This window comes from Chitinophaga polysaccharea (assembly GCF_007829335.1).
Lineage (GTDB): Bacteria > Bacteroidota > Bacteroidia > Chitinophagales > Chitinophagaceae > Chitinophaga > Chitinophaga polysaccharea_B.
In genome coordinates, this window is sequence record NZ_VIWO01000002.1 from 461372 (window position 1) to 519042 (window position 57671).

Consider the following 57671-nt stretch of genomic DNA (forward strand, 5'->3'; position numbering starts at 1 on the left):
CCCGGGTAACGGACAGGGATTTCTTGTCCTGTATAACGCTGTCTATCACCATCGGCGTTTGCAGATCTATCTGCAGGAGAGTGTCGGGTTTCAGCACCTTATAGGTAATGGTGTTGAAACCGCTGAAAGTACTGTCTTCTGTGTTGACAGTTACGTGCAGGTCGTAGTGAATAACGTCCCACCATACACGCTGAGGAGCGTTGATATTGCCCCGCAGGCTATCCGCCCGGGTGAAGTGTTCCTGGGCGCTGGAGGCCAATGTTGCCAACAACCCTATACAAAGCATTGTGATGCCACGCATATTTATTCGTATATTTTAACCTGAAAGATATTAATTTACTGCCAAATGAAAAGTTGTTATTGTCAGGCGGTTATAATTAAATGGGGGCTTGTCCTCCTCAGCGGCTTATGGTGGGTAGCCTGTAAGCCGTCGGAAAAACGGTCGTTGCCCGTATTCCGGTACAACAGTACCTATACGATTGCCAGCCTGGACCCTGCCTTTGCCAAAAGCCAGGAAGTAATATGGGCGGTAAAGCAGTTGTATAATACCCTGGTGGAACCCGACAGCAACCTGGAAATCCGTCCTTCACTGGCCAGGCAATGGCAGGTGTCGGCCGATCACCGCACCTATACTTTCGATCTGCGTACCGATGTCTATTTCCACGACAGTGATATTTTCCCGGGAGGGAAAGGCCGCCGTATGACAGCCCACGATGTGGTATATAGCCTAAAGCGTATCATGGACCCGGCCACGGCATCCTCGGGCTCCTGGATATTCAACGGCAAACTCAGCGCCGACAGTGGATTCAGCGCCCTTAATGATTCTACGTTTTCCATTACCCTGTACCGGCCTTTCCATCCGATACTGGGTATTCTCAGCATGCAATACTGCTCCGTGATACCGCATGAGGCAGTGGAGAAATACGGGAAAGACTTTCGCAGCCACCCCTGTGGTACCGGTCCTTTCCGCTTTTTCTTCTGGGATGAAGGCCAGGCCCTGGTACTGCACCGTAATCCTGATTATTTTGAGAAAGACGAAAAGGGACAGCGTTTACCATACCTGGAGGCTGTACAGGTAAGCTTCCTGGAAAGCAAAGCATCGGAGTTCCTGCTCTTTCGCCAGGGCCAACTGGATTTTATGAATGATATCGACGCTTCGTTTAAAGATGAGGTATTGACTAAACAAGGCCGCCTGCGAAAGGAATGGGAGGGGAAAATGGTACTCAGTAAACATCCCTACCTGAATACCGAATACCTGGGTATCCTGGCCGACAGCGCCAATCCCCTGGTAGGTAACTCGCCCCTGCGTTTCAGGAAAATAAGGCAAGCCATCAACTACAGTATAGACCGTATTAAAATGATGACCTATCTGCGCAACGGCATAGGCACCGCAGCCACCTCAGGATTTGTGCCGGCGGGTTTGCCCTCATTCGATTCCAGCCAGGTAAAGGGATATCCCTACAACCCCGGGTTGGCCCGGCAGCTGCTAAGGGAAGCAGGTTATCCCGACGGGAAAGGATTGCCGGTAATCAAGTTGCTGTCTATCCCCATTTACGCTGACCTGGCCAACTATGTAGCCAACCAGGTGCAGGAGATAGGAATCCGCGTGCAGGTAGAGGTAGTACAGAAAAGCCTGCTACTGGAGCAAACCGCCAAATCCCAGGCGCTCTTTTTCCGGGGTAGCTGGATTGCCGACTATCCCGATGCAGAAAGCTACCTGGCAATGTTCTACAGCAAGAACCCGGCGCCTCCCAATTATACGCGCTACAACAACCCGGCTTTCGACCGCCTGTATGAGCAGTCACTGGAGGAAAACAACGATAGTATTCGTTATAAGCAGTACCAGGCCATGGATAACATGATTACTTCAGATGCCGCCGTGGTACCCCTGTTTTACGATGAGGTGATCCGGCTGGTACAGCCGAATGTAACCGGGCTTATAGGTAACGGTATGAATATGTTGGAGTTACGAAGAGTAAGGAAATATTGAGATTAAAACTATTTTAACGTTTCCTTCACCAACGGGAACGCTTTTTTATGGGTTTATCAGTCAAATTAGCGTACCTTTGGCGCTTATTTGTCACTTTACAAAGTATAGAAATGACGGCGATCCTGATATTCTTTTGTGTGCACTGGTTCTTTTCCTTGTTTTTTCACACATTCTATTTACACAGGTATGCATCTCACCAGATGTATACTACCAGCAAGTTCTGGGAGCGTTTCTTTTATTTCAGCACCTGGTTTTTCCAGGGATCTTCTTACCTGATACCAAGAGCTTATGGGGTAATGCACCGCATGCACCACGAGTTTAGCGATACCGAACATGACCCGCATTCTCCACACTTCTTTAAAGATGTTTGGGGTATGATGGTACAGACCCGCAAAATTTATAATGGTTTTGTAACCCGCACAAACGTAGTAGATCCTAAATTCACTGCAGAACCATTACCAGAATGGGATGCTATGGATAAATTCGGCGACAGCAACATTACCCGCTTCACATGGATGGCTGCTTATGTAGCTTTTTACGTGGTATTTGTACCTGCTGGTATGTGGTATCTTTATTTATTGCTGCCTATCCACTTCCTGATGGGACCTGTACAAGGAGCTATCGTTAACTGGTGCGGTCACAAATATGGCTACCAGAATTTTGATAACAACGATCATTCCAGGAACACCTCTCCATGGGGGATAGTGTTACTCGGAGAACTGTTCCAGAATAACCACCACAAATTTAAAGACAGTCCTAACTTTGCCAAGAAATGGTATGAGCTGGATCCCAGCTACCAGGTAATGAAGTTGCTGAACTTTGTGGGTATTATTAAGCTGAAACCTGCGCTGGTTACACCTGCACAGATGAAGCAGGCTAAGGCCGCCTGATGAAAGTGTACAATCAATCTGTTACAATAATAAAAATGCCCTGCCGTAATGGTAGGGCATTTTTTATGTCGTGAAGTACTGATTTACATACGCCGGAAAGGCTTATACTCGGTATGTTGTGCCAGTGCCAGCATGGGCCTGTCGCCTTTGGTATCGCCATAGGCATATATTTCCTGGAAATGCTCCAGGTGATATGCCTGGCGGATACGGTTTACCTTTTCTTCTCCATTACAGTTGAGTCCCTGTATCTTCCCGGTAATTACTTTATTTTTTACTTCCAGCCGGGTACCCAGGCAAACAATGTTTTCCCGCCTGCACCAGGAAGCTACCCAGTCCTGCGCCGAAGCGGTTACCACTACCACATGATGTCCCTGTTGCTGATGCTTTCGTATAGCCGTCAACGCCAGGGGACGGATCAGTGCGGGTAATCGTTCCCGGGAAAATTTTTCACAGCCTGCCGTGAATTCAGCGATTGGCATATCTCCAAAAAAATAACCCAATACCTGTTCCTTTAATTCCTGGGCCGGCATCGTTTTCAAAAAGTACCGGATAAACGCCGGCGCCAGTTGTACTACACCAGCATACATAGCTGCCCGGCCCCTGTGGAACTTAATAATTTCCCAAAGGGTATCTTTATGGGTGATGGTACCGTCGAAATCAAAAAAGGCGATGGTCACAAGGATAGTTTTTTGAAAATGCTTTCGGGAATAAGTTTGATAATGAGCATTATATATCTCCAGTGCCACTTAATATACAGCACATTTTTCTTTTTCTCTATTCCTTTAAAGATTGCGAGGGCCACCGTTTCCGGCTGGGCAGTCAGTAATGGGGGCAAGGTAAGGTGCTGCGTCATCCGGGTATTTACAAACCCCGGTTGCACACTCATTACGTGCACGCCACTACGAAAAAGACGGTTCCTCAGTCCACTCAGGTAAGCGGTAAAACCAGCCTTGGCACTGCCATATATATAGTTGCTTTGTCTTCCTCTTTCACCGGCAACAGAGCTGATCCCCACAATAATGCCCTGTTTCCTATCGGCGTAACTGTTGGCTACCACGTTGAGAATGGATACAGCCCCTGTATAGTTGGTGTTGATAATGTTGACTGTTTCGTCCCATTGTTGCTGCGCTTTTTCCTGGTCGCCGAGGTAGCCAAACACACAAATGGTAATATCTGGCGTTGCAGGCAGCCCTGAATAAAACGCGGCATGCGAGGTAAAGTTGGTGGCATCAAAGGCATGAGTGGTAACGGTAACGCCATAACGTACCTGCAAATCCTGCTGTTGTGGGATAAGAGTGTCGGCAGCCCGTGCTGCTAACTGTATATTATATTTTTCGGCAGCAAACTTCCGCGCAATGGCGATGGCCATATCGGAACCCGCGCCTAAAAGTAAAATGGTCGGCATGTGGTGTTTCGTTAATAGGGTATACTATTTAGTCAATGACAAACGCTCCGATTGGAGGGATTCAAACCGGGCGTTGGTATTATATTGCTTCACAATGTCAGCAAACCTGCCGGCATTGGGATAACTGTTCCAGAATATCTCCCGCTTCATCCGGGCATCTTTAGACAGGTATAGTCTGCCTCCATATTGTAATACAATTTCATCCAGCTCATCCAGGAATTCAAACAGCCCTTTTCGTATAGGAAAATCCAGGGCCAGTGTATAACCCTCCATCGGAAAGGAGATAAGGCTTTCCTGTTTACCAAATACTTTTAATACCGCCAGGAAGGAACCCCAGCCTTTGTCGCTGATGCGTTTGAGAATGGCAATCAGTCCATCTTTCTGTTCCAGGGAAACGACAAACTGGTACTGTACAAACCCGGCTTTACCATATCCCCGGTTCCAGTGAAGGATGGCGTCGAGGGGGTAAAAGAACGGTTCGTATGGAATGACCTTATGCATTTCCCTTTTATAGTTCTTCCCGTAATACAACCAATTAAACGCCTTTACCGTAAAAGTGTTCAATACAAAAGAGGGAAGGTTAAAGGGCAGGGTCAGCTTTCGTTTAGCCGGGAGCGTAAGGGGCGCCTTCTGTTGCGCTGCGCTGAGCTCTTCCGGAGTGGCATGTTCGCCTACGATGAGAATACTGCGCCCAAAGCTATCGCCCTTTTGCAGGCAATCGATCCAGGCCATGGAGTAGGTATAGTGCTTATATTCTTCAAAAAGCCGGATCACTTCCTCCAGGTTTTTTGCTTTCAGCTGAGTTTGACGGATATAGGCGGTAGAGATTTGCTTTAAACCGAATTTCACCCGGGTAATAACGCCGGTGAGCCCCATGCCGCCACAGGTGGCCCAGAATAGGTCGGGGTGTTGACTGGCAGAGCAACAAATGGTTTCGCCGGAGCCGGTGAGTATATCCATATCGATAATGTGGCCGGAGAAAGCACCATCCACGTGATGGTTCTTTCCATGTACATCTGAGGCAACAGCGCCGCCTACAGTAATATATTTAGTGCCAGGCGTCACAGGTAAAAACCAGCCTTTAGGAACGATGATATCAAGGATTTGATCCAGGGTTACGCCTGCCTGTACATCCATAATGCCCTTTTCAACGTCGAAGGCCAGCATTTTATCGTATTTCAGCATAGAAATGCTGTGCTCCCCGAGGGAGGCATCTCCGTAACAACGTCCATTACCACGCGCTATCATATGGGTATTGGCTACCACATACTCCCGGAGTTGTTCTTCCTGGGTAAAGGCATTTTCGTCGCTGGTAATAGCCGGGTAGTTACCCCAATTCGCTAACCGTTTTTGCATTATTCAAAAAATGTTTTGTCTGTCGGTAAATAAATTAAAATATAAAAATTAAGCACCCACAGGAATATGGTTAATTGAATAAAACGGTCTTTATATAGGATTTTAGTGGGAGAGCCAGTATTGTTCTCCACGTAGGTTATTTGCAAATATCGTAATAATCCGCCAATTACAAAGAGTGTGGTGTAATATAGGCGATAGGTCTTAAACCGGAGCTGGGTTTCGGGCGAAATGGTATACATTAAATAACATACAATGATAACCGCTGATACCAGCGCTAACATCACATTGAGAAAGTCCATATTATACCCGGAGGCCGCTTTCCGCATCTCTTTGCCGGAATCCATTTTTATCAGGATATCGTCCCTGCGCTTGGCGATCGCCATAAACAGGGCCAGCAGGAAGATCATGATCATCAGCCACTCTGATATCGCTACCTCGGCAGCTACACCGCCCGCCTTCACCCGCAGTACAAATCCTACGGATAGGATCATGATGTCGAGGATAGAGATGTTCTTCAGCCCGAAGCAGTAAGCCAGGTTCATGATAAAATAAAGACCCAACACAAACGCGAATTTCTCTCTCACCAGGCAGGCAATGGCAAATCCTCCCGCCACACACCATACAAAGAGCCATAATGCTGCCGTAGTAGAAATAGCCCCAGAGGCCAGCGGTCGTTTACATTTCACAGGATGCAGCCGGTCGGCGGCCACATCGCGGTAGTCATTTAAAATATAGATACTGCTGGCTACTAAACTGAACGCAACAAAAGAGATCAGCAGCTGTACGAGTTTGGCGGTATTGAAGATTTCCCCTGCAAAAAAAAGCGGAATAAAAAGGAATGCATTTTTTATCCAGTGTTTTGGCCTGAGTAATTGAATGTATTTCATGGGGAACTAAAAAGTTGATTCTGACAGGCCAAGATACAATTTATTCAATTACTTTTGCCACCATTCACATTACCGGATTATTACAAATAACCGCTAATCCCAATTTTCTATGTCGCTTATTTCCCTAAAGGACCGCAAGTGGTCCATTACCGAAAGCATTATTATTATCTTACTGGCATTAGTCCCCCTTTTTGTTACTTTCCCTTACCGGGTAAATATATTCCTCTCATGGGAAGGTGCCTATCGGCTGTCGTCCGGGCAAATCCCCTATAAGGATTTTGGTACGCCACTGGGGTACGGTTACTGGATTATTCCCGCTATCTTCTTCAAAATCTTTGGACCTGAGCTGATTACGCTGGTAAAAGCCCAGGTGTTTATTAATATTATTGCTGGTTTTGCTTTCCGGTCCATTCTCAAAAGCCTGGATCTGCCCAAAGGGGCACGGCTGCTGTCGGTGCTGGTTTTTGTATTGTCTTATTCATTCTTCAACTTCTGGCCCTGGTACAACCACACAGTGATTGTATATGAACTGGTAGGTATCAGTTTTCTCCTGAAAGCCTTCTTTTCGAATAGCCGTCAACGTAGTTATGCCTGGATGGCGGGTGCCGCATTTTTCGTCTTCTTGTCTATCTTCACCAAGCAAGACGGCGGTGGTATGGCCTTCATGCTATGCCTGGTACTACTGGCGTATAACTGCTTCCAGACAAAGCGCTGGATCGACTTCCCCGTGTTCATTGGGGCATTTATCCTGATAGCGGTGTTTATGATTAAACCGTTGATGCCGGGTTTTGCTTATTGGTTTAATCATGGGCAGCCACCTCACAGCTCACGGTTAGCCATGAACGATTTTACCGATGAAATTATGGGCGGTTCCGACTGGATCAAGGGCTACCTGGTACTGGTGGTGCTATGCCTCGTGGCCAAAGTTAGACAATGGAATACCTGGCTGCTGCAACGCAGGCAGGTGTTGTTTGCGTTGTTGACCCTGGGTATTTTAGGCGAAGCGGCTATTTTCCAGGTGACCAGCTATACGCCGCCCGACAACAATATTTTCTTCCATAGTTTTGCTTTTGCCTTCATAGCTACTTACTTATGCGAGCTGTTGAAAGTAGATATCAGCCGCCCGAAGGCGATGCTGGGGGCTACGTTGCTGGTGCTTTTCTGGTGGTCGGGTACCTGGTGGAAGTATGTAGGCCGGTTTGCCGATCGCCTGTTCCCTACACATGAAGTCGCTGATGCCCATAATCCTAACCATGAGAACGTGGTAAACCGGCGCAATTTTATGTTGAATACCGACACCATCGACATCCCGGTGTCTTCCTGGGTGTTTTCCAGCCTGAAGCCATTCCGTAAGGTATATATGCCCGAATCGACCGTAAAAGGTATGGACCGGGTATTGGCGCTGCCAATAGTAAAAGAGAAGAGGGAAAACATCAAAGTGCTGAATATGACGGAGCTGACGCCATTAGCCGCAGCGATGCCCTATAAACTGGAAACCGGTCCGGATTATCCCTTATGGTATCACCTGGGAGTAGGAATGTTTAACCGACAGTTAGCCACCTTTAAACAGAAGGTACAGGAAGGTCACTACGACCTCGTGTTGTTTGAATATGCTCCCAACCTGAACAACTTTTTCCCCTTCGCCCTGAGGGAGGAGCTAAAGAAAGACTACCACCAGGTAGATACATTTTATGCTCCCCGGAGACCAGTAAATGCAATTATTGAAGTATATGTTAAATAAATAATGTATCTTTAAAGTGCTCCCGAAAGAATCGGCGGGAATTTGAAGTTCCGGCAGATTAAAATACTATCATCAACATAGGAAAAGCAGCTCTTTAAGAGTTGCTTTTTTGTTTTAAAATGAAATGATTTTCAGCTATTTATATGTATTTTGTTTAAGTAGGGTTTTAAATAACAAAATTCACCATTTTATCCCCATTTTTTATTAACCAGTAAAATAAGTTTTACCGGTTAATATTTAAATTTATCTTTGATGTACCAGGTCAAATTATAGGAATATGTCTGCTCAGAAATCTATCGCTGACCTCCGGCTGAATGGTGGTATTTTGTGCCTTGATTTTGTCAATACCATCAGCAACCGGAAGAAGCTGCCGCTCATAGATTACCTGCATCACTTCAAAGATGTATTGCAATGGTATGGACATACCGGTAGCTTACCCGCCAAAACGATCCATACCTTGGAGCGGTTGGCAAAAGACTATCCCCAAAAGGCGGCCATTGTTTTTGAGAAGAGCATAGCATTGAGGGAATTACTGCATCGGCTGTTTCTATGCAAGGCATCCGGCAAACGCCCGGCGCCGGCAGATTTATTTCAGTTCAATAGCTACATCGGCGAAGCCTATGCTAACATTGAAATAGCCTGGGTGTCTGGCGCGGCCCAGTTACAGTTCAACGCGCCTGCCCTGGAACAGGTATACTGGTGGCTGGTAAAATCGGCGGTAGATTTGTACACGGCCGATAAGCCCATGCCGGTAAAGGAATGCCCCGCTTGCGGATGGCTGTTCCTGGACAAAAGCAGGAATGGGTCCCGGCGTTGGTGCAGTATGAGCACCTGCGGCGACGTAGACAAAGTAACCCGGAGTTATCAGCGAGCTAAAAAGAAATCGTTATGAGTAAGGAAACAGGGAGTAGTATATCTTCTAAACTAATCTTTTGCCTGCTGGCAGTATATATTATCTGGGGCTCCACTTATCTGGGTATGAAGATCGCCACCAAAGTGGTACCGCCCTTTATGCTGTCGGCGATGCGCTTTTTGCTGGCAGGAAGCCTGTTAGGGGTGATTGGTTATGTAAAAGAGAGAAGCTGGCCGGACCGTCGCCAATTCCTATCGGCTTGTGTGGTCGGTATTGCGCTGATAGGCATTGGCAATACTACCGTCGCATTGGCGGTTCACCATATGCCTTCTGGACTGGTAGCCCTGATGGTAGCAGCTATGCCCGCCTGGATCATGGGGATGGACTGGGCATTTTTCAGCCGTAAGCGCCCGTCTTATTTAACCATATTGGGTATTGTGGTTGGTTTCGTAGGGTTGTTCCTGTTATTCAATCCCTTCCATGTACAGGAGAACCGCAGCTTTCCCTTATGGCCAGTGGCCATTGTAGTAGTGGGGAATATCTGCTGGGCGGTCGGGACGCTATTGGTACCGCGACTGCCAATGCCTACCCAGATTACCAGCACCGCTGTCCAGATGCTGGCAGGCGGTGTATTTTCTTTCCTGGTAAGTCTCGTTTTTGAGCCGGGCGCCATAGATACTATTCCTTTTATGACTACAGAAGGATGGCAGGCTTATTTTTATCTTGTATTCATCGGATCATTGGTAGGTTATACTTCTTATAGCTGGTTGTCGAAAAATGCGCCGCCCCGGCTCACGGCCACCTACGCCTATATCAATCCCATAGTAGCCTTATTTCTCGGCTGGGCTATCGGGCATGAAGACATTAGCGCCATGGTAGGCGTATCAGCTACCGTTGTTATTTCGGGTGTCATTCTCATGACATTGGGGCGTCGTTGACCGATCCCTACTGGTGGCCGATCTTAACCTGTTTTTCAGTATTTCCGCTTTCTTTTCCGTACGATAATGTTTATCTTGCCAACTTCACATTTTACAGGTGTAGCCCTTATCCAGCTCTGGATAAATCCTGTTGTCCAACTTCCGCCTTGTAGCAGCATTGCATTAATGTATATATGTAAATTCCGCTCTTTTGGGTTCATTTTTTGTTGTGTTGACGGCTATTCCTATTGAATGTAATTAGATAATAGATTATATAAACTGACTATGCGAAAGACCATTATTGTATCGAACAGACTGCCGGTAAAGATTTCAGAAGCCAACGGTGACTATACGTTAACTCCCAGTGAAGGTGGCCTGGCCACCGGCCTGGGCTCTATCTACAGGGAGGGGAATAACATATGGGTAGGCTGGCCGGGACAGGAGATTACAGACCAGAAAGAGCAGGAGAAAGTAACAAAGCAATTGAGAAAGATGAACCTGGTGCCGGTATACCTGACACAGGATGAAATCAACAATTTTTACGAAGGGTTTTCTAATGAAACACTGTGGCCAGTTTTCCACTATATGTCTGTTTATGCCCACTATGAACAACACTATTGGGATGCCTATTTCCAGGTCAATAAAAAATTCAGGGATATTATTTTGAAGATAGCTGAACCGGGTGACATTATCTGGATACATGACTACCAATTGCTGTTATTACCCGGAATGATCCGGGCAGAGCTACCAGAAATCTCCATTGGTTTTTTTCAACATATTCCTTTTCCATCTTTCGAGTTATTCCGCCTCATTCCCTGGAGGGCCGAAATCCTGGAAGGGATGCTGGGGGCCGACCTCATGGGCTTTCATACATTTGATGATACCCGCCATTTCCTGGATGCCGTCGGCCGTATCCTTCCAGTGAATACCTCGGCCAACATTGTTTCCTACAATGACAGGGCCATTGTGGTGGAAACGTTTCCTATGGGCATCGACTTTGACAAGTACGCAACGCTGGGCAATTATCCCGAAGTACAGGAGCAGATCAGGGACCTGGAGCAGAACTTTGATAAAAACCAGTTGATCCTGTCGATCGATCGTCTCGATTACAGTAAAGGAATCCTGCAACGGCTCCAGGCTTTTGAATTATTACTGCAATTACATCCTGAATACATTGGGAGTGCGGTGCTGTATATGATTGTGGTGCCTTCCCGTGATACAGTGCCACAGTACAAGGAATTGAGGGATGAAATAGATAAGTATGTAGGTAATATCAATGCGCGTTTCAGGACACTGACCTGGCATCCGGTGCAATACTTTTATCGTGCTTTCCCGCTGGAAACGTTATCTGCCTTGTATAATTTCGCCGGCATTTGCCTGGTAACGCCCATGCGCGACGGGATGAATCTTGTCAGCAAAGAGTATGTGGCCAGTCGCAATAACAACGACGGCGTATTGATCCTGAGCGAGATGGCCGGCGCATCTAAAGAACTAATTGACGCTATCATCGTTAATCCGAATAATATCGGCGCTATTACCCGCGCTATTGTAGACGCGCTCGACATGCCGCTGGCAGAACAGCAGCGCCGCATGAAACAGATGCGGACAGTGGTGGCCAAGTTTAATGTACACCACTGGGTAAAGCTGTTTATGACGCGGTTGCAGGAAGTAAATGAAATGCAGCAAAATATGCTGGCCCGCCGGGTCAACCAGGAAACTGCTGTATCCATCCGGCATCAATATTTCCAGGCAAAGAAACGTATCATCTTCCTTGATTACGACGGCACGCTGGTAGGCTTCCAGCCTAATATAGACATGGCTTCTCCCGACCAGGACCTGTACCAGCTGCTAAAAGAGCTGGCCGCTATACCGGGTAATGACCTGGTAATGATCAGTGGCCGGAACCACGAAACGCTGGGAGAGTGGTTTGGTCATCTGAAGCTGGATCTCATTGCAGAACATGGCGCCTGGCAGAAAACAAGGACAGGGGAGTGGTACCAGCTACCGGGGCTGACAGACGAATGGAAGAAGGAGTTGTTGCCCATTATGGAGCTGGCCACCGACCGTACCCCCGGTTCTTTTATTGAAGAAAAGAGTTACTCGCTGGTATGGCATTACCGTAAAGTAGAGTCGGGGCTGGGTGAATTAAGGGCAAATGAACTGATGACTACCTTGCGCTACTATACCGCGGAAAAAGGCTTGCAGGTATTGCCCGGCGACAAGGTAATTGAAGTGAAAAATATAGAGATCAATAAAGGGAAAGCCGCCCTGAGTTGGCTTAATCATAAGAAGTATGATTTTATTATGGCTATGGGAGATGATGTAACTGATGAGGATATCTTTAAGGCGGTTCCTGCCACGGCCATTACAGTAAAGGTGGGCAGCCAGGTGTCGGCGGCGCAGTACTATTTAAGAAGTTATCATGAAGTAAGGCATTTGCTTAGAACCCTGAGAAACCGGGAAGGGCAGGGGGCGTAAGCTATAAAAAAATGAGAAGCAGAAAGGACAAGCTTTCTGCTTCTCATTTTATATTATATAAAAATGGGTACATCCAGTTTCATGGCAATGCGGTAAGCAGCATTCATCAAACCCACATGGCTATACGCTTGTGGGAAATTGCCCCATTGGCTGCCGGTTTCTGCTTCCACATCTTCACTGAAAAGGAGCAGGTGATTGGAATACTGCAGCAGTCTTTCAAATTCCCGTTGGGCATCATCCAGCCGGCCTACGCAGGCCAGCGCTTCTACATACCAGAACGCACATACGAGAAAAGTGGTTTTCGGTTTACCGAAATCATCGGAGTGGAGGTAGCGGAAAAAGAGTCCTTCTGGTGTTTTCAACTCCCGTTCCAATGCTGCGAGATGGTCCCTGGCCCGCTCAGAGGCAGGATCCAGGTAATTCATCATTATCAATTGCAGGGTGCTGGCATCCAGGTATTTACTGCCGGCGGCGTTGGTATATACTTTTCTTACAGGGTCGTAACAGCTTTCTATATGGGAGGCCGCACGTTCTTTCAGCGCAGTAGCCCGTTGCAACAGGGCCTCGTTACCAATGGTGCGGGCCATTTTCTCCGCAGCGGAGCAGCCGGCCCATTGGAACAGGTTCGTATAGCAATGCACGTTAGCCATGTTCCTGAATTCCCAGATACCTGCATCTTTTTCATCGATGGTTTTCTCTATTTTCTTCAGCAGTAATTCTATCCACCGGTCAGAGTCTTTCCGCTCTGAGAAAATAAAGCGGTGATCGGTATACAGGGGTAGCATGGAAATCAGCACCTGTCCGTAAATATCATTCTGGATATGCTCATAAGCCTGGTTGCCAATGCGTACCGGTTTATTATTCATATATCCGTCCAGGTGGGGGAGTATGGTTTCCACCAGCTCTTTTTGCCCTGTAATGCCATACAGTGGCTGATAGCGGAAATCCCCGGAGAACGAGATATCTGTGATATACCCGAAGTAGCGTTCCATTTCCTCAAAATGGCCTATATGGTTGAGCGCGGTGATAATATAATAGGTGTCCCGCAGCCAGCAATAGCGGTAGTCCCAATTACGGCCACTGTCGGGAAATTCCGGCAAGCTGGTAGTGCTGGCAGCAATGATAGCGCCGGTATCTTCAAACTGGTGAATTTTCAGGGCCAGGGCCGAACGGATCACATAAGGCTGGAAGTAATGGGCAATGGACGAGTGCTTGATCCAGGTTCTCCAGTAGGTAATGGTTTCCCGGAGAAATCTTTCTCCCGTACTGACCAACGGCGCTTCCAGCGGATGTCCGTAGGTAAGGATGAGATAACGGGTATCGTTGAGCACAAAAAACTCCTCTTCAAAAAGATAACTCACCGCAATGTTGGTGGTGAGTCTTATGTTTTCATCACAGCCCGCAAATTCAATATGGCTGCTGCCCCTCATGCGTTTGAGCTTATAGGCGCCATAGTCGCATACCGGTTCACATTTTACCCGGATACGGGGCGATCCCTCCAGGGGCTCAATTTTGCGCACCAGCATCAACGGTTTAAAAAACCGCTCAAATTGCATAAACCGGGGGGCGAAGTCTGTAATCCGGTAACTGCCTTCCGCGGTAGTAATCTCAGTACACAGGATATTGGTGTTTTCCATGTAATACTGGTGGGAGGAGTAGTCGGCGGCTGGAAGAATAGAAAATTCACCGCCATTTTTTTTATCCAGCAATCCGCCGAAAATAAAGGAACTATCCATGCGGGGCCAACAAAGCCAATCGATGTTTGTATTCTTATTTATATGCGCCAGGAATGCGCAATTGCCAATAAGTCCCGTCTGATAGGTATGTCTTTCCATAATCCCTTGATTTGTTTTGATTTACATTTTTCCCTGAAATTTGTTCATCCGGAACAAAAGCTGTTCCAATAATGGCTGCGCTTCCGCCGGATGCCGTTTATTAACAAAACATATTCATGTGGTAGTTTTCATGGAAACGCTTATTTTTAAGTATAAAGTTCCACAGCGATGCAAACAATGAAAAAGCAGCACTACCTTCCCCGGTTTATGATGCCGGTATCTGATAGCGGTGTTAAGACTTACCTGCTGGCCGGTGACCTCGGCGGCACCAAAACCAACCTGGCACTGTTTAGCAGTGTAGATGGCGAGTTGGATCTGATTCGTGAGCAACGGTATGTTTCCCGCGACTACGCCAGCTTTTCAGATATCATCCAGCATTTTATCGGGGAGAGCCGGGATACGCCGCCGCAGCGTATATGCATTGGCGTGGCGGGTCCTGTGGTAAAAGGGAAAGTGGAACTCACTAATTTATCGAGGGAATTGAGCGAGGACGAAATACGGCAAACAACCGGTATCAACGCCGTAGCGCTGATCAACGACCTGGAAGCTACCGCCTACGGCCTGGCTACATTGTCGCCCCAGCAGCTGACCACCCTGCACCGGGGCGCTGCAGAGCATACCGGTAATATTGCGATTATTGCGCCAGGCACTGGTTTGGGAATGGCTGGGATGTATTGGGATGGGAAATACCATCACCCGTTTCCTACGGAAGGGGGACATACCGACTTTGCGCCGCGTACGGACCTTGATATCTTGTTGCTGCGTTATCTGCAGGAGAAATATGATATCGTGAGCTGGGAAAGACTGGTGAGCGGACCAGGTATATATGACATTTACCAGTTTCTGAGAGATATAAAAGGCATGGACGAACCGGTGGAACTGCGGGCTGCGATGAATGCCGGTGACCCGTCGGCCGCCATCAGCAAGGGTGCTATTGAACAGAAGATCCCGGTTTGTGTAAAAACCATGGAGCTTTTCGTGCGTTACCTGGCCAGAGAATCCTGTAACCTGGTATTAAAAATGAAGGCTACCGGTGGTTTGTTCCTGGGTGGTGGTATTCCTCCAAAGATTGCGGTGCTGCTGGAAACGGGTGAGTTTTATCATCATTACATGCAGGGCGACCGGATGGCAGAGCTCTTGGCCAGTGTGCCCATTCACATTGTGAACAATGATAAGTCTGCCTTGTGGGGCGCTGCATTTTATGCTGGATTATTTAAAGATTAAAGTTATTTTTGAGAGATAAAACAGGAAATGGTGTCTTCCTGACCAGAACCGTCAGCCCAGGGCTGTCTGATGGCGCCTACAAATATTAATGGCATGGTATGCCATTTCTCACTGCTATTTGTAGGGATATGAAACAATCTAAGTTTTCTTCTTTTGAACAAGGGAGAGTAGCATACCAGCTACTCCGCTGGACTGTATTGGTAATACCGGTGTCGCTGATCGTGGGATCACTGGTGGCTTTATTCTTATGGTTACTGGAAACGGTAACGCATATCCGCTGGGAACATGAATGGTTGCTATGGGGCCTGCCAATAGCCGGTGTTTTTATTTATTGGTTGTACCGGTTGGGCGGCAAGCAGGCCGACAAGGGCAACAACCTGATCATGGAGGAAATTCACCAGCCCGGCGGCGGAGTTCCCGCGCGCATGGCGCCCCTGGTGTTGGCTACCACCATCCTCACTCATTTGTTTGGTGGTTCAGCCGGACGGGAAGGTACCGCCGTGCAGATTGGCGGCAGTATGGCTGGCTGGATCGGAAAACAACTACGGCTGCCGGCAGCAGACCTGCGTATTTTACTGATGACGGGAATCGCGGCAGGTTTTGGTGCAGTATTCGGAACGCCACTCACCGGGGCGGTATTTGCCCTGGAAGTACTGGCTATCGGGGTAATGCGCTACGATGCGCTGGTACCTTGTCTGATAGCGGCGGTTTTTGCCGATGTGGTGTGCAGCGCCTGGGGCATTCATCATACCCATTACCATATCAATTATATTGATCACCCATTGGTGGACAGCCTGCCATTTATCCACCTGGATATATGGTTGCTGGCAAAAGTAATTGTTTGCGGTGTAGCATTTGGATTGAGCAGTTTCCTGTTTTCCACGCTGATGCACAATATCAAGCATAACGCACAGGCCTATATTAAAATACCCTGGCTCATCCCGGTGGTAGGTGGTATCGTTATTTTGTTGTTGAGTTATATCGCCGGAACCACCGATTACCTGGGATTAGGTGTAAGTAGTAAATCGCCCAACGGCATTAGCATACTGGCAGCCTTTGAAACCAATAGCAGTGTAAATGACTGGAGTTGGCTCTGGAAGCTGGTCTTCACAGCCATTACGCTGGGAATGGGCTTCAAAGGGGGAGAGGTAACTCCCCTGTTTTTTATAGGCGCTACTTTAGGTCATACGCTGGCTTTACTGCTGGGCGCCCCTGTAGACCTCTTTGCCGGACTCGGATTTATTGCAGTTTTCGCTGGTGCAACGAATACGCCCATTGCCTGCACTTTGATGGGCGTTGAATTATTTGGCACCACACATGTGCTATATTTTGCCGTGGCCTGCTTTACTGCGTATTATTTCAGCGGGCATTCCGGCATATATGGCGCTCAGAAGCTGGAAGTAAGGAAATGGCGCTAACAATTTTGTTAGCACATTTTTATGTGAACACCACCGTTTACATTTGCCACATGACAACGATAACAGGCATCCATCATGTGGCCATACAGGCAAAAGACTACCAGGCCACCATAAAATTTTACGAGGCGCTTGGGCTGAAACGCTTTCATAGCTGGGCGCTGCCTGAATTTAATATTGAATACGCTGCTTTGCTGAATATCCGGGGCACGACTTCTTACGTTGAAATATTCGATAAAGACGCCAACGTGGCTACACAGGGTCGCCGACCCATAGGGGGCGAAGCGCCTGTCAGCGGTGCGTTGCTGCACCTCGCATTCACAGTGAGTAATGCTGCTCAGGCGTATGAAGATGCCCTGACGTTAGGCGCCACCAGCTGTATCCCGCCTGCTGTACTGCATTTAGGCGAGCCTACGCTGAATATTCGTAATGCGCTTGTATATGGCCTGGATGGCGAAGTGATTGAATTCATTGAGCCGCACGCATTAACTGTTATGCCATAAACAGTCATTTCTGTACTTGTAATGATATACCTCATTGTGGTTACTTTACGGGTATAAAACAGTACAGCTCATCTGGCCAATGATTTTCGTACACAGGTAAAACAAGCGTTTGAGAACCTGGCGATCGCCCTGGCATCGCAACAGTTAACGCTCCAGGATGTCGTAAAACAAACCACACTGGTAGTAGATCATGATATGGAGAATTGAAGATATTGTCGGAGGAAACGCTGATAATCTGGCCCAATAAAAAAATTCCGATCAACACATTAATTCCGGTGCCCAGGTTAGCCCTGGATGGTATGTTGATTGAAATCGACATGCTGGTTGTAAAGGCCCAGTAAAATATTCGCAGTAATTTTTCGCGCCGGTGGAGGATATCCATCGGCGTTTTTATTTGGCGCAAAATTCTATGGGCCCAGGAATCGGATAGATGTTGGAACTCAGTCCAAAATGAATGCACTGACAGTGGAATATACGGCACTGAGTACAGGCATTGTATTTTTATTTAATTCTCAGCGCATTCATTTTTAGTAAAATAAATCAAAGTCGCCCCGTGAGGTTAATAACGGTCAATAAATTTTAATGGTTGAAAATTATTCATATAATTTATATTATGTTAAATATAAAAATTCACTTCAAGCATTAATATAACATAACTATCTCCTATGCTTAACCGCCGCTTAAAACGGCATAAGCATTCCAACTTCCTACGGCTGTTGCAAGAAGCTGCTGCTATAAATAAGATGATTCTTTTCTGCTGAATGAAATATTATGAGCTGAGTAGCTCTCCTGTAGCGGCATCCAGTACAAATGGCCGCCAACCGCCCGGCGGATCCCACTCTCCGTCCGCTTTGATATGTTTGCCCTCGAATGAATTAATAATTACGCCGTCGATAGCCAGGTTATCGTTGTGCCAACGTACCCGTCCCTGCTTGTCGATACAATAAATGCCTGTGGAGTCTGTAACGAAGAAATGACCATTATCCTCGCGGCACTGGCCAAAATAGCCATTCAACTCCAGGCGCAAGAGATTTGACTGCTGTTTCAGATCATACAGGTAAAAAAAATCTTCATGACCTATTACCAACAGCTGACCCGCCAAAAATGCCTGCCAACCGTACTGGCCAACGTGAAATTGAGACCTGATCTCGTAAACGCTTTTAATACCAGTATCAGCATCCTCGTATACCACATATACAAAATTGGCTAATGCCCTGGTATCTTCGCCTGAAATCAGTATGGGTGCGTAATCCGCAGGCAATACGTTCGAAAAATAAAACCCCGGTCTGCATGATGCCAGATCTAGTTGCTTTTTTATTAAATAAGGAGATATAAGCCCTAACAGGAAGCCACTTACTAAACCACCGATATGCGCGGCATTGTCCACCGCACCGGTCAGCCCGATTAACAAGTTAATGCCTACAAACGACAGCATGGAAAATGAAAGCGTTTTTCGTGTAAGCGTATCCGTTGGAAATTTCCTTGCGAGCAAAAGTGCTGCCAGAACGCCTGCCAGCCCAAATATAGCCCCCGAAGCCCCTACGCCTATTGCATCTGGCCGCCAATAAACGCTGACTGTACTGGCAATAATGCCCGTCAATAAGTACAGAAACAAAAAATAATAACTTCCTACCACTTCTTCCAGCAATACACCTACCAGCATCAGTCCAACCATATTGGAAAACAGGTGCATCGCCCCTCCATGCAAGAAAATACAGGTCAGTAACCGCCACCATTCCCCATGTAACGTCAATGGACCAAAATTAGCTCTCCAGGGTAACAAATCTGTTGCATGAAACGATATAACGCCGATTCCGGCAAATATCATAGCCACCCAAACCAGTACATTGATGCAGCCTAATAAAGGTGTCATAAAAAAGCCTCTACGGGGCCGTAAAACAAGCCACAACTCTTGCCAAAGGTCGTCCGAGGCTTTCTTCACTGGCTCTTTTAGCCCTGGAATCAATACCATTATACACCACAACGAGATAACGACTATCAGTGCAATTAAAAGCGCTTGAAGCAAAGCATTATCTTTCTGCGAAAAAGGTGTTTTCTTAGGCAACAGTAAAACAGGTGCGGCAGCGTTGCTATATTTACTACTCTTCTTTATTGCCTTTCGAAGCCCGTCTCTATCATCGTTGTTTTCGGCGCGTTTCAGGAAAGAAAATTGTGTAACATCCAGGGAATCAAAAGCCGCCTCACTGTCAGCTAAAAATTGTTTGTAAGCCGCCCGCTTCTTTTCATCGTTAAGGCGGTTACTGATACTTTTGGTATATACAATGCCGTACCACGCCTGACAAGTGTTTCCCAACGTATCGCCGGCCTGCGCATAAATAGGTAACGCCACATAAATCATCATCCCGAAATTCTCGTTATTCTTTCCTCCTATTTCAACACCATAGTCAATTCCCGCCTGGTGTTTATCAATATAAAAATGGTCCAGTTGATAATACCTGGACAGCGGTTGTTTAATTTCATTAATACTATTGAGCTTTGTAAGCTTGCCCGTCGCTGATACCATGTAATATTGGGCAATGACCAATGGAGTGATGATAAATATCCAGGCAACTATTTGATAGAGGAAATATCCGGTGTCTCTTTTGTTATCGAGGTTTAACTGCTTTATCCGGGGACGCAGATACACAATAACCGCCACTCCCGCTAATACCATAGGTATAAATAACTGGTGGATGTCATCCCTGATCATTGAAACATCCCAATACACAAAGATTAACCAGTTCAGGAAGGTATAACCAACTAATAGGGAGACAATAATTAGTATAAAAGGGAGAAACGCAATCTTAAACTTAGTCAACAACTTTTTCATGATATAGATCCTGCTTCCTGTAAAGATACAAGATCTATTCTTTCCGGCTATTCCTGCCACACGAGCATGATAAGAATAGCATGCGTTTAACCTATACCGTGGCTGCCGCCGGTTGTTTTGCTCTTACGTTAATGGTGGTGCGACTGATATACGGTGTTATCACAATTAAGAGCATCAATACCATTATCAGGATGGCGATCAGCTCATAGTAGTCCATCGCATATTTCAGGAAGGCTTGTTTTTGGATGGCTCTATCCAATAAACCCGGCGCCAGCCGCGCTGCCTGATCGGCCATTAGTCCCCGGGACTGTAGCGCTGCCCGGTAAGTTTGTAAGCGTTCTGCCAAACCATTGTCAACCCCGGATACGCCGTCGCTGAGCCGCATGGCGTGCGTCCTGCTAAAATAAAGCGAGAAATAATTGATTAACGCCGTGCTCAATCCAAAGAAAGTAAAACGGATAAACACGCCTGCGGTGGAAGCAGATACACTAATGGCTTCCGGCACCGACGAAATGATAAACAATACGATCGGTGTGAGCAACATCCCGGCGCCCATCCCCTGTAACATCAACGGCAATATAAAGGTCGCCTCGTCTACCTCAGACGTAAACAGGAAGTACATGGCACTGTGAAATACCAATAACAGGAAGAAGCCTACCAGCCAGATGAATTGTAAGGGACGCTTTTTTATCACCAGTCTCGCTGCAATAATAGCCCCTATCACAATCCCCACCAGGTTATAGCTCAACAGCTCATACGTATGCAGGGGATCCATGCCCAATACATTGGAGAAGTAGCTGGTAGTAATATTAAATGCGCCCCGGATCAGGTACAGGCCGCCCAATAAGGTAATTCCAAATATAAACGATCTGGATTTGAATACCCCCATATCAATGAAGGGACGCTTGCGGTGCAGTTGCCTGATCACAAACGTAATCGTCAGCAATACAATACCAATAACGCTTCCAACAATCCTGGGGTCCTGTAGCCAGTAATATTGTTGCCCGTAAATCAATATATACCCCAACAAAATAAGCATAGGCGCATACAGAAAGAAGCTGGTCCAGTCGAGCTGGTAAAGGGGTACCCGACGCACAAGATGCACCCTGTTCATCAACAGCAATAACAAGGTAGCTCCTGGTACAAATGTGTAAATGACCATTTTATACAACACATTGTATTCAAAATCATCTACCAGCGGGGCGGTGATCAGTGAAGTTAAAGAACCCGAACAAAGGATCATCCCATAAAAAATGGCGTAACCGGTTTCACGGGCATGCTCCGACTTCAGCCTGCTGAATAATAATGTTAAACAAATGCTGGTAACGCCGCAGTTAAGAATCCCCTGTAAAAAACGACAGATAAAAAGCACCGCCACTTCCCTGGTATGATAGCACCAGTAGGTAACAATTACCTGCAACACCAAACAAATCAGGAAATATTCCTTGGTAGCGATGCGGCTGAAAAAGCGTTTTTCCAACGGGGTAAAAGCCACCAGGGCGGCATAATACAAGAGCATGGAAAATTGGATATCCTGTGGCTCGGCGCCATAAAACCCCGTAGCTGCATTCACGTTAGCCGTCGATAACGCAAACAACATCACCGTTGGAAACAGCACCAGGAAAATAGTCAACCGGATAAGCCATTCAGGCACCCACGAACGAAATATCTGTTTACTTTGCCCCATGGTTATTGACGTTCTTTTGCAACAGACACATTTACATTCATCCCTGCCGACAGCTGCTTCAGCTCTTCCGGCGTACCGTTGAGGCGTATACGTACCGGGATGCGCTGGGCTATTTTCACGAAGTTACCGGTGGCATTGTCTGGTGGCAGCAGCGAAAACCGGCTACCAGTGGCAGCGGACAGTGATTCTATCTTTCCCGTGAGTTTTTTTCCCGGGAAAGCATCCACGACTATCCTGGCGGTTTCGCCGATATTCATATGGCGGATCTGTGTTTCCTTGAAATTGGCCACTACCCATTTGCCTGCTTCCCAGTCTACAATATAAGCCAGCACCTGCCCCGCCTGCACCAGCTGCCTGGGTTGTATGGTGCGGCGACCCATTTTACCGTTATAGGGCGCTGTGATAATGGTGTAGGATACGTTAAGATCATTTTTTGTTACTACGGCCTCTCTCCTCTTTATTTCAGCATTCAGGGCGCTCTGCTGTACTTTGGCGTCATTGATCTTGGCCAGGGAAGCCTGGTAAGCATCCCGCGCGGTTTTGTAATCCGAACGGGCCACTGCCAGTGCAGTCTCTACTTTCTCCAGCTGTTGTTTGGTGGCAGATTCTACATCATATAATTTTTTATAACGATCGTATTCCTGTTCCTGGTTTACCAGTTTTGCCTTAGCCGCCGCTATCTGCGATTCATATACCCTGGCTGTCTGCGCCGAGGTAGTAACATTGCTTTCCAGTACGGTTACCTGCGCCCGGGCGTTGAGCAACGAGGCTTCCGCTTCCTGTTGTTGTGCGGCATACTCGCTGTTATCTATGATAATCAACGTATCACCTTTTTTTACTTCCTGGTTTTCTTCATAGCGGATCTCTTCTATATAACCGGTTACCTTGGCTACAACAGGGTTAATGTACTCGTCGATCTGTGCATCGTTGGTTTCTTCAAACTTCCAGTGCTGCAACAGGGTGTTTATCCCCCAAATACCCAGGCATACTACCACGATCGCAGCGATCATAGTGGTAATACGGGAAATGAGTCTGTCCGTTTTGTTGGTAGTGGTGTTGGTGTTCGTCTTGTTCATATATTAAAGGTTGCCTGTCGCTTTCAATAATTGATAGTATTGTAATTGTGCGGTTACTTCAGCCGTGGTCAGGTCAAAGCGGGACTGCAGCAGTTGCGTTTCTGCGTCCAGCAGATCTGTTAGCAGTGACAGCTGGTTGAAATAGGTATTATTGACAATCCGGAAATTCTCTCTTGCCTGTGTAATATTGTCGTTAGCTACCTGGATACGTGTCAACGCTTCCGTGTAGCGTAGGTAGGCGGCTTGTACCTCCTGGCGCACCTGGTCTTTGGTATCGGCATGTTCTATTTCCTGGCGCTCCAGGTTGATCTTTGCTTCCTGCTTTTTATGTTTATTCTGATAGAAAGCGGAGATGGGAACCGCTGCTTTCACTCCTGCTTGTCCCAATCCATATAACGCGATGGAGTAAGGATAAAAAAGTATCTGGGGATAAGTGTAGGCGTATTCCGCGTACAATCCTACTTTAGGGAGTATATTACTTTTCACCTCCTTCAGTTTCAATTCACTCAATATGGTTTCCTTCTCTGAAATCTTAAAGGCGAATGAGTGCTCATAAGCATCAGCGAGATAGTCTTCATAGCTGCGTACCGGCGCCTGCGGCACTACCAGCGTATCGAGGGATAGCTGGTTATAGCTGCTGTCTGGCTGACCTATCATGATATTAAGCCGCTGATTAGCAATCTGTATCCCGTTCCGTATTTCGAGCAGGGTCATTCTTTGTTTGGATAGCATCAACTCAGCCCGCAGTACATCGCTTTTTAATACCACCCCATGCTGGTGCAGGTGACGGATTTCCTCCAGTTGCTTTTCTCGTTCGGCGATATCCTGCAACAATACTTTTTCGTACCTCCGTCCCCGGTAGATATCCAGGTAGACCGCTGCTGCTTTATAATGTATTTCTGTAACTGTAAGATTTTTCTGTTCGGTGGCTAGTTCCGCCTCGGTTTGCCTGGCACTGATTTCCCGGGATGTTTTTCCTCCGTTATATACATTCAGATAGGCATCTGCCCCAAACTGGTAATAGGCATGTACAACGGGATACTGCGTGGGGGAATGTAATAATCCGTCCTGGTAGATAGCGAGATTGGATACGCGGGCATATAAGCCACTGGCTTTCACTTCTGGTAAACGCTCGTCCCTGGCTGATTTGGTACGTTCGTCCATACGCTGTACATGGAGATACTGCATTTGCAATTGCCGGTTGTAAGCATCTGCCCTTTTCCATACATCCGTTAACGTTAGGGTGTTCTTGTCGGGGACCTGACTAAGGGCTGTCTGTGTGGTGAAAAGTGCGATCAACACCCCTCCTGCCAGCCACTTATTAGTAATTATAGACATATTTATAGTGATGAAGATGCAAAGTTCCCACCCGATTAGTTAATTTATTTTCTATAAATTGCCATAAAATTGTTAGATCCGGCCAAATGAGTGATTTTGATCCACAACTGATATTGAACGCTGTTGATGCCATCCCGGGATCAGCTTATGTATGGCATTGGAAAACGGAACATCACTTTTCCTCCCATAAGCATAACAAAGGACAGCTCACCTATGTTGAAGGAGGCGCCGCCTTTTTATATACAAAAGATAAAACCTACTTTCTGCCCGCCCGGCACTATATGTGGGTGCCTGCAGGTGTAGAACATTATTTTCAACACCGGTACCCGGCGAATTTTGTGCGTACGATTTATTTTTTCAGTGAGCTGGAAGACCAGGACGATCCTTTTTATACCAAGACAGGTATTTACCCTGTCAGCAACCTGCTGCTGGAAATGATCCTGCATACCGCCCAATGGGACGGAGATATATTGCCGGGCGACAAGCGCTTTACTTTTATTAAGGCCATCAAGGACATGTTACCTGCAATCAGCGCTGTACCCCTGCCTATTACTTTGCCCACCACCGATAATCCCCGGTTACAGCCTGTACTCAGGTATATACAGGAAAACCTTGCCGAGCCGCTTACCCTGGAATCGGTGGGACATACATTCAACTATAGTGAACGTACATTGACAAGACTTTTCCGTGCCACTATGGACATCTCTTTCTTTCAATACCTGAAGCTGGCCAGGATGATCAAGGCCATGGGATACCTGTTGGAAACAGAGAAAACCATCAATGAAATAGCCTGGGATACCGGGTACAACAGCGTTTCTGCGTTCAGCAATACTTTCTTTAAGCTGGTGGGCAGAAGACCCAGTGATTTTCAGCAGTAAGCGGGCAACCGGCTCCACTCATCCCAAAGTATTTGAATTTATGCGGCTTTTGCATAATCTTTAAATCCAATCAAGATCCGATACATGAATATCATGAGCAAGCAACTGATGCTATCGTTATTGCTGTCAGGCACTTTGGGACTGTCGCAGCTACAGGCACAACAAAAAAACACGAAGCCGCCGGCACCTTCTAAAGAAAATGCACCGCAGTACGGAACTGTTATCCTCAACCCGGATACCACGGTCATCACCTACCACGATGTTACCGTAAAAGGCCAGAAGATCCCGTATAAAGCGATTGCCGGCACACAGCCGGTATGGGACCAGGATGGGAAAGTATTGGCCGGGCTCTTTTATACCTATTATGAAAGAACAGATGTCAAAGACCGCGCAAACCGCCCCCTGGTTATTTCCTTTAACGGTGGTCCGGGTACACCTTCTGTATGGATGCAGATTGCCTACACCGGCCCCCGGTTGTTGAACATCGACGATGAAGGCTATCCCGTACAACCATACGGCATACACGAAAATCCGGAGTCTATCCTCGATATGGCGGACATCATTTATATAGACCCAGCCAACACTGGTTTTTCGAGAGTCACCGGCAAAGATGTGCCCCGTGAAAAGTTCTTTGGCGTAAATGCCGATATCCGCTATCTGGCCGAATGGATCAATACTTTTGTCTCCCGCCAAAACAGGTGGGCATCTCCCAAATACCTGATCGGCGAAAGCTACGGCACCACCCGGGTTTCGGGACTGGCGCTGGAATTGCAAAATGCGCAATGGATGTACCTGAACGGTGTAATCCTGGTGTCGCCTACGGAATTGGGTATATCGCGCAACGGTCCGGTGGATGCCGCCCTGCGTCTACCCTATTTTGCCGCCACCGCCTGGTACCACAAGGCATTGTCGCCCGATTTGCAGCAAAAAGACCTTTCCGCCGTTCTCCCGGAAGTCGAAAATTTTACCATCCATGAGCTGATACCTGCTATCAGCCAGGGAGGCTTCCTCGACGATCAGCAACGCAAGACTATCGCCGCCAAAATGGCCCGCTACGCTGGTCTGTCAGAGAAAGTGATATTACAACACAACCTCAATGTACCGCCTAATTTCTTCTGGAAAGAACTGCTGCGGGACAAAGGCTATACCGTGGGGCGCCTGGATTCCCGCTACCTTGGTATGGACCGGGAAGATGCAGGAAGCGGCCCGGATTATAACGCGGAACTTACCTCCTGGTTACATGCGTTTACACCGGCCATCAATATTTACCTGCGGCAGGAACTGGATTTTAAAACGGATCTGAAATACCTGATGTTTGGTCCCGTACATCCATGGGATAGTAACAATGATAATACCGGGGAGAACCTGCGCCAGGCCATGGCAGCCAATCCCTACCTGCATGTTATGATCCAGTCGGGCTATTACGATGGCGCCTGCGACTATTTCAATGCCAAATACAGCATGTGGCAAATGGATCCGGGCGGTCGCCTGAAAGACAGGCTCTCCTGGCATGGCTATCGCAGCGGACATATGATGTACCTGCGTAAAGACGACCTGGCCACCGGCAATAACGATATCCGTGCTTTTATTAAAGCATCGATGCCCAAAGCCGGGCAGCCAGCGAAGTATTAAGGGGTGCTGAAAGCATAAAATTACTATCATTGCAGCATGCTGGACAAACAACGAATAAGAAGGATCCTGACGTATGCAGCGAAATGCGTAACCGGTGTACTTTTGGTATTGGGGCTATCCTGGCTGACGGGATATGAAGATGTCATCTGGGTATTAATTTCTGTGATGCTGGTGTTGTCTCCAGACGGTTCAGACGCAGTAACATTGGCGGTTACACGTATAAAGGCGAATGTAGTAGGCGCTATTTCAGGATTTCTGCTGATACTGGTACATCCCAACATGCTGCTAATGATGTGTGCGGCGGTATTTATCACCGTGGTGATCTGTAACTTGCTGAAACTGGAAGCAGCTACCCGGACCGCATTGGCGGCCACTATTATCGTCATGACGCACGAAGCCGGCACCCATGCCTGGGATACGGCGGTGGCCAGGGTGCTATCGGTGCTCGCCGGTTGTTTGTTAGGCTTAGTGATCACTTTCCTTTTCCATAATAAGTATACCCGCCAAACGGCCGAAATAATGCTCCCCCGACCCCCGGATCGTGGCGGGGAATAGGCAAGTACAGATTTCCTCCAGAATTGACTGCTATTTTTGAACGATTAAGGAGAGATATGAAGAAAATGATATTTTCAGCGGGACTGGCTTTAGGCGCCTTTACCTTCTCTGATAAAGCAATTGCCCAGGAGATTGATTCCCTTCCTTCCCAGTTTGATTCAACACATATTGTAACGGCTGTTCCCTCGCCCCGCCAATTGGGCTGGAGGCCCCCTGAACGTTTTCATAGCACAGTGGCAGGTATTGCCGTACCAGCAGTGATGCTGGGATACGGCTTTATTGCACTTAACAATCCTACCTTACGGGATGTGAATACCAGCACCAAGGCAGAAGTAAAAGAAGATCATCCTACCTTCCGCACCCAAATTGATAATTACCTGCAATATTCGCCTGTGGCAGCAGTGTACGCGCTGAATGCCCTGGGCATACATGGTAAGCACAACTTCCGTGACCGTACCATCATCCTCGGGCTGGCGGCCGTGTTTACAGCCGGTACTACCGAGGGGATCAAGCACTGGACACATGAAGAACGCCCCGATGGTTCCGATTTTCTCTCTTTTCCCTCAGGACACACGGCTACCGCCTTTGCTTCAGCAGAATTTCTCCGACAGGAGTATAAAGATGTATCCCCCTGGTACGGTATCGCCGGATACGCCGCGGCAGCTGCCACCGGCGCATTACGGGTATACAACAATAAGCACTGGGTAAGCGATGTAGTAGCTGGAGCAGGTTTGGGTATTTTAAGCACCAAAGCAGCCTACTGGGTATATCCCTGGATACAGCAAAAGCTGTTTAAGGATAAACGGGAACACGCCGATAAAGTGGTAATGCCTTATTACAATCCCCAGTTTCATAGCGCAGGACTTAGCTTTATCTTCTTCCCCCGCTAACGACCATACATGATAAATATATCCCATACAGGGAAAATGCCACTCGCTTAAAAGGCTGCTATTGATACCCTGAACATTGTATTAAAGAAAATTAGAAAGTATTAAAAGTGGAGTATATGGGGGTTAACCTCTAAAGCTGACCTGGTTACAAACACCTGTTTTTGGCTATGTGGCAAAGTTGCAGGATTCTGTCGATAAATTTTGTGATTTAATTGTTAACACGCGAAAAAATATCCATTTTGTAGCAACCCTATGAGAAACCGTATCAGGTATAAATCTGTTTTCTGTTAACATTGGATTTACAGTTGTACAATTGAATCCGGCTATTTTAGCGTTGTCAAATTGAACATTTAAATATCACCATCCCCTGTTGTAGCTAACGAAGCAAATCTTACTCGCATGTTTCTTTATACTACCCTCAAAACCTGTTAATCATGTACGTTCCGGTCATTATTTTTTCCTTTTTCACCTTATGGTATATTCATTTCAGAACCTGTAGTTTCCGGCAGGCCCGCATTAAAGAAAAACGGTTAAAGCCTGTTCCCGGGGAAGACGCGATATGTGCTGTACGCATTGTAGGCATCTCCAATAGCGTATTCAGTGTTTCCAAATATCTCCGCAGCGTTAAAAACCTCTCAGATAAGCGATTTATGACGGTGGCGGTGGACCAGGTAATTACTACCGCGATGGGTACCACGCGACAGGCCCGCCTGATCGAAAACCTTGCGCCCGGGGAAGAGCGCCGGCTTGGACACAGCGATCATGTCCGGGAAGGGAAATATCAGATCTATATCGGCTATGAAATACTATGGGCAAGATATATACCCACACCGGCAGATTTTAACGGAAAGTCGAAAACAGCGCCTGCTCCTGCCAGATTATACAATGATCTGCTTCACCAGCACCAGCACTCCCTGATACAGGCTATGGAAGCCAGGAAGGATCTTTTATCGTGATAACTGTTCTTCCTTTCCACCGAAGATACTTAGCCAGACCATCGTGAAAAAGACGCCTATAATAGCGCCTGCTGTTACATCCTCCAGGAAATGCTGACTCATATACATGCGGGAATATCCCACCAGCATGGCCAGCACCAGGTATAACAAAGACCAGTATCTGTTATGGGCATAGTAGGCTAATACAGTAGCCGCTGTAAAAGCACAGATGGTATGACCGGAAGGGAAACTCCTGAAGTTGTCGAGTACCTGTACGCCAGGCACAAAATAGATATCGTGCAAACGATGTTCGAAATAACGGTGCGGACGGGGAAACCCGATCCATATTTTTAATACGCCGCCAATAGCAGCCGTAAAAAGATAAGCAGAACCAAGTACCATACCGATGCGCCTGTGGAATACTAACAACGCTGCGCTGAGCAGGATGGCTGCTACCGTACTGCCCAATTCCGTAATATACGGGAATACCAGGTCCCCTGCCGGGGTATGTAAATGATTGATAAAAAAGTAAGCGGTAGTTCTGCTCACCGTCAGGCGGGCCAGCAGTATTCCCAGCAGCACGGTTATCAGTGGCCATAAAAAAAGCGCTAGCCGTTGGGTAACCTGCTTAAAGCGCTCCAGAAAAACACGCATGAATTTACGACTGGGTTAAACGGCGATGGTAATTCACCTGGCCAAGATGGTAATTAAGATGAGTGCACAAGTGTACCAGGAAATGCCCGGTAGACATGGTTCCGGAGAATACTTTCTCCGGGTATAATTTTTCCAGGTCTTCTGCCGTCAGGTCGGCAATCACCGTTAGTGTAACACGGCGGGTAATACCTATCAATACCAGCAAATCCTCCCTGGCAATGTTCCGGTCACTGAATTCCCTGTCACGATCCCGCAGGTAGCCAGTTTTTCCAAGTATGGCGCCTACATAATGTTGCAGATTACCACATAGGTGCAGACACAGGGTTCCAGCTGAATTACTGATACCGGCAGGCACTTTCCAGATGCCTTCCCGGGTTTCATAAGCAGCAATCTCCTGTTCCAGTTTGCTGAGATCCCGCTCAAATAAATTGATTAAAATACTGGTAAGCATAATCTAAAGGTAGCGAAAGATTCACATTGCGCTACAAAGGGCATTACGGCAATGTGAATCTTATCAAATATTGCGGTACTTAACGGGAAAGGTCTATTTTACACTAAAGAGCGGCTGTACATCCAGCATAGCTTTCTGGTAGGTGAGATCAAAAGTCTCCCATTTACCCCCAATACCAAAGCGATAGTTAGCTCCATCGATCACACTAAAGGATGCGACTTTTTTGTTGAATCCATGTTTGGTTCTCTGGAAGTCTGTAATATCCGATAAGGAAAATTCAATCGCTTTCTTGTTACGGGTAAGCAGCCAGCCAATGACGCCAAATAAGAGAAACATCAGCATCGGCTTAGCTTCAAAAACAATTCGTTCATTGGTCAGGTATAAGGCGCCCTGCTTAGCATTCCAGCTGTTCTTGATGTAAACTGCATTCACTTTGTACAAAATGGTTTCCTGTGGGTTAAGGGGCCATTTAACTTTGATGGTTCGTTGCATTGATTAACAATATGGTTAGCCACAAAAATATAATATTATTGTGAATTTAAATAACAGACCATGATCCTGACATCGATTCTCGACAATGACTTCTACAAATTCACCATGCAGCATGGAGTGGTTAAACTGTTTCCGAAGGCGCGTGCCCGTTATACCTTTATCAACCGGGGCAAGCATTCGTTCCCTCCCGGCTTTGCGGAGGCATTGAGAACGGCCGTGAACGATATGGCCCGGTTACAGCTAACGGAAGAAGAAAAAGAATTCCTGCAGGTCACCTGTCCCTACCTGGATCCAACCTACCTCGATTTTCTCCAGGGATACCGCTATAATCCTTCCGAGGTACATATTGCGCAGCATGGGGAAGACCTGGAAGTACATGCCGATGGATACTGGTACCGCACCATTCTTTGGGAAGTACCATTGATGTCGCTGATCTGTGAATTGTATTATCAGCTTACGGGGCAACAAAGGGTCGGCGATGCTGAAGTAACCCGGATTACCCGCGAGAAAATTGAAAAATATAAGCAGATGGGTATTACCATCGCCGATTTTGGTACCCGCCGCCGGCACTCCCTGGCGGTACATCAACTGGTTGTGAAAGCCCTGCGGCAATATGGAGAAGGGTGTTTTATCGGCACCAGCAATGTGCATTTGGCCATGCGCAATAGCGTAAAGCCGGTAGGGACCCATGCACACGAATGGTTTATGTTTCACGCAGCTAAATACGGCTTCAAAATGGCCAATATGCTGGGATTGGAAAACTGGGTACAGGTATACCGGGGAGATTTGGGTATTGCGCTATCGGATACCTATACTTCGGCCGTTTTCTTCGAACAGTTTGACAAAAAATTTGCAAAACTGTTCGACGGCGTACGCCACGATAGCGGCGACCCAATCCTTTTTGCAGAACAAACCATTGCTCATTACATCAGTAAGGGCGTAAACCCGCTCAGCAAAACGATCATTTTCTCAGATGGATTGAATGATGATAAAGTAGCGCATATCGCTGACTATTGTCGCGGTAAAATAGGCATGTCGTTCGGCATTGGTACCAACTTCACCAACGACGTAGGGCTTACCGCATTGAATATCGTTATCAAAATGTATGAGGCCCTGCCGGAAGATGCACCCAGATGGACACCGGTAGTGAAGCTTTCTGATGTAAGTGGTAAATATACCGGCGACGAAAAAATGATTGAACTGGCGAAGGAAATGCTAAGCATGTAAATCTTAAAATAAAAATCGGTCACATGATATCACGTGACCGATTTTTATTTTAAAGTCTTTTAAACGCTTACCAGCTTCCCAATCCAATGCCCGTATCTCCCTGGGAAACATCTCCTGATTCAAAGCCTTTTTTAAACCAGAACATACGTTGAGCAGAGGTACCATGAGTAAAGGCGTCCGGTACCACTTGCCCGGTAGCCGCCTGTTGCAGGCGATCATCACCTACAGCGCTGGCAGCACTTAACCCCGACTCTATATCTCCCGGATCCAGGAAGGGTTTAATTTTATTGGCACGGCTAGCCCAGACTCCTGCCAGGAAATCGGCCTGTAGTTCCAGCATCACCGACAGTTTATTATATTCTTTTTCGCTCAGCCGGGAACGCATTGCCTGCATTTTCCCGCTGATGCCCAATAGATTTTGAACATGATGACCTACCTCATGGGCAATTACATAGGCTTTCGAAAAGTCGCCCTTCACCCCAAAACGTTGTTCCAGCTCGTCAAAGAAGGAAACATCCAGGTATACCTTCCGGTCGGCAGGGCAATAGAACGGGCCCATAGCCGATTCTGCAAAGCCGCAACCAGACTCAGTTCCTTTTTCAAAAGACACCATACCAGGTACTTCATAGGTTTTGTTCCTTTCCTGGAACTCCAGCTTCCACACCCGCTCTGTGCTGCGTAATACTTTGGAAGACATGATTTCAAAGGGAGAAGCATTTTCTGTAGTCAGTTTCTCCGAAGTACCCTGTCCCTGACCGGGGCCTTGTGCCTGTTGTACCGCCTGCATCACCTGCTGAGGGTCCTGCTTAAAGAGCAGCGCCAGCACTATAATGATAATACCGCCAATACCGCCGCCAATACCAATGTTGCGCATACCACCACCGGTACGTTTCTCGACGTTGTCGCTCATTTCTTCATCATCAAGACGCATAGTAGATCTAAAATTTAAGGGTGAAGTTTCTTACCCCGAATGTACATTTTTCTTTCATATGCAGGGCTTTTATGCTAAACAAATACATTCCGGTGCTGTTATTATTGGAGCACCTTTCTTAACGCGAAAATACCATCATATGCAAATCAAACAAATCCTGCTGGCTTCCCGTCCCCAGGGGTTACCAGATGATCATACCTTTAACACCGTTAAAAGCAGTCTCCGGGAACCACAGCCTGGAGAAGTACTGGTAAAGCCGCTTTACTTTTCGGTAGATCCGTATATGCGTGGCCGTATGAATGACGCTAAGTCCTATATCCCGCCCTTCCAGGTAGGAGAGCCTATTGAGAGTGGAGGTGTAGGGGAAGTCATTACCAGCCGGGACGATCAATTTAAAACCGGCGACCTGGTCATGGCTACCGGCGCCCGTCCTTTTTTGCCCTGGGCCACGGCGGCTATCTTTCCAGGTACCCATCTCCGGAAAATTGATAACAGCATTCCTCCTACCTACTACCTGGGCCTCCTGGGCGTACCGGGACTAACGGCCTATTTCGGCCTGGTAGATATCGGTAAGCCCAAAGCAGGTGAAACGGTGCTGGTATCCGGTGCTGCCGGCGCAGTAGGAATCATAGTAGGACAAATCGCCAAAATAATGGGCTGCCGCGCGGTGGGTATCGCCGGAGGCGCCGAAAAAGTTAACTTACTCACTGATACCTTTCATTTCGATGCCGCTATTGATTATAAAGGTAACCCAAACCTGGATGCCGCCATTGCTGCGGTGTGCCCCAATGGCATTGATATATACTTCGATAATGTAGGCGGCGAAATTTCCGACGCCGTGATGAGACATCTGAACTTCTTCGCCAGGGTGCCGCTCTGCGGACAGATAGCATTGTACAATGTTACCGAAGTGCCGGTTGGTCCGCGTATCCAGCCACTCATGGTTACGCGGAGCGTCCTGATGCAGGGTTTCACAATTGGTAATTACTCCACCCGGTTTGGAGAAGGCGTGAAACAACTATCGGAATGGATAAAGGCTGGCCAGATAAAATATACCGAAACCGTGATAGAAGGTTTTGACCAGCTACCCGCTGCCTTACTGGGATTATTTTCCGGGAAAAACAGTGGTAAGATGGTAGTGAAAGTGTAATTTTACGTATGACAAATGCTATTGTTCATACCCGCGTCAGAAAAGTAGCTGTGGCAGGATTCACCGACACCAATGATATCCTGGCTACAGAAGATCCGCTCGAAATCAGGCTGGTACATGGGCCTTCTCATAATCGCCGGCAGCAAAACATATCCGTTACCATGCGTACGCCCGGTAATGATATGGAACTGGCTGCCGGCTTTTTATTTACAGAAGGTATCATTTCCCATAGTGATGATATCCAGGAAGTTATTTTATCATCTACCGAAGATGGAGACGTTGCCACCGTGCACCTCAAACCTTCGGCTAACGCGCGGCTGGGACAAGTACAACGTAATTTTGCCGCTACGGCCGCCTGCGGTGTTTGTGGTAAAACCAACCTGTCGTCCATTCGTACAGGCGTTAGCGTTAGTGAGCATACTTTCGCCCTGTCCACCCCTTCCCTGCTCCGGCTTCCAGACTTACTCCGGCATCAGCAATCCGTATTTGACAGTACCGGAGGCCTGCATGCCGCCGCCCTGTTCAACAACAGCGGCCAATTATTGTTGTTGCGGGAAGATATTGGCAGGCACAATGCGGTCGACAAAGTAATAGGCGCTGCCATGCAGCAATCGTCGATATTCTTACAGCAATATGGTTTGCTGCTGAGCGGACGTGCGGGGTTTGAGCTGATCCAGAAAGCAGCCATGGCCCGCATCCCCGTGATAGCGGCTATTGGCGCACCTTCCAGCCTGGCGGTAAAAATGGCTGAGGAATGGAATATTACCCTTGTCGGTTTCCTGAAAGAAGATCGTTTTAATATCTATAGTGGCGCCGCTACTATTGATGTTCCACAAAATACCACCCAACATGGATAGTGCAGAAAATCCCATAACGTTTACCGGCATCAAGCTCGGACCACCAAAAACAGTAGCAGCGGGCATCCCGGCAGTAATATCCAGTATGCGGCATGTGCTGGAGGAAATGAATGCATTTCGTGGAATGAAAGCATTACTGAAACTGAACCAGAAAGACGGGTACGATTGCCCCGGCTGCGCGTGGCCTGATCCCGATGATGAACGATCCGGAATCGCCGAATACTGCGAAAACGGCGCTAAAGCAATTGCTGAAGAAGCTACCACGAAGAAGCTGACACCCGATTTTTTTGCGCAGCATAGCATCGCCGCACTCGGCGAACTAACCGATTATGAAATAGGTAAAAAAGGCAGGATCGCCCAACCCATGTACCTGGCCGAAGGAGCTACCCACTATAGCCCCATCTCCTGGGGAAACGCCTACCAACGTATTGCCGCCCATCTCAGGCGCTTGTCCTCCCCCGATGAAGCCGTATTTTATACCTCCGGAAGAACCAGCAACGAAGCCGCCTTTCTTTACCAGCTGATGGTACGGGAATATGGCACCAACAACCTGCCCGACTGTTCCAACATGTGCCACGAATCCAGTGGCGTAGCGCTTAACGACTCTCTCGGCATAGGAAAAGGATCCGTAACCCTGGAGGATATTCATGAGGCAGAAGTGATTATTATCCTTGGACAAAACCCGGGTACCAATCATCCCCGCATGCTCACGGCCCTTCAGAAAGCCAAAGCGAACGGCGCAACGATCATCGCGGTTAACCCGCTCAAAGAAACAGGGCTACTCAACTTCCTCAATCCCCAAACCGTAAAGGGCGTCTTGCAAATAGCAACACATCTTACCGATATTTTTCTACAGGTAAAGATCAATGGCGACATGGCCCTGGTTAAAGCCCTGTCCTTACTGCTGTTACAGGAAGAAGAACGTCATCCCGGTACTGTGTTTGACAATGCATTTATTGCCAACCAAACCAAAGGATTCGACAACTATATCCAACACCTGAAAACACAACAGTTATCGCAGCTGATGGCCGACAGTGGCGTGGATCCGGTGCTGATAGAGGCCGCTGCTGCTGCCCTCTTCCATAAAAAGAAAATTATTGCCTGCTGGGCCATGGGCCTTACCCAGCACAAAAATGCCGTAGATACTATCCGGGAAGTGGTAAACCTGCTATTATTGAAAGGCAGCATAGGCAAGCCTGGCGCAGGAACCTGTCCAGTACGTGGCCATAGCAACGTGCAGGGCGACCGGACCATGGGCATTTACGAACAACCGACCGACGCCTTCCTGGATAAAATACAGGCGGTATACGGATTTAATCCACCCCGCGCACACGGGTATGATGTGGTACACGCCATCCACGCCATGTACAAGGGCCAGGCAAAAGTGTTCATGGCCATGGGAGGCAATTTTCTTTCTGCCACGCCAGACACTTTATATACTGCCGCCGCACTGCGCAATTGCGACCTTACCGTACACGTTTCTACCAAATTAAACCGTAGTCACGTGGTACATGGTAAAGAAGCCATTATACTACCTTGCCTGGGCCGCAGCGATAAAGACCTGCTGCGCGGAGAAGCACAGTTTGTTACCTGCGAAAATTCAATGGGTGTTATTCAAATGTCGAAAGGGAACCTGCACCCGATATCGGAACACCTGAAAAGCGAGCCGGTTATCATCTGTGAACTGGCTACTGCATTGTTCGGAAAAGAATCCTGCGTACGCTGGAATGATTACGCCCAACATTATGATCATATCCGCAACGATATTGAAAAAGTAATTCCCGGCTTCGATCAATATAATCAACGGGTAAGGCATCCAGGCGGCTTTTACCTGCCTAACGGCGCCAGGAAGGGGCAATTCAATACCCTTACCGGTAAAGCTAATTTTAATGTTGCACCCGTACTCAATACCCCACTGGCTGCCGGCGAGTATATGATGATGACGATTCGCAGCCACGACCAGTTTAATACTACCATCTACGGACTGGACGACCGTTACCGCGGGGTATACCACGAAAGGCGGGTAATATTCATGCATCCGAAAGATATTGCTGATGGCGGCTTTCAGCCTGGGCAGGTAGTAGACCTGTATAACTATCACGGGCAAACGGAGCGCGTGGCTTATGGCTTCATTATTGTAGCCTATGATATCCCGGAAAAGTGTACCGCCACCTATTTTCCCGAAACCAATGTGTTGGTCCCTGTTGACAGCGTGGCAGACAAAAGCAATACGCCCACATCTAAACTGGTGATCATTCAAATAAAATCATCTGACATAAAAAATTAGTACATGCAACCCATTATATGGCAAGCGCTGAAATGGCCTGCTACCGAATATTGTACCCTGCAGGATCATGCACAGGGAATGCTGGCCAACGGCAGGATTAACGGCGTATATGAACAGCAACCATTTTCCGTTCATTATGCCATAGAAATTACGGCCGACTGGCGGGTATCTTCTTTTCATATCCGCCAGGAAGGCATCCACTATACAGAGCTCAAACTCACCTCTGACCTGCATGGGCATTGGTTCGACAAAGACAATAACCACATTGCAGCCTTCGATCACTGTATAGATATCGACATATCGCTGACTCCTTTTACCAATACATTGCCTATAAAACGGGAGTCTTTTGAAGAGGGAGAAAGTAAAGTGTTAGATATGCTGTATATCAGCCTGCCCGCCTTTGAGTTGCAGAAAGTACAGCAACGCTATACCCGGCTGGGCCGCCATGAATATCTCTATGAAAATATTGTCACTGATTTCAGTGCCCATATTCCTTTCGATCACCAGGATATTGTACAGGACTACCCGGGGTTGTTTAAGCGAATTTATTATTAGGAAACAGCAGGGCGGTTTCCCGTACCAGTTCAGCAAAGATATCTGCGGCGCTCCATGCCTGTGCTTTACCGGCTGCCTGCCCCGCCCAGATATTGATCCATTGCGGATTATCTGCCTCCCTCGCCACTTTGCGTGCAGGCTGGGTTAACATATCCTGGAAAGGATAAGAACAAAATGCCTCCCCGGCTGCTTCCAGTTCGGTGATCAGTTTATTACGTACGCCCCTCGCCCAACGCCCGGAAATGGCCCTGGTAAGCTGGGTGTCTGTATCCGTTATCTGGCCCAACACAGCTTTCTGTGCAGGAGTAGCCAGGCTTTCATGACAGCGGAGAAAAGCGCTGCCCATTTGTACGCCGGCAGCTCCCAGCATTCTTGCAGCGGCTATTCCCCTCGCATCCATAATGCCCCCCGCTGCGATAACGGGCATGTGTACACGATCTGCAATTTGAGGTACCAGTGCCATGGTGCCCGTTTGCGATAAGGCTCCGGGCAGGAAAGATCCCCGGTGCCCGCCGGCTTCTATCCCCTGTGCCACAATGATATCTGCCCCCGCAGCTTTCAGCGCCACTGCTTCCGCCACGCTGGTGGCGGTTCCCATGATATGCATACGATGGGCTTTCATTAAAGCAAATCCGTCGGCATCCGGCATACCGAATGTGAAACTCACGGATGGAATGCCCGCAGCGATCAGTACCGGCAGTTGTTCCCTCCAGGAATGCACCTGCAAATCTTCATATTTGACGGCTGCCGGTGTAAAGCCGGCCGCCTGGTATAACTCGTGTATTAGTGCCTGCATGCCATCGAACGTGGAACGGTCGGGGGCCAGCTCTGGCTCATAAGTAAACATATTCACGGCAAAGGGATTGGCCGTTAGCGACTTTACTTCCCGGATCAGGGCAATTACCTTCTCTGGTGATAATCCTCCTATGGGCAGCGAGCCCAGGCCGCCGCTATTGCTGATAGCAGCTACCATAGCAGGAGTAGTAATCCCCAACATGGGCGCTTGTATCAGGGGGTAAGTGATCCCCAGTAACCGGGTTAATTCGTTTTTCCATTCCATGACAATAAGGTTTGTTGAACGCACTAATGGCATCCCCGGGAGGAGTTTTCACTTTCCCGGTCATGTAAAGGTAGAAACTATTGGGCAGTCTTCATGTATTTCAAGAACCTGTTAGCGGAAGCTCAATATGTTAGGCACCTTCAGGGCAGATACATCAAACCGGAAATCAACAATGGTGGTAATCTCCAGCATGGCCTTTTTCATCGGCGGCGGTGCATTGGGATAATAATATCCTGAAACTTTTATCGTATTCAGCGCCAGGTTTTCATTACGTATCCTGAATCCACCACCAATACCCAGGTAAATGGGATTTTGCAGCAGGTCGTCGTTATTGTTGTTGATCATGGATGCCTGCAGGGTAGTAAAGAAGTTGAATTTGAAACCCAATAACTTCAACGGACTATAATATACTGTTTCCGAACTGACATTCAAACGTTGAAAGCCGTTGAGCTTCGTATTCTTATATCCCCAGATACCATTCTCCATGTTAACGTTGAGCGGCTTATTAAAAAAGGGATTAGGGCTTTCCAGGTAATCAGCCGTAACGAACTGGCGGAACCGGGACTTACGGAAGGTGAGCAGACGGCTGTAATATTCCACCCTGGCATGGAAAATAGCGTCTTCGATGGAGCCCCGCAGCCAAAAAGTACTGAACCCAACGGAGGTATTTAAAAGTCCCTGGTGGCGGGTAATCCAGAATTTCTGCGCTTCCAGACCTGTATACATCCTTCTCCGGCCTTTCCAGCTCTCCCATCCACTGGTGGCACTCAGGTTATAGCCCAGGGGAATATCCTCTGTACGGCCAAAACCAAAGAAGTAGTGTGCTTTGAAATAGTCGACCCGGTAAGTTTCCAGCTGTAGTAAATAAAAGCGGTGATTATTATACACCGGGTCGTCTTTATACCTGGCCTGGTCAGGCTTACGCTGGAATGAAAGGTTATAGTGCCGCGCCAGCAGTGCCAGGTTGGGCTTACGTCCTATGGAGCCGTCGTGTTTATAGTTGTTAATCAGGTTATAACCAATCCAGCCGTCAATCACGGTGTAGTTATAATCCCGGTAGAGGCTATCCCCCAGGTCAGCTAATGAACCGTGTATGTTGATAGACCAGTTCTTAGATATATTTAATCCTCCTACCAACTTAGCCGAATTCCGGTACAAGGGGCGGTTGAAATTAATAAATACAGCTCCTTCGTAGGCATTGGTATCCAGCTGTGCATAGTTATTCAGCGTTGTATATCCCAGGCTCATATCGACGAAAGAGCCGAACATATTGTACTTGGTATAGCGTACTTCTGTATTCCAGGTAGGCGAGTAATCCGATCGCCATTGCATACCAAACTTAACGCCTTGCCCCGCGCCAAAGAGGTCGTTGTTAGACACACTGGCCCGAACATCGGTGGCACTGAACTGGGTAAGATCGGCGCCATATTCAAACAGGTCTTTGGTAACAACTTCTACGTCGATAGAGTCGCCAGCCGTACTTTTCACATAGATACGGGCATCCTGGATAAAGGGGCGGTTACGCAGGTAACGCTCGTTGTCGGCCAGTTCGAAAGGATCTACCCGCTGGTCTTCCCGGAAAAACAGCGACTGCCGGATTACCCACTCCCTGGAATCGTAGTGCAGGCGGTTAGCCAGGCGGAGCAATTTCATGGAAGAGGTGAAGGTGGTATCGTTGATATTACTTGGACCGAATACTTTTACCTTCCTGTAGTAAATATTGCGGATCACCTTACCGGCGAAGGGCGTAAAATAGGCCTCACTTTTAATGATGGTACTGTCGTTGTCGTCGGAGCGTACCGGCTCATCCTGCCGGGTAATACGTTTGATGAGCGTTTGCCGGTAGCCTTTGTTACGCATGGAATCCCGGTACTCTCCTATTTTTTTAAACAGTCCGCCACCGGTTTTGTGCGGTATAGTATCAGTGGAAAGCGGAAACTGCTGGGCGCTGGCATATACTGATGCAGGGCTATGCAAACTTAGCAGCCAGCAGATGACAGTTAATGTAGGCCATATTTTTAGATACTTCCTCAAGGATTAGCAGTAGGTAACAAGTATATTGAAAAAAACCGAGAACGCAGAAAGCATACCGTTATTTCATGATGCTCGTTTCCCAACCGTCATATTCGGCATTTACCTGTTGAGCCAGTTCCCAAAGGCTCATCACCACACTGTCGATGGTTGTTTCTATCGTATTATCAGTGCGGGCAATACAGAGTTTAAAGGGGAATTCCGGGTTATCTAATTTTTCATCTCTTACCAGGGAAAAACCATTTTCTTTGATGTGCTCCCAGTAAACGTTTTTATCCTCTTCCGTTCTGAAGTGTATCCAGTGTTCAATAGTTCGTTCTTTTTCCGACGCGTCTCCATGCTGACGGAGCATACGCAATACTTTCCTGTTTTGTATACGTTGAAATTCATATACGTCAGGGAAGAGAAAATCGAAATACAATTCCCAGTTATTATCTTCCTTCACCCCGTAATCATAGCGGTAATCCGGGAAATTGACCATCGCATCTGCAATGAATTTATCATGCAGTAACGTAGTACCGGCATAAAAGTAAAAATCACGTACGCCATTAGAGAAGGTACGGCCAACAAAGTGCGCATCCAACTTGGTTTGCAGTTGTTCCACCAAACGATCTTCTATTTCACCCATGATGGCAAATTCATCGTTCTGCGGGAATCCGTCTTCACGTGGATGATTAAGATATACTGTTATATATATGGCATTCGGCTTTTCCTTCAATGGTGCAAATCGTCTCAGATCAAGGTCAAGGCCTATTACTGCTGGACTTTCCTCAATATGGCACGTATAAATATCCCAGTCCGGTCGGTAATCCTTATGCATACAAAAAAATTAAAATAACGCAACAGCTGGCTGTAAAGATACGTTGCTCTCCGTTACTATGGAAAAGATAAACTTGTATTCAACGCTTTTTTATCCACAAATTTTAGCGTATGCTTTCCATTGGGCGCCATACACTTACAGGAAGCTTAACACTAATTAACAGTTGGGATATTTTTCTACAGTATTTCTACAACCTGCCACTACAAAGAATTCCGTGCAATTCTGATGTTGAAACAGCAGACTGTAAAGGGTTCTGTCTAACCTTTCATCCTAAAAAACAGGTATTCTTTAGGCATAAGAACTAATTTTACACCCGCTATAAATTGTTGGAAGCTATTATGAGAAAAATTGTATCGTTATTTACAGGTTGGCTATTATTGTTTGGTTGCTTTAGTACGATGGCACAACAACCCGGTGAAAAAGCCGGACCGGCCGGCACCGGTACCATCTATGGTAAATTGCTGGATGCTCAGACTGGTAAACCTATTGAGTACGCATCTGTAGCACTGCTGCGTCCCGACTCTTCTGTGCAAACAGGCATGCTCTCCAAAACCAATGGAGATTTCCGCTTTGAAAACATCGCCCTCAATAAATATATCCTAAAGATTAATTTCATAGGATACGAAACGATCTATAAAAATGCGGTTCTTTCTCCCAAAGCCAACAGTATCGACGTGGGTAACTTTAAATTGAAACCCAATGTAAAATCACTGGCGGCCGTGAATGTAGTAGGTGAAAAGCCGGCCTTTACTATGGCCATCGATAAACGGGTGTTTAACGTGGAAAAGAACCTAGCCAGTATTGGAGGTACAGCCACCGATGTACTGAAACAGGTCCCTTCGGTGAATGTAGATATAGATGGTAACGTTACTGTAAGAAATGGTACGCCCACCATCTTCATTGATGGCCGGCCTTCTACATTGACGCTCGACCAGATCCCTGCTGATGCTATTCAGAATATCGAAGTGGTCACCAATCCCTCCGCAAAATATGATGCGGAAGGGATGAGCGGCATTCTCAACATCGTATTAAAGAAAAACAAGAAAGCAGGTATCAACGGATCGGTGAATGCCGGCGGCTCCTCGCTGGGCAGCACTAATGGCGGTATCGATTTCAACCTGCGCCAGGAGAAATTCAATTTCTTTATTAACTACAATTTCCGTAACCGCAAATCCCCGATGAACAGTCGCCTGTACCGGAAAAATATAGGCGCTGATACCACTACTTATACCGAGCAACTGGAAAGCGGCGACTTCTACCGCAAGTTCCAAACCGGTCGTATCGGGTTTGATTGGTTTATCGATAATCGTAATACCATTACCCTTTCTGAAAATATCACAGGGGGTAACTTCAATAAATATTTCGATCAAACCGTCAATGAGCTAGATGTTCACCAGCAGCGGGTTCGCTATGGCACTGGTATCGATAATACCCTGAATGGGTTCCGTAACTATACTACCCAGCTGGGCTTTAAACATACTTTTGCGAAAGAAGGAGAAGAGCTGACCGCCGATTTCACTTATAACTATGCCACCGGCGACAACGGCTCTAACTACTCCCTCCAGTATTATGATCTTTCCGGCAAACCGATCTATGATCCAAGGAAGCCGGAACTTCGCAATGGCAGCGGCGAAGGTACCACTATCTATCTCACCGCACAGGTGGATTATGTAAAGCCGCTCACCGAAAAGTCAAAACTTGAAATGGGATTACGCAGTAACACCCGCAAATTTGACAACTACACGAATACCTTTGGTCAAAATTATCCTTCCGGTGATTTTGTGCTCGATTCTGCGCTTTCCAATAGTTACCACTACCAGGAACAGATTAATGCGGGCTATGTAAGCTATACCGGCGCCAAAGATAATTTTGGCTACCAGGTTGGCTTGAGGGCAGAGCAATCGAACTATGACGGAGAAACAAGACTGGGGCAAAAATCGGCTTATAAAATCAGCTACCCGGTAAGCTTCTTCCCCAGCATCTTCCTGTCGCAGAAATTCAAAGGCGATCATGAGTTGCAACTGAACTACAGCCGTCGTATTCGCCGCCCCTGGTTCCGCGATCTGCTGCCAACGATCGATTATAGCGGGCAAAGCGCCAGCACCGGTAACCCGGATCTGAAACCTGAATTCACCAACTCCTTTGAGTTGTCGTACCTGAAAGACTTTAATCATCAGCATAATCTCCTGGTATCCCTCTACTATCGTAATACTGATAATGCCATTACTGATTTTTACGTAGATACCACTCTTACGCTGAACGGACAGGCGCAGCCTGTGGTATTGTCGTACCCTATTAATGCCAGCACCCGCAATTCTTACGGGGCGGAGTTTACCTTGAGGAGCCAGCTCACAAAAGCGTGGGACCTTACCACCAACGTAAACCTGGCGCAGACTAAGATCAATGCTACGGGCAACGGTAACAACCTGTCTAACCAGGGCTTTACCTGGTTTGGTAAATTAAACAGCAATACCAAACTGCCCTGGAACCTCACCTTACAGGTAAGCGCCGAATATGAGTCCAGGCAAATCTTACCACAGGGAGAAAGAAAAGCAAAATGGTCGGCCGATGCTGCGATCAAAAAAGACATGTTGAAGAACAAGGCATTGTCCATTTCCCTGGGCATTAACGATATCTTCAACACAGACCGTAATCTCAGCTATACCAGTACGGCATTTTCTGAGCAGGAAAACTACCGTAAGCGTGCTTCCCGTGAGCTGCGACTCAATGCCGCCTGGCGTTTTGGCAAGATGGATACCAATTTATTCAAGCGGAAAAACAACCGTCCAAAAGATAACAACGGGGATATGAACGGAGGTGATAATTATTAATTCGTACTTTGTAGATCGTAAACATCTCTTATGGATTCTATTTATCACACTATCACCCTTCGGTTTCTGGCCGAACCATCGGACGTTAATTTCGGTGGAAAGGTACACGGAGGCTCCGTTATGAAGTGGATTGACCAGGCAGGTTACACCTGTGCGGCCAACTGGAGCGGACAATACGCCGTTACGGTTTATGTGGGAGGCATTCGCTTCTTCAAGCCGATTGCTATCGGCGACCTTGTGGAGATCCATGCCAAGATCATCTACACCGGTACTACCAGCATGCATATCTCTATAGATGTATTTGCCGGCAACCCGCGACAGCAAGAAAAATCAAAGACGACCCACTGTGTGATGGTATTTGCTGCAGTAGACGATACCGGGAAAACCGTACCGGTACCCAAATGGATTCCGCAAACGGCCAATGAAATCAGCCTGGAAGGATATGCCAAAAAGCTGATGGACCTCCGTAAGGATATTGATGAAGAAATGAAACCGTATTTATAATCGCGTATAAAGTAAAACGGGGCGCCGCGGTGGCGCCCCGTTTTACTTTATACGTGCAGCTTAACTGGCAAACTGCATATCACTCAGTGTTCTGTACAACCCATCCAGTCCTATTAGTTCATCGTGCGTACCTTCCTCCACAATACGTCCTTTATCGAGTACAATAATTTTATCTGCCTGCCTTACGGTGGCAAGACGGTGGGCAATTACCAGGGAAGTACGGCCTTCCATGAGTTTATCCAGGGCATCCTGCACCAGTTTTTCTGACTCTGAATCCAGGGCAGATGTGGCCTCGTCTAATATCAGGATACGGGGATTTTTGAGTACAGCGCGGGCAATAGCAATGCGCTGGCGCTGTCCGCCGGACAGCTGTATGCCGCGTTCTCCCACTACCGTGTCGAGCCCTAACGGGAACCGCTGTATGAATTCCCAGGCATTGGCCTGCCGCGCAGCCGCTTCCATTTCAGCGATCGTAGCATCCGGTTTGCCATAAGCAATGTTCTCTGCAATGGTGCCGCCGAAAAGAAAAACATCCTGCGGCACTACTGCCATCTGCGAACGTAGTTGCGATAAAGGGAATGATTTACTGTCTTTGCCATCAAACAGAATATGCCCGCCCACCGGGTCGTACAGGCGTAACAGTAAGGATACGATGGTGCTTTTACCAGCGCCGCTGGGTCCTACTAATGCTACCTTTTGATCGGCATATACGTCAAAGGAAACATTATTCATGATGCTCAGGTCTGGCCGGGAAGGATAATGAAAAGAAATAGCGCGGAAGCTGATCTGCCCATCCAGCTGGTTTTCCGGGGCAATAGCCGTTACTGGTGAAAGATCTTCTGCCGGTTCATCTAAGATTTCCAGCAAATGTTCGGTGGCGCCGATACTCTTCTGCAGGTTGGTATATACTTCCGCCAACCCGGCCACAGAGCCACCTATGAACAGGGAGTATAATACGAAAGATAATAGTGCGGAGGTAGGCATACCTATGGCAACACCTCTCCAGATCACGGCCACCAGGGCGCCGAAGATGCCCAGGATAATAAAGGAAGAAAATGCGCCCCTGTATTTTCCCCCTTTCATGCCCGTGCGGGCCGCTTCGTTGGTGCGTTTGCGATAGCGCGCTATTTCAAAAAACTCGTTGGCAAAGGCTTTTACATTCAGGATACCCTGTAAGGTTTCCTCTACCACCGTATTTGCAGCGGCTACCTGTTCCTGTACCTGTTTGGAGAAACGGCGGATGAATTTCCCAAAAAAAACGGCGGCCACCATCATGGCGGGCAATGTGGCCAGCATAAAAGCAGTCAGCCCCGGAGAAGTAATCAATAGTATAACAACGCCTCCTATAATGATAATCATCTGCCGGATAAACTCAGCCAGCGTGGTAGTAAAGGTTTCCTGCAGCAGGGATATATCCGAGGATATACGGCTGCTCAGCTCTCCCACCCGTCTTTCCAGGAAAAACTTCATTGGTAGCTTAATCAGGTGACTGTACACCGTTTGGCGAAGAGTAGCCAGTGTTTTCTCAGTCACATTCACAAATAGTATAATACGAAAAAATGAAAACACAGCCTGCCCTACGAGTACTGCTACCAGCATTACGCCCGCCAGGTTCATACCTTTAAATAATTGTTCGCTGCTTTTCGGGTCTACCAGGTTGCCTAATAATTTTGGAAGTGCCAGGCCAGCCAGGCTGGAAACCAGGAGAAACAGGAGTCCCAGGGCAAATTGGGGCCAGTAAGGCTTTACATAACGGAATAGTCGGAATGTTTTCTTGAGGGAAGCCAGCTTAATAGGCGGCTGCGGTGCCGCTGCGGTGGTGTCGTTTTGCATTCGGATATAGACTTTTTGTATAGAGGTTGACGAACGATATCCAAATATATTGCAAAAAAGGCGATAAAATAGTGATGCCTCCGTTGCTTACCCACAAGGTATAAACATCGGAGGCATCGGGTGACATACTAGCGACGCGGTCTGTTTTTGGATGAATCTCCGGCGCCAGTACCATAACGGGCAGAATCTTCCCCGGGATTGATAGCGCCCGGAGGCGTTTGGGCTGCCGGCGCCGTATCTGCTGGCGTAACGGTTCCCGTACCCATCCCGATTGAATCTGTGGAAGTGTTGAGAGAATCAGTGGCTGGGTGCTTTCCATTTCCGCAAGCGACTAACATTAAAGTGGCTACTCCCGCTGCCAGGAACATGTTTGATACTTTCATCATATTGACTGTTTAAGGGTGAAGTAATCATTTAAATGAGTTAACCAGCTACTTCCCCTTAATAATGTTTGATTAATGATGTGTAGTATCAGGCTTTGTTTTCATGGTATCCACGGGTATTACACTGGTACTGTCTACACGGGGCATAGACACCGCAGCTGAATCTGCTTCCCTGCTGGCTTCTTTGCTGCCGCTGCAGCTAAAAAGAAAAATGCTGAGCATTCCGGTCAGGCAAATGATAATACAGGCTTTATAAAAAAATGGTTCCATCCGGACATAATTTATAGTGAAAAAACACTGCTGCTAAAACGACAAACACACGAGTGGTTTAATTTTCATTTCGTATTGAAAGAATTGTGCCAACGCTTACATTTGTAAGAAGATATTTTTTGCCCCATGAAACATGTATTGCAAATCATAGAAGAAGATCAGCTCCTCAAAATATTGATCGCACTGCTGGTGGGTTCGCTACTGGGGATAGAAAGGGAGTACAAACGTAAAGCGGCGGGCATGCGCACCATGACGCTGATCTGTATTGGCAGTACGGTTTTCACAATCCTGTCGGCCGAAATGGGATTTCCCAATTCTCCCGATCGTATTGCTTCCAACATTCTCACTGGCGTTGGATTTATTGGTGCCGGCGTTATCTTCAAAGGTGACTTTACTATTGATGGCATTACAACTGCCGCCTCTATCTGGATAGCCGCAGCATTGGGAATGGCAGTGGGCATGAGTCAGTACTGGCTGGCCGCCGCCGCGCTGGCCGGGGCTTTGGTGGTATTGATATTGCTGGAATACGTGGAAAAGAGTATTGCCGACATCAACGATAAACGGGTATACACGATTTATTTTTATGAAGATAAATCTCCACATCCCGATATTGAAACCATGCTAGTATCGTTTCATCTTAAATACAAGAAAATGTTGACGGTGAGGAAAAAAAATGTAATAGAGATGAACTACGCAGTGCGGGGGCATCGTGACAAAATGGAACAATTAGATGAATTTTTGCTACAACATAAAGACATCTTCGAGTACCAGATCCAGGCTAATCCCCTATAGCAGCTGTCTTAATTTTTTTATATGCCTTCATATGCTGATATGCCACTACACTACGGCCAGGTACCGCCCTGGCTGGCCCGTCGCATGAGCCTTTTAGGCGGTGCTATTGTAGAGGCCATTGTGACTGATTATGGTAAAGGAGAAGTGATTAAAAGGCTCAGCGATCCCTGCTGGTTCCAGGCACTGGGCTGCGTACTGGGCATGGACTGGCATTCTTCCGGTATTACTACCAGTGTGATGGGCGCATTGAAAAAAGCCATTAATCCCCGCTCGGCGGAACTGGGCATCTATATCTGCGGGGGCAAAGGCCGCCACAGCAAACAAACACCTGCCGAACTCATTGCCATTGCCGATAAAACCGGCTTGCCGGGCGATCAGCTGGTGTACAGCAGTAAGCTCACTGCCAAGGTTGATAACACGGCCATACAGGACGACTTTCAGCTGTACCTGCATTCTTTTATCTTATCAGACGAAGGAGAATGGGCCGTAGTGCAACAGGGCATGAATGACGCCAGTAGTATGGCCCGGCGTTATCATTGGCACTCAGCGGCCTTTAAGTCCTTTACAGAAGCGCCGCATACGTTTATTTACGGGCGCAACCAGGGGCAAATCCTTAATCTCACGGATCTCCGGGCAGATAGCACCAAATCAGGCATCTTACAACTTACCAAAGAAAAACCAGCGCACCTGCTGCCTGAAATCAAACAGCTGATCATGCCGGTGCACCACGATGTAAGAGCGGAAAATGTGAACCTGAAACGGCTGGGCAGCGTACTGGCATTAGCGCATGATACCAACCCTGCCAATTTTGAAACACTACTGATGCTGGAAGGCGTAGGCCCGCGCACGTTACAGTCGCTCACCCTGGTGAGTGAAGTGATACATGGCACCCCTTCCCGGTTTGAAGACCCGGCCCGATTTTCGTTTGCCCATGGAGGTAAGGACGGGCATCCTTTCCCCGTGCCTACACGTATTTACGATGAAACAATTCATACGCTCAAAGAAGCCCTGTATAAGGCTAAAATAGGGGAATCAGATAAGAAGGATGCGATCAGGAAGCTGTCTGTATTATCGCAGCAAATAGAAAAAGATTTCGAACCCAACACGAACTTCGATAAATTAATTGAACAGGAACGTCAAAACTCCTGGCAATACGGTGGTAGAACCGTTTTCGGAAAGGCGGTGAAACCCACACCACCGCAAAACGGAGATCAACTGACCCTTTTTTGAATGGACCTGTAAACAAACGGATATGCTAGACTATAATGAATTAACCGTTCCCGAAGCCACCCTGCTGCAACGGGAGCTACAGGAAAAAGTAATGCTGGCGCCTTATAAAGGACCTTTGAACTACATCGCGGGCGCCGATATCTCTTTCAATAAATTCAGTACTACCGTATACGCGGGCATCGTGTTGCTAAAATTCCCTTCGCTGATACCGGTGGGTTATAGCCTGGTGAAGAAAGAGGTACACTTTCCTTATGTGCCCGGATTCCTCGCCTTCCGGGAGGTCCCTGCCCTGTTGGATGCCTGGGAGCAACTTCCATTAAAACCAGATATATTGGTGGTGGATGGACACGGCATTGCACATCCGCGTCGCATGGGGATTGCCAGCCATTTTGGTGTACTGGCACAACAGGCCACTATCGGTAGCGCCAAGAAAAAATTATATGGTGTGTACGAAGAACCTGGCCCCGAAAAAGGCAGCGTTAGCCTACTGACGGATCGAAAGGGCCAGGTGTTGGGAAATGTATTGAGAAGTAAGACCAATGTAAAACCCATCTTTGTTTCCCCCGGTCACCTGGTCGATGTTCCTGATAGCCTTCGCATTCTCCGGCAGTGTATACAAAAGTACCGGTTGCCCGAGCCTACGCGGCTGGCGCACAATGCCGTGAATCAATTCCGCCTGGGCGCCATCCCGGAAGGATGGACGGGAATGAGCTGAAGCTTTATTAAAATCTTATCCAGGCGATATTGGCTTTCTTCTCCAGCCCCTTTCGAGAAATTACCACTGTAGCATAGGTATGGGAAGCGGCGTTGTAATCCGCAGCGCCCATCATACAGGCATATCCCTTCGTTACTTCCGGCATGCCAAATAAAAAGAGCCTTTCCATTTTACCATTATAAAAGCGGCAACAGATGAAATTAGCGTCTACAGCGAATTTCAGTGGTTTGCGCACCCGGTCTTGCCCACCGGTATCCAGGTATTGCAGGTAGTCGTTAAACAGCACAAAAGATGCATCGGGTGTAGCAATGTAGTCGTAAGAAAGATACGTGTTCGTATTGAGGGCGGCAATTTTATTGCGGAATATCCATGCACTCTTAGCCCTGCGTTGCAACTGGAAAGGTTCACATACACCGGTAATGACCTGGTATTTGGATACTGCCACCGCGCTTTGCTCCCGGCCTGCCGTATCGAGGCGGCTGATGCCTATATCGCCCAGGTTGGTATGGAGCTTACTGATTTGTGAATTGCCCTGTTTGTAAAACGACAGGTTTTCCAGCAGGAGCGTACTGCTGCCGTCTTCGTGTAACAATAACCGTTGCGGTGTTCCTTTAAAGTCATCTTTATAGCCCAGTTCCTGTTGCGCTTTACGGTTGAGTTCCGGGAGCTTCCATTCCATATGCTTGCGTAGCTTTCCATTGGGTGCCTGGAAAACATTCATCATCATACCATTCACCGGATGATTCAATAAGAGGTATACCTGCGATAACGCGGTGGCAGTCCGGATATACCCGGTCATATTACCGGCGCCGGCAGTATAGTCGAGCACCCGGTGGGCAAAGGTAGCCGAGTCGGGCGATAGCATGGAAAAGAGTACTTTCGGCGCCGCATCTCCTTCTCTCCTTTTGGCATTAAAACCAACGGTAGCCAGGTATACTTTTTCCTTACCCTGTACTGCCATATCTATATAACTGAAATAGCTATACGCTGTATCGGGCAGATAAAACCATCCCTGGTGGATCATTTCATGCGATGGTGAAAAATGCAGCACCTGAATGCGTTCGTGAATGCTATCGTTTTTCTGGATAGCTGCACCCGAAAACAGGGCCACCGCGTAGTAATCGCTGTCGGGATCCTTTTCTACATAGCAATCGTGAGCGGCGAGATTATCTTCGGCAAATACGCTGCGATGTTGTATGGATGGTAGTTCGCCGAGTTTATCTTCCCGCAGCAACTGGCCGGTTTGTCCGTCCAGCACCAGGCGATACAGTACCGGGTTATATTTCACCAGCTGTTGCAGGAAAATAACCGGTTGCCCGTTGATCTCGTAAATCCCGTCTATTTCGGTCGATTCCAGGTCTGCCGCATTCCATTGTATGGTATGTACCGTATCATTGACAATCGGTTCCCGCTTTGCATTATATATGGTTAGCAACAGTCCTTCTTTCCTTCCAAAATGAAGGTATACCGTGTTACCGTTTTTCAGTTGAAGGAGTTTATCCCAGCCGTCTCCAGGCTCTCCGAAGGCCGGTCCCATGGTAACAACGGGTATCTGCGCCAAAGTCGCTGTGCTTAGCATTAATCCCACTAAAAGAACCGGCCATCTTAAATATGTCATCATTTAATTAATTAATAATTTCAAATATATGAAATATTTAAAATTTCTAAAGAGATAATGAACAGAGATGATTGTTTACGGATAGTTATGACAGAGATGATATTATATTATGAATTGTCCTTAAATTAGCCACATGAATTGCCTGATAGTAGACGATAATAAGCTGGCGCGTACTGCCATGAGGCAGTTGGCCAGTCACGTAGAGCAACTGCAGGTTGTAGGCGAATGTAACAGCGCCATGGAAGCCTACAATATTTTGCAAAAAGAAAAGATAGATCTCCTGCTCCTGGACATTGAGATGCCCGGCATGAGCGGACTGGAGCTGACCCGCAACCTGGGGAAAAAGCGTCCGGTGATTATCTTTACCACGGTAAAAAAAGAGTACGCAGTAGAAGCGTTTGAGTTGAATGTGGCTGACTATCTGATCAAACCGGTGCCTCCTGCCCGCTTTATCCAGGCTATCGAAAAAGCCCGGGAAATCATCGACAGCAACAACCGGGAACTACAGGTATCAGACAATGAATTTGTGTTTATACGGGACAATGGTATTTTAAAGAGAATCCGAACAGAAGATATTCTCTTCCTGGAGGCCATGGGCGATTATGTAAAATTGAACACGCCTCAGAAGTTTCATGCCATTCATACTACCCTGAAAGCGCTGGAAGAAAAGCTGCCAGCGGGGAAATTTATGCGGGTGCATCGTTCTTATATAGTGGCGCTCGACAAAATCGAGTCTATAGAAGACGGTACCATTATTATTCAGAAGAATGCCATCCCGGTAGCAGATGCGTACCGGTCTGCCCTGAATAATAAGCTCAACCTCCTTTGATTCAACGATACTTTCCCCTTTTTGACCGATAGCTGCCGCCCATTGGGCCATAAGTTAAAGTACTGCCTTTGAACCCTTTGTATCTTTAGGTCGCCAAACAAATTGATCACTAATTAAAGTATACAACCATGAAAAAGTTTAGTATTATCATCGCTGCAGCTATGTTGTTTATGAGTGTATCAGTATTTGCTCAAACAACTAATCCTGCTCCTAAGAAAGAAAAAGCTAAGAAGGAGATGAAGGAAGAAAAGAACGAAACTGCAAAGCAGGAAAAGAAGGAAGAAAAGCAGGAAAAGAAAATGACTAAATCTCATAAGATGCACAAGCATCACCATCATGCAAAAGCTGCTGCACCAGCTGCACCAAAAGCAAAATAAGCATAACTTATTATTCCCTTTTTAGAAACTTAGCCTCAGAGTAATGTTGCTCTGAGGCTAAGTTTCTAAAGAACTCTGGAATAAATAAGTACTTTTAATGAACTGGCATCCTATATCAGCGTTTTATATGTACTAAACTGTCATGCAGCCTAAAAGAATCAAATATTACCTCCTCGGCCTGTTCATTACCGGAATGATATTGTTTGTTGTGCTGCAATTTAACTCCGCCAATAATATCCGTAAACTGATTAAAGGCAATGAACAACTCCTGCAGGAACTGAATGTAAAGAATGAATTACAGAAGCTGCAAACCAATATGGCCAGGACCGACAGTAAAGTACGCGGAGCAGTCATTTCCCAGGATACCACCCATATTACCGGCATCGAAGCCGAAATAGCCGTTATCAAAGCCGACCTCAAAGAGATTAATAAAATCATCAAAAACGATAGTACCGAAAGATTACTCACCCAGCTTAATTACCTGGTAGATGAGAAGAATAGCTTTAACCTGATGGTGCTCGATACTTTCTATAGCAACGGTAAATGGGCTGCTGAAAGAATGATCAACAACCAGAAAGGCAAACGCCTGGGAGAAGCCATCAACAGCATTATCCGGCAACTCGATACCACCCGGCAAACGGAAGTAAACCGTACCACCCACCTGATCGACAGCAGCGGGCAGAAAGCACAAAGCTGGGGAAGCGTACTCGTTTTCTTTGCCTGTCTCACCAGCCTGCTGGCCTTCCTGTACATCACCAGCCGTATACACCGGCAGGAGCAATTGATTGAAGCCCTGGATGCCTCCCAGCAACAGGAGAAAAAACTGGCCGCCGTAAAGGACCAGTTCCTGGCCAATATGAGCCATGAAATCCGTACGCCCATGAATGCCGTGCTGGGGTTCACCCATTTATTAAAAGCACAGCCCCTCACCGATAAATCAAAGGAGTACGTAGGCGCCATCGAAAACGCGGGACAAAGTTTGCTGGAAATCATCAACGATATCCTGGATATCTCTAAAATAGAATCTGGTATGATGCGGATTGAAGCCAGCGCCTTCAGTTTACGCAGTGTTTTGCATGGCGTAAATACCATGTTCAAACCTAAAGCAGAAGAAAAACAACTGCACCTTTCCGTGACCATTGACGATAATGTACCTGATATCCTATACGGTGATGTCATGCGCCTTACCCAGGTATTGGTTAATCTCGCCAGCAATGCCGTGAAGTTTACACAGGAAGGAAGCGTACATGTACACGCCGCTAAGATCTGGGCAGAAGATAATGCAGTTCGTATATTGTTCACCGTTAGTGACACAGGTATTGGCATAGACCCTTCCAAACTCGACGCTATATTCGATCGCTTCAACCAGGCGGAAGCCTCTACCACCCGTAAATTCGGAGGTACTGGTTTAGGTTTAACGATCGTTAAACAACTGATAGAACTGCAAAATGGTTTTATTTCTGTGGAAAGCAAACCTGGAGAAGGCACCACATTTAAAGTGGAACTGCCCTATACGCTGGCTGATTCCCTGCTGGAGGAAGGCAATGCTTACTTCACAGAAAACGATCAATTGCCCTTACATCCCGATGTACGTATACTCGTGGCGGAAGACAATAAACTAAATCAGAACCTGCTGCGCCACCTGCTGACTGGCTGGCAACTGCAATATAAAATTGTCACCAACGGAAAAGAGGTATTACAGACACTAGACAAGCAACATTTCGACCTGGTACTCATGGATATCCAAATGCCGGAAATGGACGGCTATAGCGCCGTACAGGCCATCCGCAACGAACTTCATTCCACCATCCCGGTCATCGCCATGACGGCCCATGCGATGGCAGGAGAAAGAGAAAAATGTTTGCAGATGGGCATGAACGAATATATTTCAAAACCCATTATTGAAGAAGAACTGTATAAACTCATCCAGGTATATATCGGGAAACTTCCTCCCCGCGAATTACCTGCCACCAATCATTTACCGCATGAAAATGGCACCCATCAGCTGATTAATATGCATTACCTGCATGATTTATCCAAAGGCAATACCAGCTTTGAAAAAAACATGCTGGAACAGTTCATTGCACAATTACCGGAAGAATTATCCCTGCTCAAAAAAGCAGTGATGGCAGAAGACATCCCTGCTATCCGCGCCAGCGCACACAATCTTAAAACCACGGTGTCCTTTATTGGCCTGGAGGATCACCTCTATCCTATCCTGGAGCCACTTGAAAAAGTACAGGAAAATAATTATCATGCAGCAGTAGTAGCCGGGCAGTTTAATACCCTGAAACACCTGTGCATACAGGCTGTACAAGAAGCGATCAACATCCTTCTGTAGTTATATTTGATATATCGCTGCATACATTAACGTACGTTTCTCCCTGTTCAACGACAGTAATTCCCTGTTCACCGAAACTTATCAATCATGCCGCTGTTGCTGATGTATTTTTACTATACAAATCAACAAACAACATTCTTAATCTAATCATTCTAAAAGACAATTATCATGAAAAAAAGCCTGATCGCCGCTGTAGTAGTAATGAGCATTTCTGCTGCTTCTTTCGCACAAGCTCCAGCTGCTAAACCTGCAAAAAAGGAAAAAGCTAAAACTGAAGCTAAAGCTGAAGCAAAACCTGCTGCTGATACAACTAAGAAAGCTGCTAAACCTGCTAAGAAAGCTGCTAAACCAGCTGAAAAGAAAGGTTAATTTAAGCTATACAGCGTTTGAGTTATTAGTCCCGTTGGTCTTTGGCCAACGGGATTTTTTTGTCTCGTAAAGAGTAATGAATAAAAAAGAGTCCCGCCAATATCGGCGGGACTCTTTTCAATGATATCTACTAAAGAAGGAATTATTTCTGGCCTAATCCGTCCAGTTTCTTTTTCACTTCTTCTACTTTAGCATTGTTGTTTTTAATGGCGTAGATTTTCTGCAAAGCATACAGGCAGCTTTCGTAAGTCTGTTTGTCGCTTGCTTCCAGGCTGCTGGCTTTAGCAGTGAAACCTGCATCAGCCTTTTCAAAGAAAGGTAACGCCTGGTTCATTAAACCTTCCACTTTACCTTGTAATTCTTTTGCTTTAGCAGAAGTCTGTTGCTTGCTATCCAGGCCATTCAGTTCTTTGTTGAAAACAACCGCACGGTTAAAGTACAGTGCACCCAACTGGAAGTTAGCAGTAGCATCTGCAGGATTCATTTCGATTGCTTTCTTATAAGCTCCTTCTGCTTTACCCATCAGCTCTTCATAGTTAGCTGGTTTAGGAGCATCATTACCTTTGTCATCGCGGGGATTAGCCAGGTTGTCTACACGGATAGCATAGTCCAGCACAGCGGCTTCGTCATTAGGATTTTCAGCGATTTTCTTTTCCAGCATACCGAGTAACTCATTAGTTTTACCGGTTTTGCTGTAGAACGCCATTTCCATATCGTTGAAGCGTTTATCCTTAGGGAACAATACTTTCGCCTGTTCAATGGTTTTCAGCCAGTTAGCCTGATCGCCTTTTTCTTCATACAGTTGACCCAGGATCACATACAGAGCTGGTTCACCTTTGAATTGCAGGTCGGAAGCTTTTTTCAGGTAAGTGAAAGCATCATCTTTTTTACCTGCCATATTAGCGGCGTATCCAACATAAAAAGTCAGGGCAGTATCTGTAGGAATAGAGCCACCCAGGTTTTTACTGTTATAGAAATCAGCTACTTCAAAAGCTTTTTTGAAATGGATCAGTGAAGAATCCCATTTCTGTTCGTTCAGGTTAGCATAACCGGCATTAGCGATGGTCGCATATACATTGAACAAAGGCTGGTTCATTTCCAGTACCGCCTCTTTCATTTTAGGATCTATTTCCAGGGCCTTTTTGAAGGCGGAAAATGCTTCGTCAGCCAGGGCTGGGTTCTTTTGTTTGGTACCCATTGCCTCGAGGATTTTACCATCTACGAGCCATGTTTTAGCGTCGCCTTTGGTTTTATCGTTCTGCAATGCTGCGTCGATGTCCGCTTTGGCTTTTTCCAGGTCCTGCTTCTTCAGGTTCTCATCCGCACTGCTAACTTTTGCCCGTTGCGCCATTACCGATACACCGGCCGTGCAAAAGAGAAGAGATACCAATAATTTTTTCATGCTTTTGTTTTTTTTAGTTGCTGATTACAATAAGAGTATGGTGCTCTGATAATATATACAACCAGTCACGGCGTTACCACTATAGCTGGCCTTATTTTTTATCAGGAAAAAGCAACAGCTCCTTTAGAGAGCTGTTGCCTGTATCTTTATCTTAACTATTCTGCTGATTCGCTGGTGGTGTTTTCTGCTGCATCGTTGTTTTCAGCAGTAGTATTACTGTCGTTGGCTGCAGTGGAAGTATCGGCGCCTTCTGTGCCTTCAGCTCCTTCTTCGGTTTCGGCCTCTTCTTCCTGTTCGTCCAGGCGTGCTACAGCGGCGATTTCATCACTGTCGTCCAAACGGATCAG

Annotated in this window: 52 protein-coding genes and 1 riboswitch (2 of these 53 running past the window's edge); of the genes, 29 read left to right on the plus strand and 23 right to left on the minus strand. The window is 47.1% G+C overall.

Annotated elements, in window-relative coordinates; translation table 11 throughout:
* On the minus strand, window positions 1-301 hold the start of the coding sequence (locus tag FHW36_RS09770) for a M1 family metallopeptidase (RefSeq protein WP_145666327.1). 1337 nt of this gene lie to the left of the window's left edge; the window shows 301 of its 1638 coding nt (coding positions 1-301); it begins with the start codon at window positions 299-301; the stop codon falls past the left edge of the window.
* 45 nt (window positions 302-346) lie between these two features.
* On the opposite strand from FHW36_RS09770, the gene FHW36_RS09775 reads away from it, so the two are divergent.
* Window positions 347-1990, plus strand: coding sequence for an ABC transporter substrate-binding protein (locus FHW36_RS09775; protein WP_145666330.1), 1644 nt, complete (start codon window positions 347-349; stop codon window positions 1988-1990).
* Between the two features lie 110 nt (window positions 1991-2100).
* Window positions 2101-2880 (plus strand): acyl-CoA desaturase, encoded by a 780-nt coding sequence (locus FHW36_RS09780; protein WP_145666333.1) that lies wholly within the window; start codon window positions 2101-2103, stop codon window positions 2878-2880.
* A gap of 83 nt (window positions 2881-2963) precedes the next feature.
* On the opposite strand, the gene FHW36_RS09785 is transcribed toward FHW36_RS09780, so the two are convergent.
* Genes FHW36_RS09785 through FHW36_RS09800 form a run of 4 tightly spaced genes read right to left on the minus strand, consistent with a single transcriptional unit; the run spans window position 2964 to window position 6528 of the window.
* Window positions 2964-3557 (minus strand): HAD-IB family hydrolase, encoded by a 594-nt coding sequence (locus FHW36_RS09785; protein ID WP_186452373.1) that lies wholly within the window; start codon window positions 3555-3557, stop codon window positions 2964-2966.
* Window positions 3554-4285, minus strand: a complete 732-nt coding sequence (locus tag FHW36_RS09790) for an SDR family oxidoreductase (RefSeq protein ID WP_145666339.1) — start codon at window positions 4283-4285, stop codon at window positions 3554-3556. The genes FHW36_RS09785 and FHW36_RS09790 overlap by 4 nt, the downstream gene beginning before the upstream one ends.
* A gap of 24 nt (window positions 4286-4309) precedes the next feature.
* Window positions 4310-5641 (minus strand): FAD-binding oxidoreductase, encoded by a 1332-nt coding sequence (locus FHW36_RS09795; RefSeq protein WP_145666342.1) that lies wholly within the window; start codon window positions 5639-5641, stop codon window positions 4310-4312.
* A complete protein-coding gene (locus FHW36_RS09800) occupies window positions 5641-6528 on the minus strand; it encodes a decaprenyl-phosphate phosphoribosyltransferase (protein WP_145666345.1) in 888 nt (295 codons plus the stop codon). Before FHW36_RS09800 ends, FHW36_RS09795 begins: the two co-directional genes overlap by 1 nt.
* A gap of 109 nt (window positions 6529-6637) precedes the next feature.
* On the opposite strand from FHW36_RS09800, the gene FHW36_RS09805 reads away from it, so the two are divergent.
* The 4 genes from FHW36_RS09805 to FHW36_RS09820 all read left to right on the plus strand — a co-directional run bounded on the left by FHW36_RS09805 (window position 6638) and on the right by FHW36_RS09820 (window position 12517).
* A complete protein-coding gene (locus FHW36_RS09805) occupies window positions 6638-8269 on the plus strand; it encodes a hypothetical protein (RefSeq protein WP_145666348.1) in 1632 nt (543 codons plus the stop codon).
* 277 nt (window positions 8270-8546) lie between these two features.
* A complete protein-coding gene (locus tag FHW36_RS09810) occupies window positions 8547-9161 on the plus strand; it encodes a CGNR zinc finger domain-containing protein (protein WP_145666351.1) in 615 nt (204 codons plus the stop codon).
* Window positions 9158-10060, plus strand: a complete 903-nt coding sequence (locus FHW36_RS09815) for an EamA family transporter (protein ID WP_145666354.1) — start codon at window positions 9158-9160, stop codon at window positions 10058-10060. Before FHW36_RS09810 ends, FHW36_RS09815 begins: the two co-directional genes overlap by 4 nt.
* Before the next feature lie 264 nt (window positions 10061-10324).
* Window positions 10325-12517, plus strand: a complete 2193-nt coding sequence (locus FHW36_RS09820) for a bifunctional alpha,alpha-trehalose-phosphate synthase (UDP-forming)/trehalose-phosphatase (RefSeq protein ID WP_145666356.1) — start codon at window positions 10325-10327, stop codon at window positions 12515-12517.
* Between the two features lie 53 nt (window positions 12518-12570).
* Here the strand turns inward: FHW36_RS09820 and FHW36_RS09825 are convergent, their stop codons facing one another.
* Window positions 12571-14352 (minus strand): glycoside hydrolase family 15 protein, encoded by a 1782-nt coding sequence (locus FHW36_RS09825; protein WP_145666359.1) that lies wholly within the window; start codon window positions 14350-14352, stop codon window positions 12571-12573.
* 168 nt (window positions 14353-14520) lie between these two features.
* Between FHW36_RS09825 and glk the strand changes: the two genes are divergently transcribed.
* The 4 genes from glk (at window position 14521) to FHW36_RS31040 (ending at window position 17701) form a co-directional block, all read left to right on the plus strand.
* Window positions 14521-15576, plus strand: coding sequence for a glucokinase (glk, locus tag FHW36_RS09830; RefSeq protein ID WP_145666362.1), 1056 nt, complete (start codon window positions 14521-14523; stop codon window positions 15574-15576).
* A 14-nt stretch (window positions 15577-15590) separates the two neighbouring features.
* A riboswitch (Fluoride riboswitch) is annotated at window positions 15591-15662 on the plus strand.
* Between the two features lie 42 nt (window positions 15663-15704).
* On the plus strand, window positions 15705-16994 hold the full coding sequence (locus FHW36_RS09835; RefSeq protein ID WP_145666365.1) for a voltage-gated chloride channel family protein: 1290 nt from the start codon (window positions 15705-15707) through the stop codon (window positions 16992-16994).
* Window positions 16995-17044: 50 nt separating this feature from the next.
* Window positions 17045-17494: a VOC family protein gene (locus tag FHW36_RS09840; protein WP_145666368.1), complete on the plus strand. Its 450-nt coding sequence runs from the start codon at window positions 17045-17047 to the stop codon at window positions 17492-17494.
* Between the two features lie 72 nt (window positions 17495-17566).
* Window positions 17567-17701 (plus strand): Rid family hydrolase, encoded by a 135-nt coding sequence (locus FHW36_RS31040; RefSeq protein WP_145667822.1) that lies wholly within the window; start codon window positions 17567-17569, stop codon window positions 17699-17701.
* Between the two features lie 562 nt (window positions 17702-18263).
* On the opposite strand, the gene FHW36_RS09850 is transcribed toward FHW36_RS31040, so the two are convergent.
* The 4 genes from FHW36_RS09850 to FHW36_RS09865 form a co-directional block, all read right to left on the minus strand.
* Entirely contained in the window at window positions 18264-20324 is a 2061-nt protein-coding gene (locus tag FHW36_RS09850) for a rhomboid family intramembrane serine protease (protein WP_145666371.1), read from the minus strand.
* 91 nt (window positions 20325-20415) lie between these two features.
* Window positions 20416-22011: an MFS transporter gene (locus tag FHW36_RS09855; protein ID WP_145666374.1), complete on the minus strand. Its 1596-nt coding sequence runs from the start codon at window positions 22009-22011 to the stop codon at window positions 20416-20418.
* Window positions 22012-22013: 2 nt separating this feature from the next.
* Entirely contained in the window at window positions 22014-23087 is a 1074-nt protein-coding gene (locus FHW36_RS09860; protein ID WP_145666377.1) for an HlyD family secretion protein, read from the minus strand.
* Window positions 23088-23090: 3 nt separating this feature from the next.
* On the minus strand, window positions 23091-24425 hold the full coding sequence (locus FHW36_RS09865; RefSeq protein ID WP_145666380.1) for a TolC family protein: 1335 nt from the start codon (window positions 24423-24425) through the stop codon (window positions 23091-23093).
* Between the two features lie 86 nt (window positions 24426-24511).
* On the opposite strand from FHW36_RS09865, the gene FHW36_RS09870 reads away from it, so the two are divergent.
* From FHW36_RS09870 to FHW36_RS09890, 5 genes are all read left to right on the plus strand, one after another.
* Complete coding sequence (locus tag FHW36_RS09870; protein ID WP_145666383.1) at window positions 24512-25303, plus strand: helix-turn-helix domain-containing protein; 792 nt, start codon at window positions 24512-24514, stop codon at window positions 25301-25303.
* A gap of 93 nt (window positions 25304-25396) precedes the next feature.
* Window positions 25397-26935, plus strand: a complete 1539-nt coding sequence (locus FHW36_RS09875) for a S10 family peptidase (RefSeq protein ID WP_145666386.1) — start codon at window positions 25397-25399, stop codon at window positions 26933-26935.
* Between the two features lie 36 nt (window positions 26936-26971).
* Window positions 26972-27490, plus strand: a complete 519-nt coding sequence (locus FHW36_RS09880; protein ID WP_145666389.1) for an FUSC family protein — start codon at window positions 26972-26974, stop codon at window positions 27488-27490.
* Between the two features lie 56 nt (window positions 27491-27546).
* Complete coding sequence (locus FHW36_RS09885) at window positions 27547-28380, plus strand: phosphatase PAP2 family protein (RefSeq protein ID WP_222429037.1); 834 nt, start codon at window positions 27547-27549, stop codon at window positions 28378-28380.
* Between the two features lie 434 nt (window positions 28381-28814).
* The gene (locus FHW36_RS09890) at window positions 28815-29336 is read left to right on the plus strand and encodes a hypothetical protein (RefSeq protein ID WP_145666392.1); all 522 of its coding nucleotides are present in this window, start codon (window positions 28815-28817) and stop codon (window positions 29334-29336) included.
* Here FHW36_RS09890 and FHW36_RS09895 read toward each other — a convergent pair.
* The 3 genes from FHW36_RS09895 to FHW36_RS09905 all read right to left on the minus strand — a co-directional run bounded on the left by FHW36_RS09895 (window position 29328) and on the right by FHW36_RS09905 (window position 30912).
* Entirely contained in the window at window positions 29328-29969 is a 642-nt protein-coding gene (locus FHW36_RS09895) for a phosphatase PAP2 family protein (RefSeq protein ID WP_145666395.1), read from the minus strand. The two genes, FHW36_RS09890 and FHW36_RS09895, sit on opposite strands and share 9 nt — an antisense overlap.
* A gap of 4 nt (window positions 29970-29973) precedes the next feature.
* Complete coding sequence (locus tag FHW36_RS09900; protein ID WP_145666397.1) at window positions 29974-30420, minus strand: DinB family protein; 447 nt, start codon at window positions 30418-30420, stop codon at window positions 29974-29976.
* Window positions 30421-30513: 93 nt separating this feature from the next.
* A complete protein-coding gene (locus tag FHW36_RS09905; protein ID WP_145666399.1) occupies window positions 30514-30912 on the minus strand; it encodes a GRAM domain-containing protein in 399 nt (132 codons plus the stop codon).
* A 60-nt stretch (window positions 30913-30972) separates the two neighbouring features.
* On the opposite strand from FHW36_RS09905, the gene pncB reads away from it, so the two are divergent.
* Window positions 30973-32139 carry a nicotinate phosphoribosyltransferase gene (pncB, locus tag FHW36_RS09910; protein ID WP_145666401.1) on the plus strand — a complete coding sequence of 389 codons (1167 nt, stop codon included), beginning with the start codon at window positions 30973-30975 and terminating at the stop codon, window positions 32137-32139.
* A gap of 67 nt (window positions 32140-32206) precedes the next feature.
* On the opposite strand, the gene ypfJ is transcribed toward pncB, so the two are convergent.
* A complete protein-coding gene (gene ypfJ / locus FHW36_RS09915) occupies window positions 32207-33070 on the minus strand; it encodes a KPN_02809 family neutral zinc metallopeptidase (RefSeq protein ID WP_145666403.1) in 864 nt (287 codons plus the stop codon).
* Window positions 33071-33209: 139 nt separating this feature from the next.
* Here ypfJ and FHW36_RS09920 point away from each other — a divergent pair, with 139 nt between their 5' ends.
* Genes FHW36_RS09920 through FHW36_RS09935 form a run of 4 tightly spaced genes read left to right on the plus strand, consistent with a single transcriptional unit; the run spans window position 33210 to window position 37919 of the window.
* Complete coding sequence (locus tag FHW36_RS09920) at window positions 33210-34220, plus strand: NADP-dependent oxidoreductase (RefSeq protein ID WP_145666407.1); 1011 nt, start codon at window positions 33210-33212, stop codon at window positions 34218-34220.
* 8 nt (window positions 34221-34228) lie between these two features.
* Window positions 34229-35077, plus strand: a complete 849-nt coding sequence (gene fdhD / locus FHW36_RS09925; protein WP_145666410.1) for a formate dehydrogenase accessory sulfurtransferase FdhD — start codon at window positions 34229-34231, stop codon at window positions 35075-35077.
* Window positions 35070-37364, plus strand: a complete 2295-nt coding sequence (locus tag FHW36_RS09930) for an FdhF/YdeP family oxidoreductase (RefSeq protein ID WP_246121123.1) — start codon at window positions 35070-35072, stop codon at window positions 37362-37364. The genes fdhD and FHW36_RS09930 overlap by 8 nt, the downstream gene beginning before the upstream one ends.
* Window positions 37365-37367: 3 nt before the next feature.
* On the plus strand, window positions 37368-37919 hold the full coding sequence (locus FHW36_RS09935) for a putative glycolipid-binding domain-containing protein (protein ID WP_145666417.1): 552 nt from the start codon (window positions 37368-37370) through the stop codon (window positions 37917-37919).
* On the opposite strand, the gene FHW36_RS09940 is transcribed toward FHW36_RS09935, so the two are convergent.
* From FHW36_RS09940 to FHW36_RS09950, 3 genes are all read right to left on the minus strand, one after another.
* Window positions 37900-38979 carry an NAD(P)H-dependent flavin oxidoreductase gene (locus FHW36_RS09940; protein WP_145666420.1) on the minus strand — a complete coding sequence of 360 codons (1080 nt, stop codon included), beginning with the start codon at window positions 38977-38979 and terminating at the stop codon, window positions 37900-37902. The genes FHW36_RS09935 and FHW36_RS09940 overlap by 20 nt on opposite strands.
* A 111-nt stretch (window positions 38980-39090) precedes the next feature.
* A complete protein-coding gene (locus tag FHW36_RS09945; RefSeq protein ID WP_145666423.1) occupies window positions 39091-41013 on the minus strand; it encodes a BamA/TamA family outer membrane protein in 1923 nt (640 codons plus the stop codon).
* 58 nt (window positions 41014-41071) lie between these two features.
* On the minus strand, window positions 41072-41830 hold the full coding sequence (locus tag FHW36_RS09950; protein WP_145666427.1) for a DUF695 domain-containing protein: 759 nt from the start codon (window positions 41828-41830) through the stop codon (window positions 41072-41074).
* 338 nt (window positions 41831-42168) lie between these two features.
* Here FHW36_RS09950 and FHW36_RS09955 point away from each other — a divergent pair, with 338 nt between their 5' ends.
* Both FHW36_RS09955 and FHW36_RS09960 read left to right on the plus strand, forming a co-directional pair.
* A complete protein-coding gene (locus FHW36_RS09955; RefSeq protein ID WP_145666430.1) occupies window positions 42169-44661 on the plus strand; it encodes an outer membrane beta-barrel family protein in 2493 nt (830 codons plus the stop codon).
* Window positions 44662-44691: 30 nt separating this feature from the next.
* Entirely contained in the window at window positions 44692-45165 is a 474-nt protein-coding gene (locus FHW36_RS09960) for an acyl-CoA thioesterase (protein ID WP_145666433.1), read from the plus strand.
* Window positions 45166-45225: 60 nt separating this feature from the next.
* Here the strand turns inward: FHW36_RS09960 and FHW36_RS09965 are convergent, their stop codons facing one another.
* The 3 genes from FHW36_RS09965 to FHW36_RS09975 form a co-directional block, all read right to left on the minus strand.
* The gene (locus tag FHW36_RS09965; protein WP_145666436.1) at window positions 45226-46998 is read right to left on the minus strand and encodes an ABC transporter ATP-binding protein; all 1773 of its coding nucleotides are present in this window, start codon (window positions 46996-46998) and stop codon (window positions 45226-45228) included.
* Window positions 46999-47126: 128 nt separating this feature from the next.
* Window positions 47127-47384 (minus strand): hypothetical protein, encoded by a 258-nt coding sequence (locus FHW36_RS09970; RefSeq protein WP_145666439.1) that lies wholly within the window; start codon window positions 47382-47384, stop codon window positions 47127-47129.
* 69 nt (window positions 47385-47453) lie between these two features.
* Window positions 47454-47651 (minus strand): hypothetical protein, encoded by a 198-nt coding sequence (locus tag FHW36_RS09975; RefSeq protein ID WP_145666442.1) that lies wholly within the window; start codon window positions 47649-47651, stop codon window positions 47454-47456.
* 126 nt (window positions 47652-47777) lie between these two features.
* On the opposite strand from FHW36_RS09975, the gene FHW36_RS09980 reads away from it, so the two are divergent.
* Genes FHW36_RS09980 through nfi form a run of 3 tightly spaced genes read left to right on the plus strand, consistent with a single transcriptional unit; the run spans window position 47778 to window position 50388 of the window.
* Window positions 47778-48443 carry an MgtC/SapB family protein gene (locus tag FHW36_RS09980; protein WP_145666445.1) on the plus strand — a complete coding sequence of 222 codons (666 nt, stop codon included), beginning with the start codon at window positions 47778-47780 and terminating at the stop codon, window positions 48441-48443.
* A 21-nt stretch (window positions 48444-48464) separates the two neighbouring features.
* Window positions 48465-49673 carry a DUF763 domain-containing protein gene (locus FHW36_RS09985; protein WP_145666448.1) on the plus strand — a complete coding sequence of 403 codons (1209 nt, stop codon included), beginning with the start codon at window positions 48465-48467 and terminating at the stop codon, window positions 49671-49673.
* A 22-nt stretch (window positions 49674-49695) separates the two neighbouring features.
* Window positions 49696-50388 (plus strand): deoxyribonuclease V, encoded by a 693-nt coding sequence (nfi, locus tag FHW36_RS09990; protein ID WP_145666451.1) that lies wholly within the window; start codon window positions 49696-49698, stop codon window positions 50386-50388.
* Between the two features lie 7 nt (window positions 50389-50395).
* On the opposite strand, the gene FHW36_RS09995 is transcribed toward nfi, so the two are convergent.
* On the minus strand, window positions 50396-51949 hold the full coding sequence (locus tag FHW36_RS09995; RefSeq protein WP_145666454.1) for a hypothetical protein: 1554 nt from the start codon (window positions 51947-51949) through the stop codon (window positions 50396-50398).
* A 190-nt stretch (window positions 51950-52139) separates the two neighbouring features.
* On the opposite strand from FHW36_RS09995, the gene FHW36_RS10000 reads away from it, so the two are divergent.
* From FHW36_RS10000 to FHW36_RS30475, 4 genes are all read left to right on the plus strand, one after another.
* Window positions 52140-52835 (plus strand): LytR/AlgR family response regulator transcription factor, encoded by a 696-nt coding sequence (locus FHW36_RS10000; RefSeq protein ID WP_145666457.1) that lies wholly within the window; start codon window positions 52140-52142, stop codon window positions 52833-52835.
* Window positions 52836-52963: 128 nt separating this feature from the next.
* Window positions 52964-53212, plus strand: a complete 249-nt coding sequence (locus tag FHW36_RS10005; protein WP_145666460.1) for a hypothetical protein — start codon at window positions 52964-52966, stop codon at window positions 53210-53212.
* A 142-nt stretch (window positions 53213-53354) separates the two neighbouring features.
* A complete protein-coding gene (locus FHW36_RS10010) occupies window positions 53355-55553 on the plus strand; it encodes a hybrid sensor histidine kinase/response regulator (RefSeq protein WP_145666462.1) in 2199 nt (732 codons plus the stop codon).
* Between the two features lie 168 nt (window positions 55554-55721).
* A complete protein-coding gene (locus FHW36_RS30475) occupies window positions 55722-55922 on the plus strand; it encodes a hypothetical protein (RefSeq protein ID WP_186452374.1) in 201 nt (66 codons plus the stop codon).
* A gap of 142 nt (window positions 55923-56064) precedes the next feature.
* Here FHW36_RS30475 and FHW36_RS10020 read toward each other — a convergent pair whose 3' ends face one another.
* Both FHW36_RS10020 and gyrA read right to left on the minus strand, forming a co-directional pair.
* Complete coding sequence (locus FHW36_RS10020; protein ID WP_145666465.1) at window positions 56065-57324, minus strand: tetratricopeptide repeat protein; 1260 nt, start codon at window positions 57322-57324, stop codon at window positions 56065-56067.
* Window positions 57325-57479: 155 nt separating this feature from the next.
* Window positions 57480-57671 carry the 3' end of a DNA gyrase subunit A gene (gene gyrA, locus FHW36_RS10025; RefSeq protein ID WP_145666468.1) on the minus strand. 2406 nt of this gene lie beyond the right edge of the window, so only the last 192 of its 2598 coding nucleotides appear in the window; the start codon falls outside the window, past its right edge; the stop codon is at window positions 57480-57482.

Coding starts and splice junctions, on each gene's coding strand:
- FHW36_RS09775 (WP_145666330.1), top strand. CDS start 347: ATGAAAAGTTGTTATTGTCAGGCGGTTATAATTAAATGGGGGCTTGTC.
- FHW36_RS09780 (WP_145666333.1), top strand. CDS start 2,101: ATGACGGCGATCCTGATATTCTTTTGTGTGCACTGGTTCTTTTCCTTG.
- FHW36_RS09790 (WP_145666339.1), bottom strand. CDS start 4,285: ATGCCGACCATTTTACTTTTAGGCGCGGGTTCCGATATGGCCATCGCC.
- FHW36_RS09795 (WP_145666342.1), bottom strand. CDS start 5,641: ATGCAAAAACGGTTAGCGAATTGGGGTAACTACCCGGCTATTACCAGC.
- FHW36_RS09800 (WP_145666345.1), bottom strand. CDS start 6,528: ATGAAATACATTCAATTACTCAGGCCAAAACACTGGATAAAAAATGCA.
- FHW36_RS09805 (WP_145666348.1), top strand. CDS start 6,638: ATGTCGCTTATTTCCCTAAAGGACCGCAAGTGGTCCATTACCGAAAGC.
- FHW36_RS09810 (WP_145666351.1), top strand. CDS start 8,547: ATGTCTGCTCAGAAATCTATCGCTGACCTCCGGCTGAATGGTGGTATT.
- FHW36_RS09815 (WP_145666354.1), top strand. CDS start 9,158: ATGAGTAAGGAAACAGGGAGTAGTATATCTTCTAAACTAATCTTTTGC.
- FHW36_RS09820 (WP_145666356.1), top strand. CDS start 10,325: ATGCGAAAGACCATTATTGTATCGAACAGACTGCCGGTAAAGATTTCA.
- FHW36_RS09825 (WP_145666359.1), bottom strand. CDS start 14,352: ATGGAAAGACATACCTATCAGACGGGACTTATTGGCAATTGCGCATTC.
- glk (WP_145666362.1), top strand. CDS start 14,521: ATGCAAACAATGAAAAAGCAGCACTACCTTCCCCGGTTTATGATGCCG.
- FHW36_RS09835 (WP_145666365.1), top strand. CDS start 15,705: ATGAAACAATCTAAGTTTTCTTCTTTTGAACAAGGGAGAGTAGCATAC.
- FHW36_RS09840 (WP_145666368.1), top strand. CDS start 17,045: ATGACAACGATAACAGGCATCCATCATGTGGCCATACAGGCAAAAGAC.
- FHW36_RS09850 (WP_145666371.1), bottom strand. CDS start 20,324: ATGAAAAAGTTGTTGACTAAGTTTAAGATTGCGTTTCTCCCTTTTATA.
- FHW36_RS09855 (WP_145666374.1), bottom strand. CDS start 22,011: ATGGGGCAAAGTAAACAGATATTTCGTTCGTGGGTGCCTGAATGGCTT.
- FHW36_RS09860 (WP_145666377.1), bottom strand. CDS start 23,087: ATGAACAAGACGAACACCAACACCACTACCAACAAAACGGACAGACTC.
- FHW36_RS09865 (WP_145666380.1), bottom strand. CDS start 24,425: ATGTCTATAATTACTAATAAGTGGCTGGCAGGAGGGGTGTTGATCGCA.
- FHW36_RS09870 (WP_145666383.1), top strand. CDS start 24,512: ATGAGTGATTTTGATCCACAACTGATATTGAACGCTGTTGATGCCATC.
- FHW36_RS09875 (WP_145666386.1), top strand. CDS start 25,397: ATGAGCAAGCAACTGATGCTATCGTTATTGCTGTCAGGCACTTTGGGA.
- FHW36_RS09880 (WP_145666389.1), top strand. CDS start 26,972: ATGCTGGACAAACAACGAATAAGAAGGATCCTGACGTATGCAGCGAAA.
- FHW36_RS09885 (WP_222429037.1), top strand. CDS start 27,547: ATGAAGAAAATGATATTTTCAGCGGGACTGGCTTTAGGCGCCTTTACC.
- FHW36_RS09890 (WP_145666392.1), top strand. CDS start 28,815: ATGTACGTTCCGGTCATTATTTTTTCCTTTTTCACCTTATGGTATATT.
- FHW36_RS09895 (WP_145666395.1), bottom strand. CDS start 29,969: ATGCGTGTTTTTCTGGAGCGCTTTAAGCAGGTTACCCAACGGCTAGCG.
- FHW36_RS09900 (WP_145666397.1), bottom strand. CDS start 30,420: ATGCTTACCAGTATTTTAATCAATTTATTTGAGCGGGATCTCAGCAAA.
- FHW36_RS09905 (WP_145666399.1), bottom strand. CDS start 30,912: ATGCAACGAACCATCAAAGTTAAATGGCCCCTTAACCCACAGGAAACC.
- pncB (WP_145666401.1), top strand. CDS start 30,973: ATGATCCTGACATCGATTCTCGACAATGACTTCTACAAATTCACCATG.
- ypfJ (WP_145666403.1), bottom strand. CDS start 33,070: ATGCGTCTTGATGATGAAGAAATGAGCGACAACGTCGAGAAACGTACC.
- FHW36_RS09920 (WP_145666407.1), top strand. CDS start 33,210: ATGCAAATCAAACAAATCCTGCTGGCTTCCCGTCCCCAGGGGTTACCA.
- fdhD (WP_145666410.1), top strand. CDS start 34,229: ATGACAAATGCTATTGTTCATACCCGCGTCAGAAAAGTAGCTGTGGCA.
- FHW36_RS09930 (WP_246121123.1), top strand. CDS start 35,070: ATGGATAGTGCAGAAAATCCCATAACGTTTACCGGCATCAAGCTCGGA.
- FHW36_RS09935 (WP_145666417.1), top strand. CDS start 37,368: ATGCAACCCATTATATGGCAAGCGCTGAAATGGCCTGCTACCGAATAT.
- FHW36_RS09940 (WP_145666420.1), bottom strand. CDS start 38,979: ATGGAATGGAAAAACGAATTAACCCGGTTACTGGGGATCACTTACCCC.
- FHW36_RS09950 (WP_145666427.1), bottom strand. CDS start 41,830: ATGCATAAGGATTACCGACCGGACTGGGATATTTATACGTGCCATATT.
- FHW36_RS09955 (WP_145666430.1), top strand. CDS start 42,169: ATGAGAAAAATTGTATCGTTATTTACAGGTTGGCTATTATTGTTTGGT.
- FHW36_RS09960 (WP_145666433.1), top strand. CDS start 44,692: ATGGATTCTATTTATCACACTATCACCCTTCGGTTTCTGGCCGAACCA.
- FHW36_RS09965 (WP_145666436.1), bottom strand. CDS start 46,998: ATGCAAAACGACACCACCGCAGCGGCACCGCAGCCGCCTATTAAGCTG.
- FHW36_RS09970 (WP_145666439.1), bottom strand. CDS start 47,384: ATGATGAAAGTATCAAACATGTTCCTGGCAGCGGGAGTAGCCACTTTA.
- FHW36_RS09975 (WP_145666442.1), bottom strand. CDS start 47,651: ATGGAACCATTTTTTTATAAAGCCTGTATTATCATTTGCCTGACCGGA.
- FHW36_RS09980 (WP_145666445.1), top strand. CDS start 47,778: ATGAAACATGTATTGCAAATCATAGAAGAAGATCAGCTCCTCAAAATA.
- FHW36_RS09985 (WP_145666448.1), top strand. CDS start 48,465: ATGCCTTCATATGCTGATATGCCACTACACTACGGCCAGGTACCGCCC.
- nfi (WP_145666451.1), top strand. CDS start 49,696: ATGCTAGACTATAATGAATTAACCGTTCCCGAAGCCACCCTGCTGCAA.
- FHW36_RS10000 (WP_145666457.1), top strand. CDS start 52,140: ATGAATTGCCTGATAGTAGACGATAATAAGCTGGCGCGTACTGCCATG.
- FHW36_RS10005 (WP_145666460.1), top strand. CDS start 52,964: ATGAAAAAGTTTAGTATTATCATCGCTGCAGCTATGTTGTTTATGAGT.
- FHW36_RS10010 (WP_145666462.1), top strand. CDS start 53,355: ATGCAGCCTAAAAGAATCAAATATTACCTCCTCGGCCTGTTCATTACC.
- FHW36_RS30475 (WP_186452374.1), top strand. CDS start 55,722: ATGAAAAAAAGCCTGATCGCCGCTGTAGTAGTAATGAGCATTTCTGCT.
- FHW36_RS10020 (WP_145666465.1), bottom strand. CDS start 57,324: ATGAAAAAATTATTGGTATCTCTTCTCTTTTGCACGGCCGGTGTATCG.